General features: G+C 65.0%; 49 protein-coding genes (1 of these 49 only partly in view). 27 read left to right on the top strand and 22 right to left on the bottom strand.

From position 1 onward, the window contains the following. Both AC25M7_RS24015 and AC25M7_RS24010 read right to left on the bottom strand, forming a co-directional pair. On the bottom strand, nucleotides 1–525 hold the 5' portion of the coding sequence (locus AC25M7_RS24015; protein WP_486971544.1) for a DUF998 domain-containing protein. It extends 126 nt beyond the left edge of the window; 525 of the gene's 651 nt are visible here — the first part of the coding sequence; its start codon is at nucleotides 523–525; its stop codon lies beyond the left edge, outside the window. A 63-nt stretch (nucleotides 526–588) separates the two neighbouring features. Then, nucleotides 589–1,404 (bottom strand): sulfite exporter TauE/SafE family protein, encoded by an 816-nt coding sequence (locus AC25M7_RS24010; protein WP_182325276.1) that lies wholly within the window; start codon nucleotides 1,402–1,404, stop codon nucleotides 589–591. A 108-nt stretch (nucleotides 1,405–1,512) separates the two neighbouring features. Here AC25M7_RS24010 and AC25M7_RS24005 point away from each other — a divergent pair, with 108 nt between their 5' ends. Beyond that, on the top strand, nucleotides 1,513–2,280 hold the full coding sequence (locus AC25M7_RS24005) for an AraC family transcriptional regulator (RefSeq protein WP_486971543.1): 768 nt from the start codon (nucleotides 1,513–1,515) through the stop codon (nucleotides 2,278–2,280). Nucleotides 2,281–2,442: 162 nt separating this feature from the next. On the opposite strand, the gene AC25M7_RS24000 is transcribed toward AC25M7_RS24005, so the two are convergent. Continuing rightward, entirely contained in the window at nucleotides 2,443–3,252 is an 810-nt protein-coding gene (locus AC25M7_RS24000; RefSeq protein ID WP_062363048.1) for a gamma-glutamyl-gamma-aminobutyrate hydrolase family protein, read from the bottom strand. A gap of 913 nt (nucleotides 3,253–4,165) precedes the next feature. Between AC25M7_RS24000 and AC25M7_RS23995 the strand changes: the two genes are divergently transcribed. Further along, a complete protein-coding gene (locus tag AC25M7_RS23995) occupies nucleotides 4,166–4,558 on the top strand; it encodes a hypothetical protein (protein ID WP_486971542.1) in 393 nt (130 codons plus the stop codon). On the opposite strand, the gene AC25M7_RS23990 is transcribed toward AC25M7_RS23995, so the two are convergent. From AC25M7_RS23990 to AC25M7_RS23965, 6 genes are all read right to left on the bottom strand, one after another. Continuing rightward, the gene (locus AC25M7_RS23990; protein WP_028692145.1) at nucleotides 4,555–5,337 is read right to left on the bottom strand and encodes an amino acid ABC transporter ATP-binding protein; all 783 of its coding nucleotides are present in this window, start codon (nucleotides 5,335–5,337) and stop codon (nucleotides 4,555–4,557) included. The genes AC25M7_RS23995 and AC25M7_RS23990 overlap by 4 nt on opposite strands. A 23-nt stretch (nucleotides 5,338–5,360) precedes the next feature. Then, nucleotides 5,361–6,605, bottom strand: a complete 1,245-nt coding sequence (locus AC25M7_RS23985; RefSeq protein ID WP_028692146.1) for an NAD(P)/FAD-dependent oxidoreductase — start codon at nucleotides 6,603–6,605, stop codon at nucleotides 5,361–5,363. A 16-nt stretch (nucleotides 6,606–6,621) separates the two neighbouring features. Further along, entirely contained in the window at nucleotides 6,622–7,332 is a 711-nt protein-coding gene (locus AC25M7_RS23980) for an ABC transporter permease (protein WP_486971541.1), read from the bottom strand. Continuing rightward, on the bottom strand, nucleotides 7,329–8,048 hold the full coding sequence (locus tag AC25M7_RS23975) for an ABC transporter permease (RefSeq protein WP_028692148.1): 720 nt from the start codon (nucleotides 8,046–8,048) through the stop codon (nucleotides 7,329–7,331). The genes AC25M7_RS23980 and AC25M7_RS23975 overlap by 4 nt, the downstream gene beginning before the upstream one ends. Before the next feature lie 116 nt (nucleotides 8,049–8,164). Continuing rightward, a complete protein-coding gene (locus tag AC25M7_RS23970; RefSeq protein ID WP_028692149.1) occupies nucleotides 8,165–8,917 on the bottom strand; it encodes a transporter substrate-binding domain-containing protein in 753 nt (250 codons plus the stop codon). 26 nt (nucleotides 8,918–8,943) lie between these two features. Continuing rightward, on the bottom strand, nucleotides 8,944–9,816 hold the full coding sequence (locus AC25M7_RS23965; protein WP_028692150.1) for a MurR/RpiR family transcriptional regulator: 873 nt from the start codon (nucleotides 9,814–9,816) through the stop codon (nucleotides 8,944–8,946). 143 nt (nucleotides 9,817–9,959) lie between these two features. Between AC25M7_RS23965 and AC25M7_RS23960 the strand changes: the two genes are divergently transcribed. Then, on the top strand, nucleotides 9,960–10,985 hold the full coding sequence (locus AC25M7_RS23960) for an Ldh family oxidoreductase (RefSeq protein WP_197866540.1): 1,026 nt from the start codon (nucleotides 9,960–9,962) through the stop codon (nucleotides 10,983–10,985). Here AC25M7_RS23960 and AC25M7_RS23955 read toward each other — a convergent pair. Genes AC25M7_RS23955 through AC25M7_RS23945 form a run of 3 tightly spaced genes read right to left on the bottom strand, consistent with a single transcriptional unit; the run spans nucleotide 10,901 to nucleotide 12,035 of the window. Next, complete coding sequence (locus AC25M7_RS23955) at nucleotides 10,901–11,266, bottom strand: hypothetical protein (RefSeq protein ID WP_197866539.1); 366 nt, start codon at nucleotides 11,264–11,266, stop codon at nucleotides 10,901–10,903. The two genes, AC25M7_RS23960 and AC25M7_RS23955, sit on opposite strands and share 85 nt — an antisense overlap. 11 nt (nucleotides 11,267–11,277) lie before the next feature. Next, nucleotides 11,278–11,523 (bottom strand): hypothetical protein, encoded by a 246-nt coding sequence (locus AC25M7_RS23950; RefSeq protein ID WP_197866538.1) that lies wholly within the window; start codon nucleotides 11,521–11,523, stop codon nucleotides 11,278–11,280. 23 nt (nucleotides 11,524–11,546) lie between these two features. Next, nucleotides 11,547–12,035, bottom strand: coding sequence for a hypothetical protein (locus tag AC25M7_RS23945; protein ID WP_486971540.1), 489 nt, complete (start codon nucleotides 12,033–12,035; stop codon nucleotides 11,547–11,549). A gap of 237 nt (nucleotides 12,036–12,272) precedes the next feature. Between AC25M7_RS23945 and AC25M7_RS23940 the strand changes: the two genes are divergently transcribed. The 11 genes from AC25M7_RS23940 to AC25M7_RS23890 all read left to right on the top strand — a co-directional run bounded on the left by AC25M7_RS23940 (nucleotide 12,273) and on the right by AC25M7_RS23890 (nucleotide 29,910). Continuing rightward, entirely contained in the window at nucleotides 12,273–13,469 is a 1,197-nt protein-coding gene (locus AC25M7_RS23940) for an amino acid aminotransferase (RefSeq protein ID WP_062363057.1), read from the top strand. 197 nt (nucleotides 13,470–13,666) lie between these two features. Further along, a complete protein-coding gene (locus tag AC25M7_RS23935; protein ID WP_062363061.1) occupies nucleotides 13,667–14,947 on the top strand; it encodes a serine/threonine transporter in 1,281 nt (426 codons plus the stop codon). A gap of 165 nt (nucleotides 14,948–15,112) precedes the next feature. Continuing rightward, nucleotides 15,113–15,613: a thiol peroxidase gene (gene tpx, locus AC25M7_RS23930; protein ID WP_028692156.1), complete on the top strand. Its 501-nt coding sequence runs from the start codon at nucleotides 15,113–15,115 to the stop codon at nucleotides 15,611–15,613. A 202-nt stretch (nucleotides 15,614–15,815) separates the two neighbouring features. After that, nucleotides 15,816–17,102 (top strand): MdtA/MuxA family multidrug efflux RND transporter periplasmic adaptor subunit, encoded by a 1,287-nt coding sequence (locus AC25M7_RS23925; protein WP_028692157.1) that lies wholly within the window; start codon nucleotides 15,816–15,818, stop codon nucleotides 17,100–17,102. Then, a complete protein-coding gene (locus tag AC25M7_RS23920) occupies nucleotides 17,099–20,197 on the top strand; it encodes an MdtB/MuxB family multidrug efflux RND transporter permease subunit (RefSeq protein WP_062363071.1) in 3,099 nt (1,032 codons plus the stop codon). Before AC25M7_RS23925 ends, AC25M7_RS23920 begins: the two co-directional genes overlap by 4 nt. Then, the gene (locus tag AC25M7_RS23915) at nucleotides 20,194–23,304 is read left to right on the top strand and encodes a multidrug efflux RND transporter permease subunit (protein WP_028692159.1); all 3,111 of its coding nucleotides are present in this window, start codon (nucleotides 20,194–20,196) and stop codon (nucleotides 23,302–23,304) included. The genes AC25M7_RS23920 and AC25M7_RS23915 overlap by 4 nt, the downstream gene beginning before the upstream one ends. Beyond that, entirely contained in the window at nucleotides 23,301–24,785 is a 1,485-nt protein-coding gene (locus tag AC25M7_RS23910) for an efflux transporter outer membrane subunit (protein WP_486971539.1), read from the top strand. Before AC25M7_RS23915 ends, AC25M7_RS23910 begins: the two co-directional genes overlap by 4 nt. A 1,064-nt stretch (nucleotides 24,786–25,849) precedes the next feature. After that, nucleotides 25,850–26,323, top strand: coding sequence for a MarR family winged helix-turn-helix transcriptional regulator (locus tag AC25M7_RS23905; RefSeq protein WP_028692187.1), 474 nt, complete (start codon nucleotides 25,850–25,852; stop codon nucleotides 26,321–26,323). A gap of 30 nt (nucleotides 26,324–26,353) precedes the next feature. Further along, nucleotides 26,354–27,547: an HlyD/EmrA/EmrK family protein gene (locus AC25M7_RS23900; protein WP_207853152.1), complete on the top strand. Its 1,194-nt coding sequence runs from the start codon at nucleotides 26,354–26,356 to the stop codon at nucleotides 27,545–27,547. Continuing rightward, nucleotides 27,544–29,079, top strand: a complete 1,536-nt coding sequence (locus tag AC25M7_RS23895) for a DHA2 family efflux MFS transporter permease subunit (RefSeq protein ID WP_486971538.1) — start codon at nucleotides 27,544–27,546, stop codon at nucleotides 29,077–29,079. Before AC25M7_RS23900 ends, AC25M7_RS23895 begins: the two co-directional genes overlap by 4 nt. Before the next feature lie 84 nt (nucleotides 29,080–29,163). Continuing rightward, nucleotides 29,164–29,910 carry an SDR family oxidoreductase gene (locus AC25M7_RS23890; RefSeq protein ID WP_088852929.1) on the top strand — a complete coding sequence of 249 codons (747 nt, stop codon included), beginning with the start codon at nucleotides 29,164–29,166 and terminating at the stop codon, nucleotides 29,908–29,910. Between the two features lie 157 nt (nucleotides 29,911–30,067). On the opposite strand, the gene AC25M7_RS23885 is transcribed toward AC25M7_RS23890, so the two are convergent. From AC25M7_RS23885 to ccoG, 4 genes are all read right to left on the bottom strand, one after another. Continuing rightward, on the bottom strand, nucleotides 30,068–32,125 hold the full coding sequence (locus AC25M7_RS23885) for a hybrid sensor histidine kinase/response regulator (protein ID WP_486971537.1): 2,058 nt from the start codon (nucleotides 32,123–32,125) through the stop codon (nucleotides 30,068–30,070). Between the two features lie 76 nt (nucleotides 32,126–32,201). Beyond that, on the bottom strand, nucleotides 32,202–34,256 hold the full coding sequence (locus AC25M7_RS23880; protein WP_486971536.1) for a PAS domain-containing protein: 2,055 nt from the start codon (nucleotides 34,254–34,256) through the stop codon (nucleotides 32,202–32,204). Between the two features lie 65 nt (nucleotides 34,257–34,321). Next, complete coding sequence (mapR, locus tag AC25M7_RS23875; RefSeq protein ID WP_028692181.1) at nucleotides 34,322–35,731, bottom strand: GntR family transcriptional regulator MpaR; 1,410 nt, start codon at nucleotides 35,729–35,731, stop codon at nucleotides 34,322–34,324. 39 nt (nucleotides 35,732–35,770) lie between these two features. Further along, entirely contained in the window at nucleotides 35,771–37,177 is a 1,407-nt protein-coding gene (ccoG, locus tag AC25M7_RS23870; protein WP_028692180.1) for a cytochrome c oxidase accessory protein CcoG, read from the bottom strand. 269 nt (nucleotides 37,178–37,446) lie between these two features. On the opposite strand from ccoG, the gene AC25M7_RS23865 reads away from it, so the two are divergent. Further along, nucleotides 37,447–37,983 carry an MgtC/SapB family protein gene (locus tag AC25M7_RS23865; RefSeq protein ID WP_028692179.1) on the top strand — a complete coding sequence of 179 codons (537 nt, stop codon included), beginning with the start codon at nucleotides 37,447–37,449 and terminating at the stop codon, nucleotides 37,981–37,983. 539 nt (nucleotides 37,984–38,522) lie between these two features. On the opposite strand, the gene AC25M7_RS23860 is transcribed toward AC25M7_RS23865, so the two are convergent. The 3 genes from AC25M7_RS23860 to AC25M7_RS23850 form a co-directional block, all read right to left on the bottom strand. Beyond that, entirely contained in the window at nucleotides 38,523–39,422 is a 900-nt protein-coding gene (locus tag AC25M7_RS23860) for a hydroxymethylglutaryl-CoA lyase (protein ID WP_486971535.1), read from the bottom strand. A 20-nt stretch (nucleotides 39,423–39,442) separates the two neighbouring features. Beyond that, nucleotides 39,443–39,844 (bottom strand): MerR family transcriptional regulator, encoded by a 402-nt coding sequence (locus AC25M7_RS23855; protein ID WP_028692177.1) that lies wholly within the window; start codon nucleotides 39,842–39,844, stop codon nucleotides 39,443–39,445. Nucleotides 39,845–40,065: 221 nt separating this feature from the next. Beyond that, nucleotides 40,066–40,938 carry a helix-turn-helix domain-containing protein gene (locus AC25M7_RS23850; protein ID WP_028692176.1) on the bottom strand — a complete coding sequence of 291 codons (873 nt, stop codon included), beginning with the start codon at nucleotides 40,936–40,938 and terminating at the stop codon, nucleotides 40,066–40,068. A gap of 166 nt (nucleotides 40,939–41,104) precedes the next feature. On the opposite strand from AC25M7_RS23850, the gene pobA reads away from it, so the two are divergent. After that, nucleotides 41,105–42,292 carry a 4-hydroxybenzoate 3-monooxygenase gene (gene pobA / locus AC25M7_RS23845; protein ID WP_069017642.1) on the top strand — a complete coding sequence of 396 codons (1,188 nt, stop codon included), beginning with the start codon at nucleotides 41,105–41,107 and terminating at the stop codon, nucleotides 42,290–42,292. A gap of 50 nt (nucleotides 42,293–42,342) precedes the next feature. On the opposite strand, the gene AC25M7_RS23840 is transcribed toward pobA, so the two are convergent. Then, nucleotides 42,343–42,987 carry an ankyrin repeat domain-containing protein gene (locus AC25M7_RS23840; protein ID WP_028692174.1) on the bottom strand — a complete coding sequence of 215 codons (645 nt, stop codon included), beginning with the start codon at nucleotides 42,985–42,987 and terminating at the stop codon, nucleotides 42,343–42,345. 159 nt (nucleotides 42,988–43,146) lie between these two features. On the opposite strand from AC25M7_RS23840, the gene AC25M7_RS23835 reads away from it, so the two are divergent. Then, on the top strand, nucleotides 43,147–44,028 hold the full coding sequence (locus AC25M7_RS23835; protein ID WP_062361212.1) for a LysR substrate-binding domain-containing protein: 882 nt from the start codon (nucleotides 43,147–43,149) through the stop codon (nucleotides 44,026–44,028). A 17-nt stretch (nucleotides 44,029–44,045) separates the two neighbouring features. Here the strand turns inward: AC25M7_RS23835 and AC25M7_RS23830 are convergent, their stop codons facing one another. Beyond that, complete coding sequence (locus tag AC25M7_RS23830) at nucleotides 44,046–44,774, bottom strand: DUF899 domain-containing protein (RefSeq protein ID WP_197866651.1); 729 nt, start codon at nucleotides 44,772–44,774, stop codon at nucleotides 44,046–44,048. A 246-nt stretch (nucleotides 44,775–45,020) separates the two neighbouring features. Between AC25M7_RS23830 and AC25M7_RS23825 the strand changes: the two genes are divergently transcribed. From AC25M7_RS23825 to AC25M7_RS23780, 10 genes are all read left to right on the top strand, one after another. Next, nucleotides 45,021–45,629: a transposase gene (locus AC25M7_RS23825; RefSeq protein ID WP_028692171.1), complete on the top strand. Its 609-nt coding sequence runs from the start codon at nucleotides 45,021–45,023 to the stop codon at nucleotides 45,627–45,629. Between the two features lie 65 nt (nucleotides 45,630–45,694). Further along, complete coding sequence (locus AC25M7_RS23820) at nucleotides 45,695–47,245, top strand: ShlB/FhaC/HecB family hemolysin secretion/activation protein (protein ID WP_232854068.1); 1,551 nt, start codon at nucleotides 45,695–45,697, stop codon at nucleotides 47,243–47,245. A gap of 32 nt (nucleotides 47,246–47,277) precedes the next feature. Then, nucleotides 47,278–49,083 carry a DUF2341 domain-containing protein gene (locus AC25M7_RS23815; protein WP_486971534.1) on the top strand — a complete coding sequence of 602 codons (1,806 nt, stop codon included), beginning with the start codon at nucleotides 47,278–47,280 and terminating at the stop codon, nucleotides 49,081–49,083. A 10-nt stretch (nucleotides 49,084–49,093) separates the two neighbouring features. After that, a complete protein-coding gene (locus tag AC25M7_RS23810; RefSeq protein WP_028692168.1) occupies nucleotides 49,094–49,519 on the top strand; it encodes an ExbD/TolR family protein in 426 nt (141 codons plus the stop codon). An 8-nt stretch (nucleotides 49,520–49,527) separates the two neighbouring features. Continuing rightward, nucleotides 49,528–50,199 (top strand): energy transducer TonB family protein, encoded by a 672-nt coding sequence (locus tag AC25M7_RS23805; RefSeq protein ID WP_069017644.1) that lies wholly within the window; start codon nucleotides 49,528–49,530, stop codon nucleotides 50,197–50,199. 38 nt (nucleotides 50,200–50,237) lie between these two features. Continuing rightward, entirely contained in the window at nucleotides 50,238–51,938 is a 1,701-nt protein-coding gene (locus AC25M7_RS23800) for a putative porin (RefSeq protein ID WP_028692166.1), read from the top strand. Nucleotides 51,939–51,953: 15 nt separating this feature from the next. After that, nucleotides 51,954–52,601, top strand: a complete 648-nt coding sequence (locus AC25M7_RS23795; protein ID WP_028692165.1) for a hypothetical protein — start codon at nucleotides 51,954–51,956, stop codon at nucleotides 52,599–52,601. A gap of 28 nt (nucleotides 52,602–52,629) precedes the next feature. Next, complete coding sequence (locus AC25M7_RS23790) at nucleotides 52,630–53,106, top strand: YbjN domain-containing protein (RefSeq protein ID WP_062361204.1); 477 nt, start codon at nucleotides 52,630–52,632, stop codon at nucleotides 53,104–53,106. Further along, entirely contained in the window at nucleotides 53,103–54,059 is a 957-nt protein-coding gene (locus AC25M7_RS23785) for a peptidylprolyl isomerase (protein ID WP_486971533.1), read from the top strand. The genes AC25M7_RS23790 and AC25M7_RS23785 overlap by 4 nt, the downstream gene beginning before the upstream one ends. 99 nt (nucleotides 54,060–54,158) lie before the next feature. Further along, nucleotides 54,159–55,079, top strand: a complete 921-nt coding sequence (locus tag AC25M7_RS23780) for a LysR family transcriptional regulator (RefSeq protein WP_486971532.1) — start codon at nucleotides 54,159–54,161, stop codon at nucleotides 55,077–55,079. A gap of 9 nt (nucleotides 55,080–55,088) precedes the next feature. On the opposite strand, the gene alkB is transcribed toward AC25M7_RS23780, so the two are convergent. Further along, nucleotides 55,089–55,733, bottom strand: a complete 645-nt coding sequence (gene alkB, locus AC25M7_RS23775) for a DNA oxidative demethylase AlkB (protein WP_028692161.1) — start codon at nucleotides 55,731–55,733, stop codon at nucleotides 55,089–55,091. Between the last annotated feature and the right edge of the window lie 277 nt (nucleotides 55,734–56,010).

Below are 56,010 nucleotides of genomic sequence, written 5' to 3'. Positions count from 1 at the left end.
GTGCACAGACTTGGCCATCAATACGACAGTGAGCACCGCCAGCAGCGCGCTCAGCAGCGACCCCCAGGCCAGCCCCGGGGATCGGGCCAGACGCGTGCCCAGGCCGATCCACAGCATGCTGGCGAGGGTCAGCGAGAAGAACATCAGCAGGCCGCCGAGGTTATGCATCTGTTGCGAGACCGATGGCTGCAGCGGCGCGCAGCCCTGGTCACAGGCAAATCCGCCGGTCACCAGGCTGCCCAGGCCATGCAACAGCGCCAGAAGGGCGCTCAGCCGCGCCAGCTTCGAGTGCCGCCAGCGCCGCGCCAGGCCCCAGGCAAACAGTGTGAACAACAGGGCCAGCGGGAAATTGTTGACCCACGGCGACAGCCCGTGGGTTGCGGCGCCGACCGCGCCGAGCTGGCTCATGGCTTGCTGCAGGTGGTCGTAGCCGGGGTAGGCCAGGGCCGTCAGGGTAACGCCCAGCAACAGCCAGAGGGGGATGAGCAAGCCGCTGGCGAGCAGCAGGCGATCGAACGTCTTCATACAGTGCCTTCCTTGGTGAATGCTGGGCGCAGCCTACCGCGTCGCCGTGGCCATTCGCCAGTCTTAGCGGCCGTTGACCAGCATCACCAGCAGCACGCAGGCCAGCAGCGCCAGGTAGGTGCGGGCGTGCACGCTGTCGGAGATGCGCCCGAGCAGGGGCGCGGCCAGGTGCATGCCGAGCCAGGCGCCGACGGTCATCACCAGGGCCGCGCGCAGGTCGATGAAACCCAGCAGGCCCGGGCCCAGGTCGGGCTGACCGGCCGGCAGCAGCGCATACACCAGCGTGGCCGCCAGGGACATGGGCAGTGACAGCGGGTTGGCCATGGCCGTGGCGGTGCGCATGCTGGCGCCGCGACGGCGCATCAACGGTACGGTCATCACGCTGCCGCCCACCCCGAGCAACGCCGCCAGTGCGCCTATGGGCACGCCGACCAGGGTGGCGCCGGCCCTGCCCAGTGGCGCCAGGTGATGTTCGCCAGCGTGTACGAAGCCTGGACGCAGCCAGGCGTCCAGCAAGCTCAGCGCCAGGTAGGTAATGAACAGCCAGCGCAACCAGGCGCTGGTCACGTACAGCGCCACCCAGGCCCCGAGCAGCGCGCCCAGGGCGATGGCCGGCGCCAGTGGCCGCACCAGGTCCCAGTGCAGGCTGCCCGCGCGGTGGTGGCGCCAGGTGGCCAGGGCACTGCTGAAGATCATCACCGTGGCCGAGGTGGCCACGGCGATCTGCATGGCGTGCTGGGCCACGGCCGTTCCCGCGCCATGGCTGGCCAGCAACAGGGCATAGAACAGTGGCACGGCGAAGAAGCCACCGCCGAAGCCGAACAGCAAGGTGGTGACGCCGGCGCACAGGCCGAACAGGCCAAGCAGGGGATAGAGCATGGGGTGGGCCTCGGAACAGGAGTGAGGCGGTCAGGGTAGGGATCAGCCACTTGGCTGGCTTGCGCAACCTGGCCAATAATCGTCGTGTTTCGGCCAGAGCCTCCTTTCATGCGCAATGTTCCCCTGTCCCAGGTCGATGCCATCCCCCGTGCAGTGCTGGCCATTGCCACCGACTATCCGCCCGACACCTTGCTGCCCAGGCATGTCCATCGCCGGGCGCAGTTCCTGTATGGCATGAGCGGACTGATGGAGGTGCTGACCGATGACGGCGCCTGGGTCATCCCGCCTGGCAGCGGGGTGTGGATTCCGCCCGGCAAGCCGCACCAGGTGCGCATGCGCGGGGTGAGTACCCGCAGCCTGTACATCGAGCCGACCGTGCTGCCCAGGCCGAGCAGCGTGTGTGAGGCACTGCGGGTCGGGCCGCTGCTGCACCAGCTGTTGCTGGCCAGCGCCGAGGTGCCGGCGCTGCATGACGAGGCGGGACGCGATGGCCTGCTGCTGCGTCTGGTTCTGCATGAGCTGGGCCAGGCCGAACCGCTGCCGCTATTCGCGCCGCTGCCAGCTGAGCCGCGCCTGGCGGCCCTGTGCCAGGCATTCCTGGCGCAGCCGTCGGTCCACACCCGTAGCGAAACCTGGGCAGCGCAGCTCAACTGGAGCCCGCGTACCTTCAGCCGGCGTTTTCGCGAGCAGACCGGGCTGTCGTTTGGCCGGTGGCGCCAGCAGGCCTGTCTGATGGCTGCGGTGACGCGGCTTGCCACCGGCGAGGCGGTGACCACCATCGCCTTGGATCTGGGCTATGAAAGCCCCAGCGCGTTTTCCAGCTTGTACCGGCGAGTCATGGGCCAGCCGCCGTCGACGGCACGCCAGGGCCTATGAAAACCTCGTATGACTAGCGGGAAGGAAAAAAAGATCGCGGAGACAGGCACAAGCCCGCCGCCCGCTTCCACGGGAGGTGTTCTGGGACCAGCAGAGGGTGACCGGGGAAACGGGGGCGGTATTGCACCGCCCCGCGATCAAAGCTAACGAAGCTTCGGTGGGTCAGGCAGCCTGGTGGTGCTTGACCTGGGACTTGCGGACCTGGGCGCGGCAGGCGTCGCCGAAGGCCTGGAACATCTTGATCGAGTCGGGGTTCTTCGCCGCCTGCCACTCCGGGTGCCACTGCACCGCGAACAGGAAGGGCGAGAGGCTCGGGGCGTGGATCGCCTCGACCAGGCCGTCTTCGGCATGGGCGATCGGCTCGATGCCGGCACCCAGGTTGCGCAGGCCCTGCCCGTGCAGCGAGTTGACGCGGATCTCGTCAGTGCCGAGGGTTTCGCGCAGCCAGCTGCCTGGCTTGATCTTCACGCTGTGCACCGGGGCGTACTGGACGTCGACCGGATCATCCGGGTTTTCCCGGTGGTCGTTGAAGCCGGGTTCGGCATAGACCTTCTGGTAGATGTCGCCGCCCAGGGCCACGTTGATTTCCTGCATGCCGCGGCAGATGCCGAAGATCGGCAGGCCGCGCTTGATCGCCGCCTTGACCAGCGGCATGTCGAACAGGTCTCGGTCCTTGTCCTGGCCCTTGCCGGGGGTCTGGTTTTCCTGGCCGTAGAGGGCCGGGTCGATGTTGCTGCCGGCACCGGTCAGGTAGACGCCGTCGGCCATGTCCAGGTAGGTCTCGAGGTCTTCGACGCCGCAGCAGGTGGGCACCAGGACCGGGACGCAACCGGCGAACTCGACCAGCGGGGTGATGTATTTGTGGGTCATGACCTGATAGTCATGGCCTTTGCGCTCTTGGCTGCCCATGGTCATCAGGACGACGGGTTTGCGCAGGGAGGGTTGCTTGTTGCCAATGTTGCTGTTGGACATATGTCACCTTGAGACAGGTCATGCCTGTCGTTGTTGTGCAGGCGCACGGCCGAGGCCTTGAGTGCTGCCTGGAGCCCCGAGCACTGCCGGCTCGCCTCGCAGGCGATGTCGGTCGGGGCCTGACTCATAGCTTGCCAGAGCCGTTCGATATGTCAAACGAGTGGCGAGTTGTCCAGGCGCCGTTTTACGGGGGGGTGGGGCCGCCGGGGCCTTTGGTGACAAGGGTTTGGTGGGGGTGTTGGTCAATAATATTTAACGACGCAGTTGGGTCTTTGCGTCGGTGCAATGATCGTCATTGGCAGGGGCGTCGGGGGGCTTGGCCTTGTGGCCGCATTTACCTCGAACTCTATGTATTTCCAGTGGGGTGAACTGTTTTTTGCGAAGGATGCAGGCTCACAGTGGTCTTCTTAGGTGCGGGTTGTGATGGTTAGTTTCCATAGCGTTTATTGTTGATCAATAAATTTCTTGATCTTGATCTTGATCTTGATCTTGCTTCTAAGTGCGCGATAGTTCAGGCGCCGCCAATTGCGACTTCAGGAGGCCGAGCGGAGTTCTTGCGGAGGGAGGTGACGGGCATGGATGCCCGTCAAGCGCTGCGCCCCAGGATGGGGCGTTCAGCGCGGTCCTCCCGGGAGCAAGAACGGAGCGAGGGGACCCCGGAGCGAAGCGTAGGGGCCGGATGAATGGAGCGAACGGTTTTTGGTTCCTTTTTGCCACGACAAAAAGGAACTCGCCGTAAGGGCGAAAAGGTGACTATGCGTCACCATAGCAAATGAATGCGCATATAGATTTCAAAACAGACTATTTAATAGTCAAAGTCAAATGCGATCGGCGTGGGTTTTAACAGGTGTAAGCGCATTCATTTTCTATAATGACGCATAGTCACCTTTTCGCCCTTACGGCGAGTCACTTTTTGTCAAACTCCCGGAGCGCCGGCCGGACAAAAGTAACCAAAAAACGCTGCGCTCCATTCATCCGGCCCTACGCTTCGCTCCGGGTCCCCTCACTCCGGCCTCCTGAAGTCGCGAAGGTACGGGCGGCGCCTGGGCTGGCGCAGCTGCCGCCAGCTGCCAGTGAGGTTGAACATGCGGATACCAAAATCAAGATCAAGATCAAGACCAAGATCAAGATCAAGATCAAGATCAAGATCAAGATCAAGATCAAGATCAAGATCAAGATCAAGATCAAGATCAAGATCAAGATCAAGATCAAGATCAAGATCTGCATCAGCATGAACGGCGACGCAGTCTTGCAAGAGGGTGCGGACAGGGTGGCGCTTATTGCGCCCAGAACCATGAACCGTTAATGCAGGATCTGCTTCAAGAACGCCTGTGCCCGCGCCGTTCTGGGCTGCCCGAAGAACACCTCCGGCGGGCTGTCCTCGATAATCTTCCCGCCCTCGAGGAACAGCACCCGTTCAGCCACTTGCCGGGCGAAACCCATTTCGTGGGTGACGCAGAGCATGGTCATGCCGGTGCCGGCCAATTGCACCAGCACATCCAGTACCTCGGCCACCATCTCCGGGTCGAGCGCCGAGGTCGGCTCGTCGAACAGCATGATCCTCGGCTTCATGCACAGCGCCCGGGCGATCGCCACCCGCTGCTGCTGGCCGCCGGACAGCTGGCTGGGGTACTTGTGCGCCTGACTCTCGATGCCGACCTTGCTCAAGTACAGCCGCGCCCGCTCCTCGGCCTCCCGGCGCGACAGGCCACGCACGCTCATCGGCGCCAGCAGGCAGTTGTCGAGCACGCTCATGTGCGGGAACAGGTTGAAGTGCTGGAACACCATGCCGATCTCGCTGCGCACCTGGTCGGCCTGGCGGCCTTTGCTCGCCAGATCGGTGCCGGCCACGCGGATGCTGCCCTGCTGGGCGATCTCCAGGCGATTGATGCAGCGGATCAGCGTCGACTTGCCCGAGCCCGACGGGCCGCAGAGCACGATGCGTTCGCCCTCGCGCACCGACAGGTCGATGTCATGCAGCACATGGAAGGCGCCGTAGTGCTTGTTCAGGCCCTCGATGCGGATCAGCTCCGGGCGCGGATCGGGGGCAGGGTGCAGGCTGGCAAGGCTCAGGGGGGCGGTCATCTTGTTGTTCTCCCGCTCAAGGTTCAGTCGAAACGTGCGGCGCTGTAGGGCGCAGGGTCGGTGAAGGGGCGTTCGCCGGTCATCAGTTCCGCCAGCAGGCGGCCGCTGACCGGCCCCAGGGTCAGGCCGTGGTGGGCATGGCCGAAGTTGAACCACAGGTGCTTGTGCAGGGGCGCCGGGCCGATCACCGGGCGCATGTCCGGCAGGCAGGGGCGGCGGCCCAGCCAGGGCTTGTCGTCCAGGCGCTCACCCAGGGCCGGGAACAGCTGGCGTGCCAGGGCCTCGCAGCGGCGTAGCTGGATCTCGTTGGCGGCGGCGTCGCTCGCCGCGAATTCGATGCCGGTGGTCAGGCGCACGCCACGGGCCATCGGCGCCAGGACGTAACCGCCCTGGGTGTCGCAGATCGAATGACCCAGCTCGGCGCCGTCGCGGGTGGCGTAATGCATGTGGTAGCCGCGCTTGATGCCAAGTGGAAAGCGGTAGCCCAGCCGCTGGTAGAGGTCGGCCGACTGCGGGCCGAGACAGGCCACCACGTCGTCGGCGGTCACGCTGCCGCGACGCGTGTCCAACTGCCAGCCGTTCTCGACCTGGCGCAGGCTGCGCGCGTCGCCATGGAGGAACTGCCCGCCGCGCTGGACGAACAGCGCGGCGTAGCCACGGGTCAGGCCTCCCGGGTTGCTCACCGTCTTCGGGTCGAGCCAGTGGATGCCGCCGATCACGCCACCGTCCAGCTGCTGCTCGCGGGCCTGCAGTTGTTCGCGTTCGAGGATCTCGTACTGCAGGCCGTAACGGGCCAGCCCCTTCAGATCGCCTTTGGCCTGTTCGAACAGCGCGGCATCACGGTACACCTCGATCCAGCCCTTGGCCTGTACCAGCCCTTGCAGGCCGGCGGCCTCGATCAGCGCATCGTGTTCCTCGACGCTGCGTTGCACCAGCGGCAGCATGTCGGCGGCGGCCTTGGCCAGTTGCCCAGGCGCGGACTGGCGCCAGTAGCTGAGCAGCCAGGGCGCGACCTTGGGCAGGTGGGTCAGGCTGTAGCGCACATCGGGCTGGCGGTTCAGGCCGTAGCGCAGCAAGGCACTCCACTGGCGCGGGAAGGCGTAGGGGATCACGCTGGAGCGCTCGATCAGCCCGGCGTTGCCATGGCTGGTGCCGCTGCCCGGTTCGTCACGGTCGACGAGGAGCACCTGGCGTCCGCGGGCCTGCAGGTGCAGGGCGGTGCTGACGCCGACGATGCCGGCGCCCAGGACGATGGTCTGGCAATGCATGGAAGGATTCCTTCAATCAGTTCAGGTGGCGGCCCAGGCGGGCCTCCAGGTGTTTCAGGGGGCGCCGGACCACCTCGACGATCAGCAGGTAGAGCACCGCCGCCCACAGGTAGATCTGGAAGTCGAAGCTGCGCGAGAAGGCCAGCTTGGTCACCCCCATCAGGTCGTAGATCGTCACCAGCGAGGCGATGGCGCTGGCCTTGATCATCATGATCAGCTCATTGCCCAATGGGCCGATGGCCACCAGCAGCGACTGCGGCAGCACCACCTTGAAGAAGGTGGTCGAGCGCTTGAGGTTCAGGGCCTTGGCGGCCTCGTACTGGCCTGGCGCGACGGCCATCAGGCTGGCGCGGAAGATTTCGGCCTGGTAGGCGGCGGTGTTGAGGGTGAAGGCGAGCAGTGCGCAGTACCAAGCCTCGCGGAAGAACCACCACAGCCCCAGGTCCTGCCAGAAGCCCTTGAGCGAGCCCAGGCCGTAGTACAGCAGGAACAGCTGGGCCAGCAGTGGCGAGCCGCGGAAGAAGTACACATAGCCGGCGGCCAAGCGTTGCAGCACGAGGTGCTGCGACATCCGCGCCAGGGCCAGGAGCATGCCCAGCAGCGCGCCGAGGGTGAACGAGATCGCCACCAGCTTGGCGGTGACCAGCAGGCCATCGACGAAGCGCGCGCCGTAGCGCTCCAGCAGGTCGGGATCGAGCACGTAGGCCAGCAGTTGCTCCGGGCTCATGGGCGGGCTCCTTGCAGATGGCGGTTGCTGCGCCGCTCCAGCAGGGCGAAGACCCTGCCCGACAGCGCCGAGAACAGCAGGTAGACCAGGCAGGCGACGCCGTAGAACAGCATCGGTTCCTTGGTCACGCTGACCGCCAGGTTGGTCTGGCGCATCAGGTCGATCAGCGAGATGGTCGAGACCAGCGAGGTGTCCTTGAGCAGGCTCAACCAGTTGTTCGACAGGCCCGGCAGGGCGATGCGGGTCAGTTGCGGCAGCACCACCTTGAAGAATCCGGTGCGCTTGCCTAGGCCCAGGGCCGCGCAGGCCTCCAGTTGGCCCTTGGGCAGGGTCTTGAAGGCCATCAGCCAGATTTCACTGGAGAACGCGGCGAACACCAGGCTGAAGGCAACCATGGCGGCGAGGAAGGTGTTGATCAGCACCTCGCCCTGGTAGCCCATCGCGGCGAGGATCTTCTGCGCGGCGATCTGGCAGCCGTAGTAGATGATCAGCAGGGTGAGCAGTTCCGGCAGGCCGCGGAACACAGTGGAAAAGGTGGTGGCCCAGGCCCGCGGCAGGCGTTTGCGCGAGCGCGCGGCCAGTGCTACCAGCAGGCCCAGCGGCAGGCCGATGGGCAGGCAGGCCAGGGCCAGCGATACGGTCACCAGCGCGCCGGCCAGCAGCGCCTGGCCCCAGCCACCGCTGGCGAAGGAGAGCAGGGAGAGTTGATCGAGCATGGATGCATCCTCGAGGTCGGCGGGTCGCATAGCGCCCTGATCGCGATGCAAGGCCGCTTCCAGGGGGATGGCGGCCTCGTGTCGCGAAAGGGCTGCGGGCAGCCCCAGGATTCGTATCAGTTATAGATATCGAAGGCGAAATACTTGCTCGCGATCTTCTGGTAGGTGCCATTGGCCACGATCGCTGCCAGCGCTTCGTTCAGCCGCACGCGCAGGGCCTCGTCATCCTTGCGCACGGCAATCGCCGCGTCGGCCTTGGTGCCGTCGACGTCGCCGAGGATCTTGCAGCAGTCCTTGCCATTCTTGTTCAGCCATTCGTGCAGCGGGAACTTGTCGGCGATCACCCCGTCCAGGCGTCCGGCGGCAAGGTCGGCGTTGGCCTCGTCCAGGGTCGGGTACAGTTTCACGTCCGCGCCGGCCTTGCCGTACACGTCCTCGGCGTAGATCGCCTGGGTCGAGGCGGACTGGGCGCCGACCGTGTAGCCCTTGAAGTCGGTCTGCGCGTCGCTGATCTTGCTGTCCTTGGCGACCGCCACGGTCAGCGGGGTGCGGTAGTAGCGGTCGGTGAAGGCGATCTTGCGGCGCCGTTCCTCGGTGTCGATCATCGAGGCCACCACGGCGTCGTACTTGCGCGCCATCAGCGCCGGGATGATGCCTTCCCAGTCCTGGGCCACCAGGGTGCACTCGACTTTCATCTGCTCGCACAGGGCATGGGTGATGTCGATGTCGAAGCCGTGCAGCTGGTTGTCGGCATCGACGTAGTTGAACGGCGGGTAAGCGCCTTCAGTGGCAAAACGCAGGGTCTCGGCACTGGCGCCGGCCGCCAGCAGCAGGGCGCACGCACCCACCACAGCCATGGTTCCTTTCATCTCGCACCTCGGTAGTTGCACTCTTGCTATTGTTGTTTGCCCGCCGGCCACGAGGTGTAGCCGACGAACTCGTTATGTAGAGCGGCAGTTGCTTCCAAGCGTCTTTCAACATCCGGCCCGAGCTTCTTGCAGACCTCGTTGACCATCAGGTGCACCCACGACAGCATGGTCGCGGTGGATTCCCAGAACAGGTTGAATTCGGTGGGGATGCGGAACACCTCGTCGGCGTTGGCATCGGCCCATTCACAGAAGGTGTCGGTGACCAGGGTCACCGGGATGCCCAGCTCGCGGGCCTTGTGGCACAGCTGCAGGGCATGGCGGGAATAGCGCCGGGCCTCGAACACCACCAGCGCGCAGTCCTGGGGGCGCCCCAGCAGCACCTCGGCGAAGTGCCCGGCACTGCCGTCGACCAGTTGCACGCCGTCGCGCAGGTATTGCAGCAGATGGCTCATGCACATGGCCACGCCGCGCTCGGTCTGAAAGCCGGCGACGAACACCCGCGGTTTTTCCGCTAGGCGCCGGGCCACCTGCTGCCAGGCTTCGCCGCGGCTGTATTCGTGCACGCGTACCAGCGCGGCCATTTCCAGCTCCAGGCTGCCCGAGCGCTGGTCGTCCTCGGGTTGCTGGCGGAACGCCTGCAGGCGGTCGCCCACCAGCCAGGGGCCGTCGCCCAAGTCGTTCTGCAGGTCTTGTTTGAGTGCCTTGAGGTGCGCGTAGCCCAGCGAGCGGCAGAAGCGGCCAACGCTCGACTCGCTCACGCCCAGCTTGGCGGCGATGCTGGCCGAGGTCTGGAACGGCAGTTCGTGGAGGTTGGCGAGCATGTAGCTGGCGATCTGGCGGCCCGAGGCGGCAGCGGTGTGCAGGCTGCTTTCCAGGCGTTGCTTGATCGATTGGCTCATGGTCGGTTCCGGTTGATTTCTGGCGTGGAAGCCAAAATGGCTGTTTTCTGTCGTCAAGTCAATATTTGACAGATAGCTGTCATTGGCGGGAAAGTCTGTGCAGTTGCGCTGTAGCGAATCCAAATCCAAGAAAGGAGCTCCAGATGTCTTCACCTTCCACCGGCCCTGTCGTGCGCGTGCCTTTTAACGAACTGCGGGCGTTGCTGCAGTCGATCTTCGAGCGACATTGCTGCAGCGCGGCGGTGGCCGCCGTGCTTGCCCACAACTGCGCCAGTGCCCAGCGTGATGGTGCCCACAGCCATGGGGTGTTCCGTATTCCCGGTTATGTCTCGACCCTGGCCAGCGGTTGGGTCGATGGTCGCGCCGAGCCTCAGGTGACTGACCTTGCGCCGGCCTATTTGCGTGTCGATGCCAAGGGTGGCTTTGCCCAGCCGGCGTTGGCCGCGGCCCGCCCGCTGCTGGTGGAGAAGGCCCGCACGGCCGGCATCGCGGTGCTGGCGATCCACAACTCGCACCATTTCGCCGCGCTGTGGCCGGATGTCGAGCCGTTCGCCGACGAAGGCCTGGTGGCCCTGAGCGTGGTCAACAGCATGACCTGCGTGGTGCCACACGGTGCGCGCAAGCCGCTGTTCGGCACCAACCCCATTGCTTTTGCCGCGCCTTGCGCCGGGCATGATCCGATCGTCTTCGACATGGCCACCAGCGCCATGGCCCATGGCGATGTGCAGATCGCCGCGCGGGCGGGCGAGCGACTGCCGCCAGGCATGGGCGTGGATGCCGAGGGCCAGCCGACCACCGACCCCAAGGCGATTCTCGAGGGCGGCGCCTTGCTGCCGTTCGGCGGGCACAAGGGCTCGGCGCTGTCGATGATGGTCGAGTTGCTGGCGGCGGCGCTGACGGGCGGCAATTTCTCCTGGGAGTTCGATTGGTCGGGCCATCCCGGAGCCAAGACCCCCTGGACCGGGCAGTTGATCATCGTGATCGACCCGAGCAAGGCCGAGGGCGAGCGCTTTGCGCTGCGCAGCCGCGAACTGGTGGAGCAGATGCAGGCAGCCGGGTTGACGCGGATGCCGGGCGAGCGGCGTTATCGCGAGCGTGAAGTAGCCGGGCGGGAAGGGGTGGCGTTGAGTGAGCGGGAGTGGGGGGAGTTGCGGGGGTTGGCGGGCTGAATTGGCCCCATCCGGATCGGGACGGGGCGCAGCTCCTCAATCCCGATCACGATCAAGTGCGAGCGATCAAACAGCAGGGTCGTGCCGAGCACGACGAAGAATAGAGCCCATTGCCCACCATCGAGATTCATGAACTCGCGTTGCCCCAGCAGTGAACAAGTGCTGATGCCCGCCACCATGAAGACGATGCACAGGATTCTGCGAAGCAGTACTGACCTGCAAAGCCAGTCGAACAGAAGGATTGCGACCGGCAGATAGATCAGCAGGTAAAGCATGGTCATGAATGCCTCCTCTATCGGTTTCGCTCATACCAGCTCGAGCGTTCGAACAGCAGAGGAAATCCGGCGAGTGAAAAGAACAGGCCCCATGCCCCTCCATCCCAGTAAAGAACCTCCTGGGCACCGAGTTGGGTGCAAGCGGTGATGCCTGTGATCTGGAAAATCAGGTAGAGCCATCTGCGCACCAGAATCGGCTTGCAGATCCAGTCGAGTAACCAGCCTGTCAGTGCAGTAAACAGAGTCAGGTAGATATAGGACATTGTGTATACCCGTCCTCAGAGAATCAGCAGCAGCGCGCTACGTTGAGGGCCAATTCCCCGTTGACCTGGGCTTGAAGCGATACCAAAACATCGCCGGCATGAAATGTTGGTATTGCTCCCTTTGCCAGCCTCGAGGCTGCAAATCCTGCAGCGGAGGCCACTAATCCAGCGGCCATCGTACCCGCGATTCCGACAACGGTAGTTCCTGCCGCTTTACCCACTGCTGCTCCGACCAGGGTGAGCACATCGCTCCGTTGATCATTCAGCACGTCCCCCTGCTGACGTGTGAGTGGGCGTGATACTGCAACTTTCATCTGGCATGGCAGATTGCCTGCGAGCATGCGGTCATAGAGTTGGGCCACGGCCTCCACGATTTGGTAATGCCCTTTGTGCACGAAGGGTAAGGCCAACTTGCGCAATTGGCAGTGCTCACCTGGCTGGACGGTGAACTCGCTGATATCGAAGGTAATTCCATGATGGGCAATGACTTGGTACGTCCTGTCCGGCTGCATCAATCCCTCTTTTTTTATACATGTAATTCGTGTGAGCGGGACAATGGCAGGCCGATGCAGAGGGTGCCTATTCGTCCGTTTCCGTAATTGATGTGGGAAATGTCTTTGCGTCGTAACGCTCGCTCTTGCACCCCTGCATCGACTCCTTGCACATCGGTGATGTTCCTCACGCCCCACTGCGGGTATCCTCGCTGAAGCCTTCCCTGAACTGTCCTGATTTCCAAGGAGCTGCACGCTGTGTTCAAACATGTCGATGCCTATGCCGGCGACCCGATCCTCTCGTTGATGGAAACCTTCAAGGCCGACCCGCGCGCCGACAAGGTCAACCTGAGTATCGGCCTGTACTACGACGAAGCTGGCGTGGTGCCGCAGCTGGCGGCGGTGGGCGAGGTGGAGAAGCGCCTGGCCGGCCAGCCCCACGAAGCCTCGCTGTACCTGCCGATGGAAGGCCTGGCTGCCTACCGCCAGGCGATCCAGGCGCTGCTGTTCGGCGCAGATCACCCGGCTGTGGCCGATGGCCGCGTGGCCACCGTGCAGACCGTCGGCGGCTCGGGCGCGCTGAAAGTCGGCGCCGACTTCCTCAAGCGCTACTTCCCGAGCTCCGAGGTGTGGGTGAGCAACCCCACCTGGGACAACCACCGGGCGATCTTCGAAGGCGCGGGCTTCAAGGTGCACAGCTACCCGTACTTCGACAGCGCCAGCCGTGGCGTCGATTTCGCCGGTATGCTGGCGACCCTGCAGACCCTGCCGGCGAACAGCATCGTCCTGCTGCACCCGTGCTGCCACAACCCCACCGGCGTCGACCTAAACCAGCAGCAGTGGCAGCAGGTGGTCGAAGTGGTCAAGGCGCGCCAGCTGATTCCGTTCCTCGACATCGCCTACCAGGGCTTCGGTGAAGGCCTGGTGGAAGACGCCTACGCCATCCGTGAGATGGCCCGTGCCGGCGTGCCGTGCCTGGTCAGCAACTCGTTCTCGAAGATCTTCTCGCTGTACGGCGAGCGGGTAGGGGGGCTGTCGGTGGTCTGCGACGATGCCGCCACCGCCTCCAGTGTGCTCGGCCAGCTCAAGGCCACCGTGCGCCGCAACTACTCCAGCCCGCCCGCGTTCGGCGCCCAGCTGGTGGCCGGGGTGCTTGGCGATACCGCGCTGAACGCTCAGTGGGCAGCGGAAGTGGAGGTGATGCGCAAGCGTATCCTCGACATGCGTCAAGGTTTGGTCGACTTGCTCGGCGAGCTGCTGCCTGGCCAGGACTTCCAGTTCTTCCTGCGCCAGCGCGGCATGTTCAGCTACACCGGCTTCAGCGTGGAGCAAGTGCGTCGGCTGCGTGACGAGTTCGGTGTTTACCTGATCGACAGCGGCCGGGTATGCATGTCCGGCCTGCGTCCGGCCAACCTGCGCCAGGTGGCCGAGGCGTTTGCCGCCGTGCAGCGGTAATCTGCCAGGGGCTGCCAAGCAGCCCCCTCCAGCACAACCCGCTTGTAAAGACAAGTGCAACCGTCTCTCGGGCGGGGCTTCCCCAAGTGCAACCTTTGCATGCACAATCGCGCCCCTCTTCCCCGGTTGAGTTGGGCGAATCGTCTATTTCGCCATTCTCAGCCTGTTGCAGTCTTGCGAGTGGAGCTTCACCCGGAATGAATGAGCAGGCCCCAAGCGTTGAACAACGCTTTGTAGAATCGACCCCCGCCACCCTCGGCAGCTGGTCGCGTCAAGACACCACCTGGATGCTGGGCCTCTTCGGCACGGCCATCGGCGCCGGAACCCTGTTCCTGCCCATCAACGCCGGCCTTGGCGGTTTCTGGCCGCTGCTGGTGCTGGCCTTGCTGGCCTTCCCCATGACCTATTTCGCCCACCGCGGGTTGACCCGCTTCGTGCTTTCCGGCAGCAAGGGCGGCGACATCACCGAGGTGGTCGAGGAGCATTTCGGCATCACCGCCGGCGCGCTGATCACCGTCCTGTACTTCTTCGCCATCTTCCCGATCCTGCTGATCTACAGCGTGGCGCTGACCAACACCGTCAGCAGCTTCATGGAGCACCAACTGCACATCGCGCCGCCACCGCGGGCGATCCTGTCGTTTGTGCTGATCCTGGGCCTCTTGGCCATCGTGCGCTGCGGCGAGCAGGCCACGGTCAAGGTCATGAGCCTGCTGGTTTACCCATTCATCGTTGCCCTGGCGCTGCTGGCCCTGTACCTGGTGCCGCACTGGAACGGCGGCATCCTCGACACCGCCGCCCAGGTGCCGTCGGGCTCGGCCTTCCTGCACACCGTGTGGCTGGCGATCCCGGTGATGGTGTTCTCGTTCAACCATTCGCCGATCATCTCGGCCTTCGCCGTCGACCAGAAGCGCCGCTACGGCGAGAATGCCGATGAGCGCAGCGGCCAGATCCTGCGTCGCGCGCACCTGCTGATGGTGCTGATGGTGCTGTTCTTCGTGTTCAGCTGCGTGCTGACCCTGAGCAGCGCCCAGCTGGCCGAGGCCAAGGCGCAGAACCTGTCGATCCTGTCGTACCTGGCCAACCACTTCGAGCAGCCGGCCATCGCCTTCGCCGCGCCCTTGATCGCCTTCATTGCCATTGCCAAGTCGTTCCTGGGCCACTATATCGGTGCCAGCGAGGGCCTCAAGGGCATGATCGTCAAGGCCGGCATGCGCCCGGGCGCCAAGGCCCTGGACCGTATCGTCGCCGCGCTGATGCTGGTGGTGTGCTGGATCGTCGCCACCCTCAACCCGAGCATCCTCGGCATGATCGAATCCCTCGGCGGCCCGATCATCGCCGTGTTGCTGTTCCTGATGCCGATGTACGCCATCCGCCGCGTGCCATCGATGCGCAAGTACAGCGGCGCGCTGTCCAACCTGTTCGTGGTGGTCGTCGGCCTGGTGGCCCTGACCTCAGTGGTGTACGGCCTGCTGGCCTGAGCCCCTGTCCCGTAGGAAGAACGCCCGGGTCGACGTCAGTCACCCGGGCGTTTGTCTACAGGAATTGCCCGATCGTAGGGCAATTTCATCTTTACCCATAGGCACTTGCGCCCCTTCATGGTTAACTCTGAGTCCTTTTCAACCCCCCGTATAAGGATTTCCGTCATGGCTCAAGTGACTCTCAAAGGCAACCCGGTTCAGGTCAGCGGTGAACTGCCGAAGCAAGGCGCCGCGGCACCTGCCTTCTCCCTGGTCGCTGGCGATCTGTCGAACAAGTCGCTGGCCGACTTCGCCGGCAAGCGCAAGGTGCTGAACATCTTCCCGAGCGTCGACACCCCGACCTGCGCCACCTCGGTGCGCAAGTTCAACGCCCAGGCCAATGACGTGGCCAACACCGTGGTGCTGTGCATCTCTGCCGACCTGCCGTTCGCCCAGGCGCGCTTCTGCGGCGCCGAAGGCCTGGAGAACGTGAAGAACCTGTCGACCCTGCGTGGCCGCGAGTTCCTGGAAAACTACGGCGTCGCCATCGCTGATGGCCCGCTGGCCGGCCTGGCCGCCCGTGCCGTGGTGGTGCTGGATGAAAACGACAAGGTGCTGCACAGCGAGCTGGTGGGCGAAATCGCCGACGAGCCGAACTACGAGGCGGCGCTGGCTGTCTTGAAGTAAGTGTTCGCCGGCTTGCCGGCGAACCAGGTAACACCCGGTAACGGCCTGGACCCAGTTCCAGGCCGTTTTCATTTAAAGTTCACCCCTTTGCCAACGTCAGCCGAAGGTAAAGCACTGGTAAAGCCCCTTTGCTAAAACGATGCCAGTGCTTATCGTTCACGCTCTCCACGCCGTCTTTCTCTGAACAAGGTTCGTTCGACCCATGCAAGCCTCCAATTCCCGTTCCCCTCGTCGCTGGCTGTTCGGCCTGCTGATCCTGCTGCTGGTGGCCCTGCTGGCCTGGTGGCTGTGGCCCGCGGCGACCGTCCACAAGGAAGGCGGCGGGCACCGTCCGGGCAAGGGCCTGGGCATGGGCGGGCGGCCGGGCTTCGGCGCCTCCACCGAGGCGGTCCCGGTGCGGGTCGAGCCGGTGCGGGTCGGAGACTTCCCGCTTTATTACAAGGCCCTCGGCACCGTGACCGCGACCAACACGGTCAACGTGCGCAGCCGGGTGGCCGGCGAGCTGGTCAAGGTCCACTTCAAGGAGGGCCAGCAGGTCAAGGCCGGCGATCTGCTGGCCGAGATCGACCCACGTTCCTATCGCATCGCCTTGCAGCAGGCCGAGGGCACCCTGGCGCAGAATCAGGCGCAGTTGAAGAATGCCCAGGTCGACCTGGCCCGCTATAAAGGCCTGTACGCCGAGGACAGCATCGCCAAGCAGACCCTGGACACCGCCGAAGCTCAGGTCGGTCAGTTCCAGGGGCTGGTCAAGACCAACCAGGCCCAGGTCAACGAGGCACGCCTGAATCTCGAGTTCACCCAGATCCGCGCACCGATCAGCGGCCGCGTGGGCCTGCGCCAGCTGGACCTGGGCAACCTGGTGGCGGCCAACGACACCACGGCGCTGGTGATCATCACCCAGACCCAGCCGATCAGCGTTGCCTTCACCCTGCCGGAAACCCAGCTCGACACCGTGCTGGCTCGCTACCGCAGCGGCGCCAGCCTGCCGGTCGAGGCCTGGGACCGGGGCGATCAGAAGCTGCAGTCCACCGGTGTGCTGGGCAGCCTCGACAACCAGATCGACGTCGCCACCGGCACCCTGAAGTTCAAGGGCACCTTCCAGAACACCGACCACGCGCTGTTCCCCAACCAGTTTGTCAACGTGCGCTTGCTGGCCGACACCCTCAAGCAGGTGGTGCTGGCACCGGCAGCGGCGATCCAGTTTGGCAACGACGGCACCTTCGCCTATGTGGTCAACGCCGAGAACACCATCAACGTGCGCAAGCTCAAGGTCGGCGCCAGCGATGGCGAGAACACGGTGATCGTCGAGGGCCTGGCCGCCGGCGAGCGCCTGGTGCTGGAAGGCACTGACCGCCTGCGCGAAGGCACCAAGGTCGATGTGGTCGAGGACAGCTCCCAGGTTCCGACCACCCCCGGCCAGCACCTGCAGGGGCAGGGCGCCAAGGGCTCGGCCCAGACCGCTGAACCAGGCACCAAGGCGGGCGCATGAACCTCTCGCGCCTGTTCATCCTGCGGCCGGTCGCCACCACGCTGAGCATGCTGGCCATCGTCCTGGCCGGCCTGATCGCCTACAAGCTGCTGCCGGTGGCGGCCTTGCCTCAGGTCGACTACCCGACCATCCGCGTCATGACCCTGTACCCTGGCGCCAGCCCGCAGGTCATGACCAGCGCCGTCACCGCGCCGCTGGAACGCCAGTTCGGGCAGATGCCGGGCCTGGAACAGATGGCCTCCACCAGCTCCGGCGGCGCCTCGGTGCTGACCCTGCGCTTCAACCTCGACATGAACATGGATGTCGCCGAGCAGCAGGTGCAGGCCGCGATCAACGCCGCCAGCAACCTGCTGCCCAACGACCTGCCGGCGCCGCCGGTGTACAACAAGGTCAACCCGGCCGACACGCCAGTGCTGACCCTGGCCATTTCCTCGAAGACCATGCCGCTGCCCAAGCTCAATGACCTGGTCGACACCCGCGTGGCGCAGAAGATCGCCCAGATCAGCGGCGTCGGCATGGTCAGCATCGCCGGCGGGCAGCGCCAAGCTGTGCGGATCAAGGTCAACGTCGACGCCCTGGCCGCTAACGGTCTCAACCTGGACGACGTGCGCACCCTGATCGGCGCCTCCAACGTCAACCAGCCCAAGGGCAACTTCGACGGCCCGACCCGGGTGTCGATGCTCGACGCCAACGACCAGCTGCGCTCCCCCGAGGAATACGCCAACCTCATCCTCAAGTACAGCAATGGCGCGCCACTGCGCCTGAAGGACGTCGCCGAGATCGTCGACGGCGCCGAGAACGAACGCCTGGCCGCCTGGGCCAACCAGAACGAGGCGGTGCTGCTGAATATCCAGCGCCAGCCCGGTGCCAACGTCATCGAGGTCGTCGACCGGATCAAGGAACTGCTGCCGTCAATCACCGACAACCTGCCGGCGGGCCTGGATGTCAGCGTGCTAACCGACCGCACCCAGACCATCCGCGCCGCCGTGCGCGATGTGCAGCACGAGCTGCTGTTCGCCATCGCCCTGGTGGTGATGGTCACCTTCGTTTTCCTGCGCCGTTTCAGCGCCACCATCATTCCCTCCATCGCCGTTCCGCTGTCGCTTATCGGCACCTTCGGGGTGATGTACCTGGCCGGTTTCTCGGTCAACAACCTCACCTTGATGGCCCTGACCATCGCCACCGGCTTCGTGGTGGACGATGCCATCGTCATGCTGGAGAACATCTCCCGGCACATCGAGGAGGGCGAAACACCCATGCAGGCCGCGCTCAAGGGCGCGAAGCAGATCGGCTTCACCCTGATCTCGCTGACCTTCTCGTTGATCGCCGTGCTGATTCCGCTGTTGTTCATGGCCGATGTGGTCGGGCGCTTGTTCCGTGAGTTCGCCATCACCCTGGCGGTGGCCATCCTGATTTCCCTGGTGGTGTCGCTGACCCTGACGCCGATGATGTGCGCGCGCCTGCTCAAGCGCGAGCCCATGGAAGAGGAACAAAGCCGCTTTTACCGCGCCAGCGGTGCCTGGATCGACTGGCTGATCAAGCACTACGGCACCGCCCTGACCTGGGTGTTGCAGCGCCAGCCGCTAACCCTGCTGGTGGCCGTTGCCACCCTGGCGCTGACCGTGGTGCTGTACCTGATGGTGCCCAAGGGTTTCTTCCCGGCCCAGGACACCGGGGTCATCCAGGGTATTTCCGAAGCGCCGCAATCGACCTCGTTCGCCGCCATGAGCGAGCGCCAACAATCCCTGGCCAAGGTGATCCTGCAGGATCCGGCGGTGCAGAGCCTGTCTTCCTACATCGGCGTGGATGGCGACAATGCCACCCTCAACAGCGGCCGCCTGCTGATCAACCTCAAGCCCCACGGCGAGCGCGACGTCACCGCCTCCGAGGTGATCAACCGCCTGCAGCCACAGCTCGACAAGCTGGTCGGCATCCGCCTGTTCATGCAGCCGGTGCAGGACCTGAGCATCGAGGACCGGGTCAGCCGCACCCAGTACCAGTTCAGCCTGAGCTCGCCGGATGCCGACATGCTCGCCGAGTGGAGCGGCAAGCTGGTGCAGGCGCTCAAGGACCGCCCCGAGCTGCAGGATGTGGCCAGCGACCTGCAGGACCAGGGCCTGCAGGTATTCCTGGTGATCGACCGCGACATGGCCAGTCGTCTGGGCATCACTGTGGCGCAGATCACCAACGCGCTGTACGACGCCTTCGGCCAGCGGCAGATCTCGACCATCTACACCCAGGCCAGCCAGTACCGCGTGGTGCTGCAGTCGCAGACTGCCGCCAGCCTCGGCCCGCAGGCCCTGGAGTCGATCCACGTCAAGGCCACCGACGGCGGCCAGGTGCGCCTGTCGGCCCTGGCGCGCATCGAGCAGCGCCAGGCCCAGCTGGCCATCTCGCACATCGGCCAGTTCCCGGCGGTGATGATGTCGTTCAACCTGGCCCATGGCGCCTCCCTGGGCGAGGCGGTCAAGGTGATCGAGCAGGTGCAGCAGGACATCGGCATGCCGATCGGCGTGCAGACCCGCTTCCAGGGCGCCGCCGAGGCGTTCCAGGCCTCGCTGTCGAGCACCTTGCTGCTGATCCTGGCCGCGGTGGTGACCATGTACATCGTGCTGGGCGTGCTTTACGAGAGCTACATCCACCCGGTGACCATCCTTTCCACGCTGCCGTCGGCGGCGGTGGGGGCCTTGTTGGCGCTCCTGCTGAGCGGCAACGACCTGGGCATGATCGCGATCATCGGCATCATCCTGCTGATCGGCATCGTCAAGAAGAACGCGATCATGATGATCGACTTCGCCCTGGAGGCTGAGCGACACCAGGGCATGAGCCCGCGTGACGCGATCTACCAGGCGGCGCTGCTGCGCTTCCGGCCGATCCTGATGACCACCCTGGCCGCGCTGTTCGGCGCCGTACCGCTGATGCTCGCCACCGGTTCCGGCGCCGAGCTGCGCCAGCCGCTGGGCCTGGTGATGGTCGGCGGCCTGTTGGTCAGCCAAGTGCTGACCTTGTTCACCACGCCGGTCATCTACCTGTACTTCGACCGCCTGGCGCGTCGCTGGCGCCCGGCTGACGATGCGCGGCAGGCTGAAGCATGAACCTGTCCGGACCCTTCATTCGACGGCCGGTAGCCACCATGCTGCTGAGTCTGGCGATCATGTTGCTGGGTGGTGTGAGTTTCGGCCTGCTGCCGGTGTCGCCGCTGCCGCAGATGGACTTCCCGGTAATTGTGGTGCAGGCCAGCCTGCCCGGCGCCAGCCCTGAGGTCATGGCCTCCACCGTGGCCACGCCGCTGGAGCGTAAGCTCGGCGCCATTGCCGGCGTCACCACGCTGACCAGCAGCTCCAACCAGGGCTCGACCCGGGTGATCATCGGCTTCGAGCTGGGCCGCGACATAGACGGCGCGGCGCGTGAGGTGCAGGCGGCGATCAACGCCACCCGCAACCTGCTGCCCAGCGGCATGCGCAGCATGCCCACCTACAAGAAGATCAACCCGTCCCAGGCGCCGATCATGGTGCTGTCGCTGACCTCGGACGTGCTGTCCAAGGGCAAGCTCTATGACCTGGCCGACACCATCCTCTCCCAGAGCCTGGCGCAGGTCAGCGGAGTAGGGGAGGTACAGATCGGCGGCAGCTCGCTGCCGGCGGTGCGCATCGAGCTCGAACCGCAGCTGCTCAACCAGTACGGCCTGTCGCTGGACGACGTGCGCAATGCGGTGGCCAACGCCAACCAACGCCGGCCCATGGGCTTCGTCGAAGACCGCGAACGCAACTGGCAGGTGCGCGCCAATGATCAGTTGGAAACCGCCGAGGACTACAAGCCGCTGGTGATCCGCCAGCAGAACGGCGCGATCCTGCGCCTGTCCGATGTGGCCAAGGTCAGCGATGGCGTGGAGAACCGCTATAACAGCGGATTCTTCAACGACGAGAGCGCGGTGCTGCTGGTGGTCAACCGCCAGACCAACGCCAACATCATCCAGACCGTCGAGCAGATCAAGGCCGAGTTGCCGGCCTTGCAGTCGCTCCTGCCGGCCAGCGTCAAGCTCAATGTGGCCATGGACCGCTCGCCGGTGATCAAGGCCACCCTCAAGGAGGCCGAGCACACCTTGCTGATCGCCGTGGTGCTGGTGATCCTGGTGGTTTACCTGTTCCTCGGCAACCTGCGTGCCTCGCTGATCCCGAGCTTGGCGGTGCCGGTTTCGCTGGTGGGCACCTTCGCGGTCATGTACCTGTGCGGGTTCTCGCTGAACAACCTGTCGCTGATGGCGCTGATCCTCGCCACCGGCTTGGTGGTGGACGACGCCATCGTGGTACTGGAGAACATTTCGCGGCATATCGAGAACGGCGAAAACCCCATGCGCGCCGCCTACAAGGGCGCGCAGGAGGTGGGGTTCACCCTGCTGTCGATGAACGTCTCGCTGGTGGCGGTGTTCGTCTCCATCCTGTTCATGGGCGGCATCGTGCGCGGGCTGTTCAAGGAGTTCTCGATCACCCTGGCCGCGGCGATTGTCGTGTCGCTGGTGGTGTCGCTGACACTGACGCCGATGCTCTGCTCGCGCTGGCTCAAGGTCCATGGCCCGCAGCAGCAGACTCGCCTGCAGCGTTGGAGCGACCACATTCACCAGCGCATGGTCGCCGGCTACGACAAGAGCCTGGGCTGGGCGCTGCGGCACAAGCGCCTGACCCTGCTCAGCCTGCTGGCCACCATCGGCCTGAATATCGCCCTGTACGTGGTAGTGCCCAAGACCCTGATGCCGCAGCAGGACACCGGCCAGCTGCAAGGCTTCATCCGTGGCGATGACGGCCTGTCGTTCACCGTGATGCAGCCGAAGATGGAGATCTACCGCCGCGCCTTGCTCAAGGACCCGGCGGTGGAGAGCGTCGCCGGTTTCATCGGCGGCAACAGCGGCACCAACAACGCCTTCGTGCTGGTGCGCCTGAAGCCGATCGCCGAGCGCAAGGAGAACGCGCAGAAGGTGATCGACCGCCTGCGCAAGGACCTGCCGAAGATCCCTGGTGGGCGCCTGTACCTGATGGCCGACCAGGACCTGCAACTGGGCGGCGGCGGCCGCGACCAGAGCACCTCGCAGTACCTCTACACCCTGCAGAGCGGCGATCTGGCCGCCCTGCGAGAGTGGTTCCCGAAGGTGGCCGCTGAGCTGCGCAAGCTGCCCGAGCTGACCGCCATCGACGCCCGCGACGGCGCCGGCACCCAGCAGGTGACCCTGGTGGTCGACCGTGACCAGGCCAAGCGCCTGGGCATCGACATGGACATGGTCACCGCGGTGCTGAACAACGCCTACAGCCAGCGGCAGATCTCGACCATCTACGACAGCCTCAACCAGTACCAGGTGGTATTGGAGATCAACCCGAAATACGCCTGGGACCCAAGCACCCTGGAGCAGGTGCAGGTGATCACCGCCGACGGTGCCCGGGTGCCGCTGTCCACCTTCGCCCGCTACGAGAACAGCCTGGCCAACGACCGCGTCAGCCACGAAGGGCAGTTCGCCTCCGAGGACATCTCGTTCGATGTCGCCGAAGGCTACAGCCCCGACCAGGCCATGGCCGCGCTGGAGCGCGCGGTGGCCAAGCTCGGCCTGCCCGAGTCGGTGATCGCCAAGCTCGGCGGCGACGCCGACGCCTTTACCAAGACCACCGAAGGCCAGCCGCTGATGATCCTTGGCGCCCTGGTGCTGGTGTACCTGGTGCTCGGCATCCTCTACGAGAGCTACATCCACCCACTGACGATCCTTTCCACGCTGCCCTCGGCCGGGGTCGGCGCGTTGCTGGCGCTGTACCTGACCGGTGGCGAGTTCAGCCTGATCTCGTTGCTGGGGCTGTTCCTGCTGATCGGCGTGGTGAAGAAGAACGCCATCTTGATGATCGACCTGGCCCTGCAACTGGAGCGCCATGAAGGCCTGTCGCCGGAGGAGTCGATCCGCCGCGCTTGCCTGCTGCGCCTACGGCCGATCCTGATGACCACCCTGGCCGCGATCCTCGGCGCGCTGCCGCTGCTGCTCAGCCGCGCCGAGGGCGCCGAGATGCGCCAGCCCCTGGGCCTGACCATCATCGGCGGCCTGGTGTTCAGCCAGATCCTCACCCTTTACACCACACCTGTGGTTTACCTGTACCTTGATCGCCTGCGCCACCGGTTCAACCGCTGGCGCGGCGTGCGCACCGACGCTGCCCTGGATAACCCGCTATGAACTTTGCCCACACCCGAATCCACCGTGCCTTCAAGCTGCTGACCCAGGGACGCGGCTCGCGCCTGGTCAGCGCCGGGTTGTGCGTGGCCATGCTCAGCGCCTGTACCCTGAGCCCGGACTACCACCGCCCCGAGGTCAGTACCCCGGCACAGTTCAAGCAGGCCGAGGGCTGGACCCAGGCCAATCCGTCTGATTCCATCGCTCGGGGGGCGTGGTGGGAGATCTATGGCGACAAGCAGCTCGACGCCCTGGTTGAGGAGCTCAACCGCAGCAACCAGACGGTGGCACAGTACGAGGCGCAGTACCGTCAGGCCCAGGCGCTGGTGCGCAGTAGCCGTGCCTCGCTGTTCCCTTCGCTGAACCTGACCACCAGCAAGAACCGTTCGGCCCAGGGCACCGGTAGTTCCAGCTCCAGCCTGTCGAACAACAGCAGCGGCATCCGCGATACCTACAGCGCGCAGCTCGGGGTGAGCTGGGAGATCGACCTGTGGGGCAAGTTGCGTGAAACCGTGAACGCCAACGAGTCCAGCGCCGAGGCCAGCCTGGCCGACATGGCGGCCATTCGCCTGAGTCAGCAGTCGGAACTGGTTCAGAACTACCTGCAACTGCGGGTGATCGACGCGCAGAAGCGCCTGCTCGAGGCCACCGTGGCGGCCTATGAGCGGTCGCTGAAGATGAACGAGAACCAGTACCGCGCCGGGGTTGCCGGGCCGGATGCCGTGGCCCAGGCGCGTACCCAGCTCAAGAGCACCCAGGCCGACCTGATCGACCTGGCCTGGCAGCGGGCGCAGTACGAGAACGCCATCGCCGTGCTGATGGGCAAGGCGCCGGCCGACTTTGCCCTGGCGGCGAGCGATGATATTCCGGCGTTGCCGCAGGTGCCGCTGTCGCTGCCGTCGCAGCTGCTCGAGCGGCGTCCCGACATCGCCTCGGCCGAGCGCAAGGTCATGGCGGCCAACTCGAATATCGGTGTGTCGCGGGCGGCGTATTTCCCGGATCTGTCCTTGAGCATGAACGGGGGGTATTCCAGCAGTAGTTTCAACAACTGGATCGAGTTGCCCAACCGTTACTGGTCGGTCGGGCCGCAGCTGGCGCTGACGCTGTTCGACGCCGGCAAGCGCAGTGCCGAGGTTGACCGGACGGTGGCGGTGTACGACCAGACCGTGGCGCAGTATCGGCAGACGGTGCTCGACGGGTTCAAGGAGGTCGAGAACTATCTGGTGCAGCTCAAGGTGTACGGGGACGAGGCGGTGGTGCGGCAGGAGGCGCTGGACGCGGCGCGGGAGTCGTTGCGGTTGACCGAGAACCAGTACAAGGCGGGGTTGATCGGGTATCTGGATGTGGTCAATGTGCAGACGACGGCGCTTAGCAACGAGCGGAGTGTGTTGACGTTGTTGCAGGGGCGATTGGTGGCGAGTGTGCAGTTGATTGCGGCGCTTGGGGGAGGGTGGGATGTTGGGCGGGATTTGGTGGTTGAGTAAAGTTTTTGGAATGTTCTGTTAGTTGTTGGTTGTTAGTTGTTAGTTTTTGGTTTTATGTTGTTTGAAGGTTGTGCGCGCATTCATTGGCAGCGTCGACGCTTATATCGCTGTTTCGCCTTGCGGCGACTTACTTTTGTCTTGGCAAAAGTAAGCAAAGCCGCGCGCTCATTCATCCGGCCCCTACGCTTCGCTACGGGGTCCCCTCACTCCGGCCTTGCTCCCGGGAGGACCGCGCTGCAGGGCCCATCCTGGGCCCCAGCGCTTGACGGGCATCCATGCCCGTCACCTCCCTCCGCAAGTCCTGCGTTCGGCCTCCTGAAGTCGCGCAAGTTACGGGCGGCGCCTGAACTAACGCAGCTGTCGCTAGTTTAAACTTAATTAATCTCTCGATCGCATCGCGAGGCAAGCCCGCTCCCAAACGATAGTCGCCGTTATATATAACCCTGTGGGAGCGGGCTTGCCCCGCGAAAGGACCGGAACAGCCAATACATAACTAATGGTCAAACAACTAACTTCGCGCTTCTTGCTCTTGCTCTTGCTCTTGCTTCTAAGTGCGCGATAGTTCAGGCAACACCAATTGCGACTTCAGGAGGCCGAGCGCAGGACTTGCGGAGGGAGGTGACGGCCATGGATGGCCGTCAAGCGCTGCGCCCCAGGATGGGCCCTGCAGCGCGGTCCTCCCGGGAGCAAGAACGGAGCGAGGGGACCCCGGAGCGAAGCGCAGGGGCCGGATGAACGGAGCGGGGCGGCTTTGGTTACTTTGGCCGCGGACGGCGAGTTAAGACCAAAGTAACCCGCCGTAAGGGCGGAAAGGTGACTAAATGTCGATATCGTCTACGAATGCGCACAAAAAAATTCAAAACCCACACCCTGAAACCCGAACCCGAACCCGAACCCGAACCCGAACCCGAACCCGAACCCGAACCCGAACCCGAACCCGAACCCGAACCCGAACCCGAACCCGAACCCGAACCCGATTAAATTTTCTTTAGCCCCCTAATCAAAGCTTTGACATTCACTGCCTAAGCAGTAATATTTTCACACAATTACCCGAGCAGACCCCGATGTCCCATTTCACCCCGGAAAACTTCCAGACCTGCGCCATAGGCATGCTGCTCGGCCGAGCCGCGCTACTCAAGGACCGCATCCTCGACTGGCACCTTGAAGCCGACGGTGTCACCGCCGCCCAGTTCAAGGTGCTGATCATCGTCACCCAGTACCAGGTAGATACCCCGGCCGAACTGTGCCGCTACCTGGGCCTGGACAGCGGCTCGATGACCCGCATGCTCGACCGCCTCGAGCAAAAGGGCCTGATCCTGCGTAACCGCTGCCCCGACGACCGCCGCCAGGTTCGCCTGGCCCTGACCGCCGATGGCCAGCGCCTGGCCGACCGCCTGCCCCTGGTTGGCGCGGCGGCAATGAACGAACTGGTCGGCGTGCTGCAACCCGAAGAACTCAAGACCCTCGAGCAACTGCTCGCCAAGGTCCTGCTCAACGCCGGCGACCCCTTGACGATCCGCCGCTTCGGCGATCGTTGATCCCTGTCACGCATCTTCCAAGGTACTGTCATGGCCACTCCCGCTGACACCTCCACCCCGGCCCCCGCGCCTGACAACACGCGCAAGCGCAAGATCTGGCTGCTCGCCCTGCTGCTGATACTGGTCCTCGCCGGTGCCGGCACCTGGGCCTGGTACAGCCTGGTCGGGCGCTGGCACGAAAGCACCGACGACGCCTACGTCAACGGCAACGTCGTGGAAATCACCCCGCTGGTGTCCGGTACCGTCACCAGCATCGGCGCCGATGACGGTGACCTGGTGCATGCCGGCCAGGTGCTGCTGCAGTTCGACCCGGCCGACAGCGAAGTTGCCCTGCAGTCCGCCGAGGCCAAGCTGGCGCGCACCGTGCGCCAGGTACGCGGGCTGTACAGCAACGTCGACTCGCTCAAGGCGCAACTGCAGACCCGCCAGGCCGAGCTGCAGAAAGCCCAGCAGGACTACAACCGGCGCAAGGTACTGGCCGACAGCGGTGCCATCGCCGCCGAGGAAGTCGCCCACTCCCGCGACGACCTGACCGTGGCCCAGGCCGCCGTCAACAGCGCCCGCCAGCAACTCAACACCAGCACCGCGCTGGTCGACGACACCGTGGTGTCCTCGCATCCGGAAGTGATGGCCGCCGCCGCCGACCTGCGCCAAGCCTATCTGGATCATGCCCGCACCACGCTGGTGGCGCCGGTCACCGGTTATGTCGCCAAACGTACCGTGCAACTGGGCCAGCGCCTGCAGCCGGGGACCGCGACCATGGCGGTGATCCCGCTGGACGAGGTGTGGATCGACGCCAACTTCAAGGAAACCCAACTGCGCGACATGCGCATCGGCCAGTCGGTGGAGATCACCGCCGACTTGTACGGCAGCGAGGTCAGGTACACCGGCACCGTCGACAGCCTCGGCGCGGGGACCGGCAGCGCCTTCGCCCTGTTGCCGGCGCAGAACGCCACCGGCAACTGGATCAAGATCGTCCAGCGCGTACCGGTGCGAATTCACCTCGACTCCGAGCAGTTGAAGGCGCATCCGCTGCGCATCGGCCTGTCCACCGTCGCCGAGGTCGACCTGCACGACCAGAGCGGCCCGGCCCTGGCCCAGCAGCCGCCGCAGCAGGCCAGCTACACCACCCAGGTGTATGACCGTCAGCTGGTCGAGGCCGACCACCTGATCGCCCGGCTGATCCACGAGAACAGCGCCACCGGCAAGACGGCCCAGCGATGAGCCAGGCGGCCCCCGCGCAGTTCACCCCGCCGAGCCTGCTGCTGACCACCATCGGCCTGTCGCTGGCGACCTTCATGCAAGTGCTCGACACCACCATCGCCAACGTGGCGCTGCCGACCATTTCCGGCAATCTCGGGGTGAGCTCGGAGCAGGGCACCTGGGTGATCACCTCGTTCGCGGTGAGCAACGCCATCGCCTTGCCCCTGACTGGCTGGCTGAGCCGGCGTTTCGGCGAGGTGAAGCTGTTCCTCTGGGCCACGCTGCTGTTCGTGCTGGCCTCGTTCCTATGCGGCATCGCCCAGTCGATGTCCGAACTGGTGTTTTTCCGCGTGCTCCAGGGCGTGGTGGCTGGCCCGCTGTACCCGATGACCCAGACCCTGCTGATCGCCGTGTACCCGCCGGCGAAACGCGGAATGGCCCTGGCGTTGCTGGCGATGGTCACGGTGGTGGCGCCGATTGCCGGGCCGATCCTCGGCGGCTGGATCACCGACAGCTACAGCTGGCCATGGATCTTCTTCATCAACGTGCCGATCGGGCTGTTCGCCGCCGCCGTGGTACGCCAGCAGATGCGCACGCGGCCGGTGGTCACCAGCCGCCAGCCGATGGACTACATCGGCCTGCTGACGTTGATCGTCGGCGTCGGCGCGTTGCAGGTGGTGCTGGACAAGGGCAACGACCTGGACTGGTTCGAGTCGTCGTTCATCGTGATCGGCACGCTGGTCTCGGTGGTGTTCCTGGCAGTGTTCGTTATCTGGGAACTGACCGACCGCCACCCGGTGGTCAACCTGCGATTGTTCGTGCGCCGTAACTTCCGCATCGGCACGCTGGTGCTGGTAGGCGGCTACGCGGGATTCTTCGGCATCAACCTGATCCTGCCGCAATGGCTGCAGACCCAGATGGGCTACACCGCGACCTGGGCGGGCCTGGCGGTGGCACCGATCGGCCTGTTGCCGGTGCTCATGTCGCCCTTCGTCGGCAAGTATGCCCATCGCTTCGACCTGCGCGTACTGGCCGGCATCGCCTTCCTGGCGATCGGCACCAGTTGCTACATGCGCGCCGGCTTCACCAACGAGGTGGACTTCCTGCACATCGCCCTGGTGCAGTTGTTCATGGGCATTGGCGTGGCGCTGTTCTTCATGCCGACCCTGAGCATCCTGCTGTCGGACCTGCCGCCGCACCAAATTGCCGACGGATCGGGGCTGGCCACCTTCTTGCGAACGCTGGGCGGTAGCTTCGCTGCGTCGCTGACCACCTGGATCTGGATCCGTCGGGCTGACCAGCACCACGCCTACCTGAGCGAGCACATCAGCAACTTCGAGCCGGCCACCCGGCAAACCCTGGAGCAGTTGGGCGGGGCCAGTGCACAGAGCTACGCGAAGCTGGAGCAGATACTCAACAGCCAGGCGTACATGATGTCGACGGTGGACTACTTCACCTTGCTGACCTGGGTGTTCGCCGGCTTGATCCTGCTGGTGTGGCTGGCCAAGCCGCCTTTTACCGCCAAGGCCGCGCCCGCTTCGGCGGGCCATTGAAACCCATGATTCCCTGCCCGTGGTTTTCAAGTGATGGCATTTCCCCTAGTCTTGTAGGTCTTTTCCTGGCTACATGGCAGACTCATGGACAAGGTTATCGTCATCACCGGCGCCAGCCGAGGCATCGGCGCCGCCACCGCGTTGCTGGCGGCGCAACAGGGTTACCGAATCTGCATCAACTATCACGCTGACGACCAGGCCGCGCAGGCGATGCTGGCGCAGGTCCGTGCGCTGGGCGCCGAGGCGATCGCCGTGCGTGCCGACGCCAGCGTCGAGGATGAGGTGGTGCGATTGTTCCAGTGCGTCGATCAGGAGCTCGGGCCGGTTACCGCCCTGGTCAACAATGCCGGCACCATTGGCCAGCAGAGCCGTGTCGAGGACATGTCCGAGTTCCGCCTGCTCAAGGTGATGAAGACCAATGTGGTCGGCCCGATCCTGTGCGCCAAGCACGCCTTGCTGCGCATGACTCGCCGCCATGGTGGGCAGGGCGGGGCGATCGTCAACGTCTCGTCGATGGCCGCGCGACTGGGCTCGCCCAACGAGTACGTCGACTATGCCGCTTCCAAGGGAGCCCTGGATACCTTTACGGTGGGCCTGGCCAGGGAAGTGGCTGGCGAGGGCGTGCGGGTCAATGGTGTGCGGCCGGGTTACATCCACACCGGCTTCCATGCCCTTAGCGGCGATCCGGAGCGCGTAAGCAAGCTTGAGCCAGGCCTGCCGATGGGACGCGGCGGCCAACCTGAAGAGGTGGCGGAGGCGATCCTTTGGCTGTTGTCGGAAAAGGCGTCGTACGCGACCGGCACCTTCATTGATCTGAGTGGCGGGCGCTAGTGTCCTGTCTCGGAAATATGTTCTCTTTTGGCGGTGGCCTGGGTGTTCGGGCAAGGCGCCGCGACGAGTCATAGCAGGGCTGTGGCGAGGCGTGGCAACGCCGGCCGGGCGGCCAAGACGCCGTCAAAAGTGAACAGCCTATTTCCGAGACACGACACTAGTGGTATTCGCGCAGCAACAGATCAACCTGATCCACCAGCTTCTCGAGATCAAAAGGCTTGGTGAGTACGCGGGTTCTTTGCGGTAGGGGGCCATCCTCGAGCACCGCATTGGCATCGTAGCCGGTGATGAACAGCACCGGCAGCGAAGGGTGGCGCTGGCGCATGGCCTGGGCGACCTGGCGGCCATTCATGCCACCGGGCAGGCCAATGTCGGTGATCAGCAGGTCGAACGTCTGGTCTGCCTCGAGCGCAGCCGGGCCGGTGGCGTAGCCTTCGACCTCGTGCCCCAGTTCCTCGAGCACTTCGGCGATCACCAGGCGTAACGCGTCCTGGTCCTCGACCAGCAGTACCCGCCTTCCGGGGCTGCGAGTCGACAGCGGTGACCCAGCTTTTGCAGGCGCAAGCTGGGCAACGGTGTCATGCCTGGGCAGATACAGGTGGATGCAGGTACCTTCACCTGGCGGGGAGCTGATCTGCAGTTGTCCACCTGACTGACGGACAAAACCATAGACCATGGACAGGCCAAGCCCGGTGCTTTGTCCCATAGGTTTGGTGGTGAAGAAGGGTTCGAGCGCGCGATCGATCACCTCCGGTGGCATTCCCCGTCCCGTGTCGTTGACGCTCAAGCGCAGGTAGGGGCCGGGAAGAAGATCCAGTGACTGGGCGGTTTCCTGCGTCACCTCCAGCGCGACGCAGCGGATGCTGATGCGACCGCCAGCAGGCATGGCGTCCCGAGCATTGATGCACAGGTTGAGCAGGGCGCTTTCCAGTTGCGGTGGATCGATGAATACCGTGCCGCTTTCCTGCTCGAAATCACTGTGTACCGCGATGGCCGGGCCTACGCTGCGACTGATCAGGTCTTCCATGCCTTCCACCAGCGTGCTCAGGCGAGTCGCCTGGGGCAGCAAGGTCTGGCGGCGGGAAAATGCCAGCAGGCGCTGTACCAGCGTGGCAGCTCGTTGCGCGGACTCACAGGCGCTGTTCAACAATGGGGGGACTTCGGCGTAGCGGGCCTTCTGCAGCCGTTGACGCATCAACTCCTGGGCGCCGAGTATGCTGCCGAGCAAGTTGTTGAAGTCGTGGGCGATGCCGCCGGTGAGCTGGCCTACGGCTTCCATTTTCTGTACCTGGCGCAGTGCTTCCTCGGTCTCGAGCAGGCGCTTCTGCTCGCTGACCTGGCGGGTGATGTCGTAGCCGAACAGGTAGGCGCCGACGATCTCGCCGGTGCTGTCACGCAAGGGCGTGAAGCGCAGCTCGAAATGACGCCTGTCCCCGCGGCGTCCGTATTCGATCACCTCGGTATAGCTTTCCCCGGACAGTGCCCTGCGCCAGCGTGTCACCGATCGTTCGCGCTCCTCGGGGAGTCCGTCCAGGCGTTCCAGCAGACTGTCGCCAGCCTTGATCCTGCGGCCGAACAGATAGTCGAAATCCTCGACCGCGCGGGCGTTGACCGCGAGAAAACGCAGCGAGGTGTCGACCACCTGCACCTGGGCGACACTGTGCTCGACCAGCTCGGCGAGCAGGCTGCGCTCAGCCAGTGCGGTGGTGACTCGCTGTTCGAGGTGGTCGTTGAGTTGTTGCAGCGCGGTTTCGGCGCGACGTCGTTCGGTGACATCCTTGAACAGCACGGCTACCTGGCGCTTGTCGGCAGGTTCGATACGGAACGTGGTGACCGACAGCACCCGCCCGGTGGCTACCAGTTCCTGTTCGAACTGCAAGGGCTCACCGGTGCGTAGTACCTGGCCATAGCGGGCCACCCAGTCGTCGGCTTCGTCCGGCACCATCTCTCGCAGTTTCTGTCCGACAACATTGGGAATCCCGGCATGGCGGGCGTAGGCGGCGTTGGCGAGGACATGGACGTAGTCGCTCAGCGGACCGTGGGGACCGTCGAAGAATTCGATGACGCAGAAGCCTTCGTCCATCGTGTCGAAGAGAAAACGAAACAGGTCCGGATCATGCCAGGGTGGGGTGGCCAGTTCGGCCTCCAGCAAGCTGTTGCGCTGGCGTAGGCGTTCAACTTCCAGGCGCAGGGACTGTAGTTCGCGCGAGGGCATTCGGGCATCCGTCGAGGTGGAGTCCGCTACGCTAATCGCCTGCAGGTGTGCCTGTCCAGTCACACCGCTCAAGGATCTACGCGGGCTTGCTTCGCGCGGCGATCAGCAGCTCCTCCACTTTGGCGGTCAGTCGTGTCAGTTCGAAGGGTTTGTGCAGCAGGGCGATTGGCGGCGAGCCTGATATCCGACTGTTGTCGATGGCGCCGTCGTAACCGGTGATGAACAGGGCAGGTACATGCTCATCGATGGCCCAGCAGGCATTGGTGACCTGGTAGCCATCGAGATCTCCCGGCAGCCCGATATCCACCACCAGCATGTCTGGCCGAATACCTTCGGCCAGGGCGTGCAGGACCGTATGGCCGTCCTCGTAGTCCTGCACCTGGAAACCGTGTTCCTCCAGGACTTCCCGCATCACCAGGCGCAACGTCGTTTGATCCTCCACCAGCAGAATGAGCGACTGTCCAGTGCTCGAGGGTTTGATCATCTGCTCTGTGTCATCGGCCTGAGGCGTTGAGCCTGGCAGCCCGCGTGGCAGATACAGGTGAATACAGGTACCGTGTCCCGGTGCGCTGTCGATGCTCAGTTGGCCGGCCGACTGGCGTACGAAGCCGTAGGCCATGGACAGGCCCAACCCGGTGCCTTGCCCCAGGGGCTTGGTGGTGAAAAAAGGTTCGGCGGCACGCGCGCTGATTTCCTGGGTCATGCCGCAGCCGTTATCCTCGACCTGTACATGCAGATACTGCCCTGCGGGAAGTTGAAGACTTGCTGCTTGCGCTGCATCCATCTGGCAATTGGCACTGCTGATGCGCAAGGTGCCACCCTGTGTCATGGCGTCCCGCGCGTTGATGCACAAATTGAGCAGGGTGCTTTCCAGCTGTGATGGATCGACGCAGACCAGCCATTGGCCGGCGAGCGTGGCATCGACGTACTCGATATGTCTGTCGAGGGAGCTGTGGATCAGGTCGTGCATGTCGGCCACCAGGTGGTGTGCATCCACCGGCTGAGGCACCAGCGCCTGCTGGCGGGCGAAAGCCAGCAGGCGCTGGACCAGGGCAGTGGCGCGCGAGGTGTTCTGCCGGGCAATGCCGAGCATGTGCCTGCTGTCCTGCTGACGGCCCTGCGTCATACGCTTGTCTGCCAGCTCCAGCGCGCCGACGATGCCGCCGAGCAGGTTGTTGAAGTCATGGGCAATGCCACCGGTCAATTGGCCGATGGCTTCCATTTTCTGTGATTGGCGAAGGGCCTCCTCGGCCTGGCTCAGGCGCTCCTGCTCCAGCACGCGACTGGTGATGTCGTAGGCGAACAGATAACCCCCACATATCTGGCCTTCGGCATCGCGCAACGGGTTGTAGCGCATTTCGTAGTGGCGCGGGGCATCGGGCGGGCCGATGCTGACCATTTCGATGAATGACTCGCCGGCGATCACCCGCGGCCAGAGCGGTTGAAACTTTTCCATGATCTGCGGTTGGCCGGCCAGGATCTCCCGGACATTGTCGCCAACCTTGGGTGAAATGCCATGCAGCCGCTCGAAGGTTTCCCGGGCCGTGCGGTTAATCGCCACCAGGCGCAGACTACAGTCTGCGGCAAACACGTTGGCCAGGCTGTGGTCCACCAGTTCGCCGAGCAATCTGCTGTTGGTTTCGGCCCTGTCCATGCGCTTCTCCGCCTGCTCGTACAGAAGGTCTCGTGCCTGTTGGCTGGCAGGGACCCCGGTAAACAGCACGGCCACGCGCCTGTCACTGGCCCGGCCCAGGCGATGGGCCGAGATGGAGAGCAGACGGTCGCTGATCTTCAGGCGTTGCTCGAAATGTGTCGACTGCCCAGTGCGCAGTACCTCGGCGAAACGGGGCACCCAGGCGTCGGCTTCGTCGGGGATGAGCTCGCGCACCGTCTGCCCCATCTGCTTGTCGTGGCCGGTGTGGCGCAGGCAGGCGTCGTTGCTGAGGATATAGCGGTAATCGCTCAGCGGTCCGTGGGGGCCATCGAACAGTTCCAGCACACAGAACCCTTCGGCCATGTGTGTACTTAGCATCGCGAAACAGGCTCGTTCGAGATCGTGCCTGGCGAGCTGTGCCTCAAGCTCGCCGATACGGGCCAGCAGCTGCTCGGGTGATGCTGGATAGTCTGGCATGGGCGGGATCCAGGCAAAGTGCTGCGAAACTATAGCCGTTCAACCTGGCTACCGCCATTGCTGGACTAGAACGACCGCACGATCCGCCCCAAGGTCTCCATGGCCTGTTCCGCGCCATCGCCCCACGGGCTGCCGTAGTTCAGGCGGATGCAGTTGCCGAAGCGTCGGGTCGGCGAGAAGATCGGCCCCGGCGCGATGCTGATGCCCTGGGCCAGGGCCATATGGAACAGCTTCAGGGCGTCCATCTGCTCGGGCAGCTCCAGCCACAGGAAATAGCCCCCAGACGGCTGGCTGACCCGGGTCTGCGCCGGAAAATGGCGGGCGATGGCGGCCAGCATGTTGGCCTGCTGACCTTCCAGGGCGTAGCGCAGCTTGCGTAGGTGGCGATCGTAGCCGCCGTGCTGCAGGTAGTCGGCAATCGCCGCCTGGGCCGGCATCGAGGCGCACAGCGAGGTCATCAGCTTGAGCCGCTCGATCTTCTGCGCGAAGCGTCCGGCCGCCACCCAGCCGATCCGGTAGCCCGGCGCCAGGCTCTTGGCGAACGAGCCGCAGTGCATCACCAGGCCCTCGGTATCGAAGGCCTTGGCCGGCTTCGGCGCTTGCTGCGAGTAGTACAGCTCGGCGTAGACGTCGTCCTCGATCAGCGGCACCTGGTGGCGACGCAGCAGCTCGACCAGTTCCTGCTTCTTGGCCTCCGGCATGCTGGCGCCCACCGGGTTCTGGAAGTTGGTCATGCACCACACGGCTTTGACCGGGTGTTTCTCCAGGGTCTGGGCCAGCACGCCGAGGTCCATGCCCTCGCGCGGGTGCACCGGGATTTCCACCGCCTTGAGCTTGAGGCGTTCGAGTACCTGCAGGCAGGCATAGAAGGCCGGTGCCTCGATGGCCACCAGGTCGCCGGGTTGGGTGACGGCCTGCAGGCACAGGTTCAGCGCTTCCAGGGCGCCGTTGGTGATCAGCAGTTCCTCCATCGGCAGCATCAACCCGGCGACCATGTAGCGCAGGGCGATCTGCCGGCGCAGTTGCGGGTTGCCCGGCGACAGGTCGGTGACCACCATGCGCGGGTCCATGGCCCGGCTGGCGCTGGCCAGCGATCGCGACAGGCGTTGCAGGGGGAACAGGGTCGGGCTGGGAAAGGCCGAGCCGAATGGCACGGTGTGCGGATCCTTGATCGAGTCGAGGATCGAGAACACCAGGCCGCTGACATCGACATCGGTGGACTCGCTGGCCGGCGCCTGGGGCTGTGGCTCGCTGAACGGGCGCGGCGCATGGGCATTGACGAAGTAGCCCGAGCGCGGCCGGGCGCGGATCAGGCCGCGCCGCTCCAGCAGGTAGTAGGCCTGGAACACCGTGGACGGGCTGACCCCGTGGGTCTGGCTGGCGTAACGCACCGAAGGTACCCGCTGACCGGGGCCAAGCACCCCGGAGCGGATCAATTCGGCAATGTCATCGGCAAATCGTTCGTAGCGTTTCATTAGGGTCTGGGCAGGCAAGGTGGTGGTCAGTGTAGGGGATCAGCGATTCATCGGCGCGACGAAACGGCTGTGCGCGGTGCTGCGGATGCCGGGCTGGTCGCTGTCCTGGATCTCGAATGCCAGCTCCTGGGAGCTGCTGCTCGGGCGATCGGCTAGCATCGCCACCGACACCGGCAGCTCGCTCATCTCGCCGGCGGCGAGGGTGAACTCGGTACGCCCGTGCAGCTCGAAGCCGTCGGCGTCCACCAGGCGCAGGCGATAGTGCTGCGGTTCCTGGGTCTTGTTGATGATCTTGAGCAGGTAGATGTTCTCGATCTGGCCCAGAGCGTTCTCGCGGAACAGGCCGCGGTCCTTGATCACGTCCATCGATACCATCGGGCGCATCTGCAGGGCGACCACCAGTGCGCCGATCATCACTGTCAGCGCGGCGGCGTAGCCCAGCAGGCGAGGGCGCATCCAGTGGGTCTTGCCGCCTTGCAGGTTGTGCTCTGACTTGTAGCCAATCAGGCCACGGGCATAGTTCATCTTGTCCATCACCCCGTCGCAGGCGTCGATGCAGGCGGCGCAGCCGATGCAGGCCATCTGCAGGCCCTCGCGAATATCGATGCCGGTAGGGCAGACCTGCACGCACAGGGTGCAGTCGATGCAGTCGCCCAGGCCCTGGCTGCGCGGGTCGCTGCCTTTCTTGCGCGGGCCACGGGCTTCGCCGCGGCTGGGATCGTAGGCCACCGCCAGGGTGTCCTTGTCGAACATCACGCTCTGGAACCGCGCATAGGGGCACATGTGCATGCACACGGCCTCGCGCAGCCAGCCGGCATTGAGGTAGGTGGCGCCGGTGAAGAACAGGATCCAGAACAGCGCCACGCCGCCCAGCTCGAAGCTGAACAGCTCGGCGGCCAGCGGGCGGATCGGGGTGAAGTAGCCGACGAAAGTCAGCCCGGTGAGTAGGCCGATGGCCAGCCACAGGCCATGCTTGAGGCCGCGCCGGGCGATTTTCTCGACGCCCCAGGGCGCGGCGGCCAGCTTGATGCGCTGGTTGCGGTCGCCTTCGGCGATCTTCTCGCACCACATGAACAGCCAGGTCCAGGTGCTCTGCGGGCAGCTGTACCCGCACCAGACGCGGCCGGCAAACACGGTGATGGCGAACAGGCCGAAGGCACAGATGATCAGCAGCGCCGAGAGCAGGATGAAATCCTGCGGCCAGAAGGTTGCGCCGAAGATGTGGAATTTGCTTTCGGCCAGGTCCCATAGCACAGCCTGGCGGTCGCCCCACTGCAACCAGGCGGTGCCGAAGAACAGCGCGAACAGCAACCCGGCAAAGGCGATCCGCAGGTTGCGGTAGAAGCCGGTGAAGCTGCGGGTGTGGATGCCACCGGCCACCTGGCTTTTGCTCTTGTTGACGGCGGGGGCAATTTCGATGACTCGGAAGGGGATTCTATCGCTCATGGTTCATCGCTCATCAGGCCTCGATCAGGCCATGGCACTATGGCCCCCGATCTGTTTTCAGCACAGGCCCAGGTATTGAGATAAAAACCATATCAGATGAGTGCCCTATCTGCTTAGGCCCCGGCTTTCAAAGCCTTGAGCGCTTGGTTGCAGATGCCTGCGGCTATCCACCGCACCTCTGCCAGCGTATGAGGAGTTCCGTTAGGCCAAGCGCAACGCACGCGGCGCGTGTGCTGCGGTCTTCTGTAGAAGACACCGGGAGGCTACCGATGGACGCATTCTGGCATTCGATCCTTGAGGCTTTGCACAGCGAATTCGCCGATGTCACCGACGAGCGCGAGGTTGCCCGTATCTTGATTCGCCTGTTGATGGCGGCTTTGCTGGGGGCGGTGCTGGGCTTCGAGCGCGAGAGCAAGGGCAAGGCGGCGGGGGTGCGCACGCACATGCTGGTTTCGATGGGCGCGGCGTTGTTCGTGCTGGCGCCAAGCATGGCCGGCGCCGACGAGCAGGCGTTGAGCCGGGTGATCCAGGGCATCGTCGCCGGCATAGGCTTTCTCGGGGCGGGCACGATTCTCAAGGGCAACAGCCAGGATGCCAGCCACGTCAAGGGGCTGACCACCGCTGCCGGACTGTGGATGACCGCGGCTATCGGTACCGCCGCAGGCATGGGACGCGAGGCCACGGCACTGGTGAGCACCGTGATGGCGCTGCTGGTGCTGGCCAGCATGCCGCTGCTGGTGGACAAGGTCGAGGGCGAGGTACGGGAGAAGAAGGGCGGTGAGAACGAGGAGGGCAGGAAGCACTGAGGGGAGCCGAAGCTCCCCTCATAAGCGTTGTTGCCTGCTCTTTTCTTATTATTGGAGACGAGCCTATTGTTGTTTTTGTCGGCGGTTGTCTCTGCATTGCGGGGGTCCCAACCGGGGCTAAGAGCAAACGTATTTTTTTGAGCGCTGACTTGCGTTCATCCAACGTGATCCAACCTTGACTGCCGCTACCTTGGAGGTAGTTTTATTGTTCTGTGTCAGGCTGCGGGGGCGGCCCCCTGGAAAGCACGTCGACTCCAAAAAAATCTGCTTGCTACGCCTCTGCCGTGTTGTTCTTGTTATGTCAGAGCCGTTTACTGTTGTTTTTATTGGGTATCGCGTTTTTTTGTTCTTGTTATGCCAAAAGATATAGCAGATGGCGTGCCAACTTTTAAAAGTCCTTAAAATTCAATGGTTTAATGGATTTCCCTCAAAAGGTGGCACGTGAAATTCTGTCGAATTGTTTCCCTGTTACCCGATTTTTTTCTGGCAAGCGTGTAGGCGGTAACACTCCGCCCACATCTGTGTGACACGCGTATGACTCAGCGCACGCCACGTGCCCGCGCTACCCGCGAACCGGTGGCGCGCCCCAGCACTTCGCTGATGCGCAGGCCGGCGGCGATCAGCTTGTCCAGTTCGATGCCGGTCTCGATGCCCAGCCCCTGTAACAGGTACACCACGTCCTCGCTAGCGACGTTACCGGTGGCACCCTTGGCGTACGGGCAACCGCCCAGCCCGGCCACCGAGCTGTCGAACACGCTGATGCCCTCCAGCAGGCCGGCATAGACGTTGGCCAGGGCTTGGCCATAGGTGTCGTGGAAGTGCCCGGCCAGTTGCTCGCGGGGTACCTGGGCCGCGACCACTTCGAACAGGCGGCGGGTGTCACCGGCGGTGCCGGTGCCGATGGTGTCGCCCAGCGATACCTCGTAGCAGCCCATGTCGTAAAGGGCACGTGCCACCGGCGCGACCTGCTCGGCGCCGATACGCCCCTCGTAGGGGCAGCCGAGCACGCAGGACACATAACCGCGCACCCGCACACCTTGGCTGCGGGCGGCGTCCATGATCGGTTCAAAGCGTTTGAGGCTGTCGCTGATCGAGCAGTTGATGTTGCGCTGCGAGAAGGCTTCCGAGGCCGCCGCGAACACCGCCACTTCCTTCACCCCGGCGGCCAGGGCATCCTCGAAACCGCGCAGGTTGGGTGCCAGGGCCGCATAGGTGACGCCTTCGCGCTGGCGGATACCGGCGAACACCTCGGCGGAACCGGCCATCTGCGGCACCCACTTGGGCGAGACGAAACTGCCCACCTCGATGTAACCGAGACCGGCATCGGTGAGGTCGTCCACCAGTCGCACCTTGTCGGCGACGCTGATGGGCTGGGCTTCGTTCTGCAGGCCGTCGCGCGGGCCGACTTCGACCAGGCGGACATTCTTGGGCAATGACATGGCGGGCTTCCTGTGGCGGATCAACGGTGGGGGTGCGACGGGTTCAGGGTGGCGGCCAGGGCCTGCTCGCAGCGCTCCTGGGCGGTGTCCAGCTCCAGGTGCATCTGCTGGATATCGAGCATCTGCTGTTCGAGCTGGGCGCGGCGTTCGGCGATCTTGGCCAGCATGCTGGTGAGCTGCTTCTGGTTGCCGCTGGTGGGGTCGTAGAGCTCGATCAGTTCCCGGCACTCGGCCAGCGAGAAGCCGATGCGCTTGCCCCGCAGGATCAGCTTGAGGGTGACCTTGTCGCGCGCCGAGTAGATGCGCTCCAGGCCACGGCGCTCGGGGCTGAGCAGGCCCTGTTCCTCGTAGAAGCGGATGGCGCGGGTGGTGATGTCCAGCTCGCGGGACAGGTCGGAGATGCTGTAGGTCTGGCTGCTCATGCTTGGGCTCGGGGGAGGGAATGCAAGTAACCTAATGCCAGGTTGACGTATACGTCAAGCGGACCTCCATGGGAGTTTGGGCCCCTGTGGTAGCGGCCTTGTGTCGCGAAAGGGGCGCGTAGCGGCCCCAAACCATCAGTAGCGCTGCAAAAAGCTGGGGCCGCTTTGCAGCCCTTTCGCGCCGCTCCTACAGGGATCGCGCAAGGCTAGTGGGGCTTGTTTCAGGTATTGACCGACCTGCGGTATTCCTTGGGCGTCCGGCCATCGAGCCGCTTGAAGAACCGCGCAAAGTAGGTCGGATCGCTGAACCCCAGGCTGTCGGACAACTGGCTGATGCTCATGCGGGTATACGCCAGATTACGCCGTGCCTCGAGCAGCAGGCGCTGGTGGATCACCTGCAACGCCGATTGCCCGGCCAACGCTCGGCACAGCTGGTTCAACTGCAGGCTGGTGATGCCCAGCCGGCTGGCGAAGTCGTCCACGGCAAGGTGCTCGCGGTAATGCGCCTCGACCAGGCGCAGGTAACGCCCCAGCAACTGCTGGTCCCGTTCGTCCTGGTTACGCGCGGGCAAGGCCTGCTGCTGGCGGTGGATCCAGACCATCAGCGCGGTGACCAGCGCCTGCAGCAGGGGGCCTCGTGCCGGCGCGCTGCCTTGATACTCCTGCTGCAGCGTGTCGATCAGCCCGTGCAGGCGCAGACGATCCTGGCCCAGCGGGTAACAGCGGGCAGCGGTCAGTACGCTCAAGGGAGCGCCGAGGCGCTGTTCCAGATCGACCACCAGGGCCGTGCCGAAGGTCAGTACGTGCCCCTGGATATCGGCGCTGAAGCGAAAACCATGCACGGTGAGCGGCGGCACCACCTGGATCGCCGCCTCGCGAATCACCCGGCGCTCGCCCTCGATCTCCACCTGGGCCTCGCCCCGCTGCACATAGAGAAGCTGGAACAGCTCGGCATGCCGATGCGGTTTGATTTCCCAATGGTGCAGGCGGCTGCGCGCCGGGATCGACTCGCAGTGCAGCAGGTCGGTGTCCGGCCAGGCGTGATGTTCGCCGTACAGCTGGAACAGCGGGATGCCGGGGAGCGGGATGTGCATGAAGGATTGTCCGTTAATCGAACGAATTTTTGAAAAGTGCAGTTTTTGACACAGATATCACACGTTTCGCCCAAGGTTCGCCAGTAAAAATACAGGTGCAAACCCTAACAGCAGATGTGCGGCCACTGCCAGTACCGGCCGGCATCGTCATCGCGAGACAACAACAATGAAGACTCAGGTTGCAATCATCGGCGCCGGCCCCTCCGGCCTGCTGCTGGGCCAGCTGCTGCAGCGTGCGGGCATCGACACGCTGATCGTCGAGCGCCAGACCCCCGACTATGTGTTGGGACGCATCCGCGCCGGCGTGCTCGAGCAAGGCACGGTCGACCTGCTGCGCGAGGCCGGGGTGGCCGAGCGCATGGACCGTGAAGGGCTGGTACACGAAGGCGTTGAACTGTTGGTCAATGGCCGTCGCCAGCGCCTCGACCTGAAGGCGCTGACCGGCGGCAAGACGGTGATGGTGTACGGTCAGACCGAGGTCACCCGGGACCTGATGCAGGCACGCCAGGCCAGCGGGGCGCCGATCATCTATTGCGCGGACAATGTCCGCCCCCACGCCATCGACGGCGAGCGGCCCTACCTCACCTTCGACAAGGACGGTTGTCAGCACCGCGTCGATTGCGACTATATCGCCGGCTGCGACGGCTTCCACGGAGTGGCGCGCCAGAGCATTCCGGCCGACGTGCTGAAGATGTACGAGCGGGTCTATCCGTTTGGCTGGCTGGGGTTGCTGGCCGACACCCCACCGGTCAACCACGAGCTGATCTATGCCCACCACGAACGCGGCTTCGTCTTGTGCAGCCAGCGCTCGCAGACCCGCAGCCGCTATTACCTGCAAGTGCCTTTGCAGGAGCGGGTGGAGGACTGGCCAGACGCGCGCTTCTGGGATGAGCTCAAGGCGCGCCTGCCGGCGGAGGTGGCCGCGCAACTGGTCACGGGGCCGGCGCTGGAGAAGAGCATCGCGCCGCTGCGCAGCCATGTGCTCGAGCCCATGCAGCATGGCCGGTTGTTTCTGGTGGGCGACGCCGCCCATATCGTCCCGCCCACCGGCGCCAAGGGGCTGAACCTGGCGGCGTCGGACGTCAACTACCTGTATCGGATCCTGGTCAAGGTGTACCGCGAGGGCCGCACCGACCTGCTGGCGCAGTACTCGCCGCTGGCCTTGCGGCGGGTGTGGAAGGGCGAGCGTTTCAGCTGGTTCATGACCCGGCTGCTGCATGATTTCGGCGCGCATCAGGACGACTGGGACCGCAAGATGCAGGAGGCCGACCGCGAGTACTACCTTGGTTCGCCGGCCGGCCTTGCCAATATTGCCGAGAACTACGTTGGGCTGCCGTTCGAGGCTGTGGAATAGAACAGTGGGGGACCGCTTTGCGGTCCAATCGCCGGCAACGACGCCAGGTTCTACTGCTCCAAGAGCGTCACCATCTCCCGGTATCCGCGCTGGCGGGCGTGCTCCAGCGCGGTCACACCCTCCTTGTCGGTGATCCGCGGATCTGCTCCGGCCGCCAGCAACCGGCGCACGATCTCCACATACCGAGGGCCGCCATCGCCAAGGATCACCGCCTCAAGCAGCGCGGTCCAGTGCAGGCGGTTGAGGTGGTCGACGTCGACGCCGGCCTCGATCAGCAGTTGCACGGTCTCGACGTGACCGCGCTCGGCCGCCGGGATCAGTGCGGTGCCGCCGTAGCGGTTGGTGCTCTTGAGGTCGGCGCCATGGGCCAGGGTCAGGCGCAGGATGTCGTTGAGCCCGCGCGCGCCGGCATACAGGTAGGGGCTGTCGTTGATGTTGTCCTTGGCGTTGACGTCGGCACCGGCCTCGATCAGCACCTTGGCCACCTCCACCTGGTTGGCATGGGTGGCCACCAGCAGCGCAGTCTGGCCCTGGTCGTTGCGGGTATCAGGCAGGGCGCCACGGTCGAGCAACTGGCGCACGGCAGGGGCGTCACCGTGGCGGGCGGCATCGAGCAAGGGGGGATTCATGGCTGAGGTCTCGGCATGGGTGGCAAGGCTCAGGCTCAACAGCAAGGCGGCGAACGGCAGGCGCATGGTCATCGGTATCCTGATGCGACGAAGCTTGAATGTAGGGCCCTTGTGGTTGTAGGAGAAGTGAATTATCCGGATGGGATCCAGTGTATTTGCGCATGTTGCCGGCACTGGGCGCCCATGGTAGAAGTCAGCCTTGTCATTCAGAAGTCGAATACAGAGATGTCTTCCAGCGTAAAACCGAATAGGGCCTTGTTCGACCTCGACCTGCTGCGCGCCATCGTCGTGGTGGCCGATTGCGGCAGTTTCACCACCGCCGCCGCCCGCCTGCATTCCACCCAGTCGACCATCAGCCAGAAGGTCCGCCGCCTGGAGGACATGGTCGGCCATCGCCTGCTGGTGCGTGGCAACCGCGATGTGTTGCCCACCGATGCCGGGCAGACCTTGCTCGGTTACGCCCGGCACATGCTGGCCCTCAACGACCAGATGCTTGAAGCCCTGGCCGGGGCGATGGTCGGGGTCACCGTGCGCCTGGGCGTGCCGGAGGATTTCGTCGGCGGGCGCACCACCAACGCATTGTCCGCGTTCAGCCGACGCCACCCGCAGGTCAAGCTGGAGGTCACCAGCGGCCTGTGCCGCGATCTCAGCCAGGCCTACGACAACGGTGAACTCGACCTGGTGCTGCTCAAGCAGCGGCGCAACAGCCGCGAGGGCGTGGCCTGCTGGCCAGAGCGTTTGCAGTGGATCGACAGCGCGCGCACGCCGTCCTTCGAGCTCGATCCGATTCCGTTGGTGACCTTTCCGCCACGCGGGCTGTACCGCGACGACATGATTAGCGCGATCGAAGGCATGGGCCGACGCTGGCGCATCAGCTTTACCAGTTCCAGCCTCAGCGGGATCCAGGCGGCGGTGGCCGACGGCATGGGCATCAGCCTGCTGCCCCCGCGGGCGGCGCTCGGCGAGCACCGGGTGCTGGGTGCCGGGCAGGGGCTGCCGGAGGTGGACAGCTACGAGATCGTGATCGTGCACCGGCCAACGGCGGACGCGATGGTCAAGGCGCTGGCCGAGGTGCTGACCGAATTGCTGGCGGTGCAGGCGATCTGACACCGCCAGCGAAACGATCAGTCCCCGCAGCAGTGTGGCTTGCCTTGGGCCCCGTCATAGCGATCATGATGGCGCACCCAATCCATCGTCCCTTCCTCGTTGCGCCCCAGGGGGGCCACGTCGAGGAAGTTGTAGGCATTGACCAGGATGTCCAGCCCCCGGGCATAGGTGGAGTAGGTGTGGTACAGGCTGCCGTCGGCGTTCCGGTAGAACGCGCTCAATCCGGGCAACTCCGCCTCGTCGCCGCTGTAGGGCTCGTAGTTGTACTGGGCGCTGCCATCGGTGGCGACAGTGACCCCGAAGTCCTGGTTGAAGGCGCTGCCGTGCGAGGAATACCACGGGAACTGCCAGCCCATGCGCTGGCGGAACGCCTGGAATTCGCCATAGGGTGCCCGTGACACCGCCACCAGCGACACGTCATGGTGGGCCAGGTGCAGGTTGGCGCCGTCGAAATGATCGGCGAGGAAGGAGCAGCCCGGGCAGCCTTCGCTCCAGCCCCCGGCGAACATGAAGTGATAGACCAGCAGTTGGCTGCGCCCGGCGAACAGCTCGGCCAGACTCAGCTCACCGTGTGGGCCCTGGAAACGATAGTCCTGCTCCACCTGCACCCAGGGCAAGGCGCGGCGGGCAGCGGCAAGTTCATCGCGTTGATGGGTAAAGGCTTTCTCGTGCAACCAGAGTTGCCGGCGGGCGGCGAGCCATTGGCTGCGCGTGACCACGGCATGCTTGGGGGTGGAATGGCTCATGGGCGTGACTCCACGCTGGGGGTTCACCGAGTGGTCGAATGGCAGCGCGGACATTCGACGCTGGATTTTCCGTTGCCGACCAATGGTTGCTCCGCCCCCTCGATGCAGTCTCCCTGATGAACCTTTCATGACAAAACGTCGGTAGCAAAGCGTCACCCCCGTCAAAGCCATGGATACCGGCAAGGCATCTGGCCATCAGGCCGGTCGAGCCTTGGGGAACGGCCTGGGAGCGGGGCGATGGGGACTATGGAACGCTACACGAAAGTGGGAATGCAGGAGCTCGACCAGCGCCTGGCGAAGATCGTCGAGGCGGCGCGCAAGCAGCCGGTCTCGGTCTATCGCTACGGCGCGCCGTGGGTATGGATCGTCTCCCAGGAAGACTGGCAGGGCGCCCTGCGCGAGGTGGCCAGCTGCGTGCCGCCTGGGCATTCGCTGGCGCTGCTCAAGCCGCGTATCGAAGCCTTGCTGGATGAGCACCAGGCTGCGCTGGCGCTGCTGGCCGAGCAGCAGGGCATGATCATCGCCCCGCACACACTGATGCACGTGCTGCTGCTGCAGTTGCTGTATTCGGTGCCCAGCGAGAAGCAGCTCTACGAGCAGCTCAACTACAACCTGCTGTTCCGCTGGTTCGCCGGCCTGGAACTGAAATCGCGGGTGTGGAACTTCAGCCTGTTCAGTCATGACCTCGGCGTGCTGCTGGGCAGCGCCATGGCCGTGTCGCTGCTGCAGCGCATGGTCGACGAGGTGCTCGGCGCGAGCCTGCAGGCCATGCCCGAGTTCAGCCTCAACCTGGCCTTGCTGCACAGCTGGCTGGCACGTCACCAAGGTCAGGCCGCGCCTGACGCAAACCACTAGAAACCCAACGAATTCCTGGCGCTCAAGGGGGCGGTGTGGAGCATTTTTTCTTCAAGCGATGCGCCATGGGCGCAGGGCTGCTGTCGTGCCTGCTGGCGGGCAACGTGTCCGCGGACGAGGCGCAGCGCCGGGTCGAGATCAATGAATACGTGGTGCGCGGCAATACGGTGCTCGACGCCCAGGCCATCGAGGAGGCGGTCTATCCCTATCTGGGGCCGGACAAGTCCCTGGCCGACCTCGAAGGCGCCCGCGAGGCCCTGCAGAAAAGCTACCAGGCCCGTGGCTACCAGTCGGTGTTCGTCGAGCTGCCCGAGCAGAAGGTCGAGGGCGGCGTGGTCTACCTGCAGGTGAGCGAAACCAAGGTCGGGCGAGTGCGGGTGGTGGGCGCCAAGCATTACTCGCCGCTGGAGATTCGTGAACAGGTTCCGGCGCTGGAGGAGGGCAAGGTGCCCGACTTCGCCCAGGTGCAGGACGAACTGGCCACGCTCAACCGCACCCCGGGCCGGCAGGTCATGCCGTTGGTGCGCGAAGGCCAGCGGCCGGGCACCATGGATGTCGACCTGCAGGTCGAGGACAAGCAGCCCTGGCACCTGAGCCTGGGCCTGAACAACGATCACAGCGCCGACACCGAGAAGCTGCGCAGCGTCATCAGCCTGGGCTACAACAACCTCTGGCAGGCCGGCCACAGCGTCTCGCTGACCTGGTTCACCGCGCCCCAGGACCGTGACAACGCCGAGGTCTGGTCCGGTTCCTACGCCGCGCCCCTGAACGAGCGCTGGACCGTGCAGTTCTCCGGCTACCACTCCGACAGCAACGTCGCCACGGTGGGCGGCACCAACGTCCTGGGCAAGGGCCATTCCTATGGTGTTTCGGCAATCTACAACCTGCCGGGCGTCGGCGCCTGGGCCAACGCCCTGTCGATCGGCGTGGACTTCAAGGACTTCGACGAGCAGGTCGGCCTGGGCGCCAGCAGCGACAAGGTACCACTCAAGTACGCCCCCATCACCCTGGGCTACACCGGCTACCGCTTCACCGAGCAGGACCAGCTGAGCCTGGGCCTGAGCCTGGTGGCCGGCACCCGCAGCCTGCTGGGCTACGGCAGCGACGACGCCGAGTTCGACTACAAGCGCTACCGCGCCGATTCCAGCTTCGCCGCGCTCAAGGGCGACGGCAGCTACACCTTCGACTTCGCAGGCTCCTGGCAGAGCGCCTCGAAGCTGGCCTTCCAGCTGGCCTCGGGGCCGCTGGTGTCGAACGAGCAGTTCGCCGCCGGCGGTGCCACTTCGGTGCGCGGTTACCTGGCCGCCGAGCGTACCGGGGACGACGGCCTGCTGTTCTCCCAGGAGCTGCGTACCCCATCCATCGGCCGCTATGTCGGCAGCTACATCAGCGATTGGCGCTTCTATCTGTTCGCCGAAGGCGCCCAGCTGCGCCTGCAGGACGCGCTGCCCGAGCAGGACGACCGCTACAGCCTGGCCAGTGCCGGCATCGGCACCCGCGCCACGCTCAACGACTGGCTGTCCGGCAGCGTCGACTGGGCCGTGCCGCTCAAGGACGGCCCCAACACCGACAAGAACGCTTCCCGTGTGCACTTCAGTGTGCAGGCGACCTTCTGACTCATTGACCGGCATCGACCTGGAGACCTCTCATGCAACGCCTGATATTGACCTTGCTGCTGTGCCTGGGCTTCGCCCTGCCGGGCAGCGCCAGCGCCTGGTGGCAGGACGACTGGATGTACCGCAAGCAGATCGCCGTGGACACCACGCCCCAGGGCGCCGGACTGACCCAGGCGCTGGGCCGCACCGCGCTGCTGGTGCGCCTGCACACCGGCAACTTCAGCTTCGACGGCGTCAGCGAGACCGGCGCCGACATCCGCTTCGTCAGCGCCGATGACAAGACCGTGCTCAACCACCATGTCGAGCAGTTCGATCCGCTGATGGGCATGGCGCTGATCTGGGTGGACGTGCCACGCATCGAGGCGGGCCAGCGTCAGGAGCTGTGGATGTACTACGGCAACCCGAAAGCCCAGGCGCCTGCTGGCCAGCCCAGCTTCGACGCCGACTACATCGCGCTCTACCACTTCGACGGTGCCACCGCCCGCGACGCCAGCCCCTATGGCAATCAGCTGCAAGGGCCGACGGTGAGCGTCGACGGCGTGATCGGCCGGGCCATTCAGCTCGGTGGCCAGGGCCTGCAACTGCCGGCCAGCGCCTCGCTGCAACTGCCGGCGGGCGCGGCGTTCACTTTCAGCACCTGGCTGCGCCAGGATCAGGCGGTGGGCGAGCAACTGCTGCTGGCCCGTCGCGAGGCCGGCCACAGCCTGTTGCTGGGCCTGGCCCAGGGCGTGCCTTTCGTCGAGGTTGACGGCCAGCGCGCCAGCGCCAGCCAGGCCGTGAGCGCCGGTCAGTGGCAAAACCTGGCATTGGTGGGCGAGGGCGGCAACCTGAGCCTGTTGCTCGAAGGCCAGCCGGTGGCCCGCCTGGCCGCCAGTCTGGCGGCCTTCAACGGTGCCGTCGGCATTGGTGGTGACCTGCCGCCGCCCGAAGGCGAGGTGACCAGCCAGTTCGCGCCTTTTGTCGGCGCCCTGGACGAACTGCGCCTGTCGCGCGTGGCCCGCAGCCAGGCAGGCCTGCAGGCCGACGTGCTGGCCCAGGGCGCCGAGTCGCGCCTGGTGGTGTACGGCGTCGACGAGGAACAGTCGGGCTTCGGCTTCGGCGGCCTGGGCTTCCTGCTCAAGGCGGTGCCGGTGGACGCCTGGGTGATCATCGCCATCCTGGTGCTGATGATGGTGCAGTCGTGGGTGATCATGCTGCGCAAGCAGCGCACCCTCAGTCGCGTCACCGCCGCCAACACCCGCTTTCGCGAGCGGTTCGCCACGGTCGGCACGCGCCTGGAGCAGTTCGCCGACGATCAGGACCTGCATGGGCGGCTCACCGACTCCTCGCTGTGGCGCCTGTACCTGGTGGCCGTGCAGGAACTGCGCACCCGGCGCGCCCAGGGCGCCGACACCCGCGAAGTGTCCGCGGCCACCATCGAGGCCATCCGCTGCTCCATGGACGGCGTGCGCACCCGCGAGAACCAGGCGTTGTCATCGAAGCTGTCGACCCTGTCCAACGCCATTGCCGGCGGCCCCTACATCGGCCTGCTGGGCACGGTGCTGGGGATCATGGTGGTGTTCCTCGGCACCGCCATGGCCGGCGACGTCAACATCAATGCCATCGCCCCGGGCATGGCCGCGGCGCTGCTGGCCACCGCCATGGGCTTGTTCGTCGCCATCCCCGCGCTGTTCGGCTACAACCGCCTGACCACGCGCAACCGCGAGGTCAGCGCCGACATGCGGGTATTCGTCGACGAGTTCATCACCCGCCTGGCCGAGCTGCACGGCGAGGGCCAGGCCGGTGAAGCGGCGCAGCGCCCGACCGGGCGCAGCGTCAACCCGTCGGTTCCGGCGTGAGGGCACAGCCATGGCATCCGTGAACAACGCCCATGACGACGACACCGACGCCGCGGTCGACAGCATCAACATCACCCCGCTGGTGGACGTGCTGATGGTGGTACTGGTGATGTTCATCCTCACCGCCACTGCGCAGGTTTCCGGGATCCAGGTGCAGCTGCCCAAGGCCAGCGCCACGGTGTCGCTGGCCCAGCCCAAGACCAAGGCGATCTCGATCAACGACGCCGGCCAGGTGTTTCTCGATGCCTATCCGGTGACGCTGCAGGAGCTGGAGGACCGCCTGCGCAGCGAGAAGGCGCGCAACCCCGACTTCCCGCTGATCGTGCGCGGCGACGCGGGCGTGCAGTACCAGAAGGTGGTCGAGGTGCTCGACCTGCTGCGCCGTCTCGAACTGGCCCAGGTCGGGCTGGTTACCGGCAAGCCGAACCAGGGGTGAGGGCAGGCATGGAACGTACAGTCAACCCCCGCCGCCTGCTGACCTGGGCCGTGCTCGCCGTTGCTGGCGCTGGCCTGGCCTGGCTGCTGTGGCAGTGGGCCAACGACATGGCCGGGGTGCGCCGCGAAGCGCCCAAGGTGCCGGCAATCATCCCGCTGCCGCCACCGCCGCCACCACCGCCCGAGCCGCCCAAGGAGCCCGAGCCGCCGGTCGAGGAGAAGATCGTCGAGCCGCAGCCGGTGCCCGAGGCCGAAGAGGTCAAGCCCGCCGAGGAGGCGCCCGATCCGGCCCAGGACCTGGCCGAGCCGATGCAGATGGACGGCGACGCGCAAGCGGGCGGCGACAGCTTCAACGTCGGCGCCGGCAAGGGCGGCGGCATGGCCGGTGGCGGCGGAGGGGGGCTGGGCAGCGGCACCTACAGCCAGTACCTGGCCTACGCCTTCCAGCGCCTGCTGCGCGACAACCCCGAGCTGCGCAACCTGGTGTTCAACCTGCAGGCCGAGATCTGGCTCAGCGCCGCGGGCGAGATCACCCGTGTCGAGCTGCTGCGCGGCAGCGGCGAGCCGGAGCTGGACGCCCAGGTGCTCGCCGCCCTGCGCGGCGCCCGCGCCCTCGACCAGCGCCCGCCCGCCAACCTGACCTTGCCGGTGAAGATCGCCTTGCAGGGGCGCCGGCCATGAACAACGAAGCACGACTGACCCACAGGAGCTGCAAACCCATGAAGTGCCCAGTCAACCGATTGACCCTGGCGCTCGGCCTGCTGGCCGCCGCCACCGCGGTCGGTCCGACCGTCGCCCACGCCGCGCCGTCGGAGAACGCGACCGTCAACCTGATCCGCCTGCTGGTGGAGCAGGGCGTGCTCAAGCAGGACAAGGCCGACGCGCTGATCGCCCAGGCCGAACGCGAAGCTCAGCAGGCGCGGGTCGCCGCCAGCGGCGCGCCGATTGTCGCCCAGGCCCCGGCCGCCAACGGTGAGGTGCGCGTGCAATACGTGCCGGCCATCGTCCGCCAGCAGATCCGCGACGAGATCAAGGCGGAGGTGATGAGCACCGCCAAGCAGGAAAACTGGGCCGCGCCCAACACCTTCCCTGACTGGGCCTCACGCATCAGCTTCGACGGCGATCTGCGTCTGCGCTACGAGTCGCGTTCCTATGCCGATGGCAACAGCAACGAGATCGTCGATTTCGCCAAGCTCAATGAAAAGGGCCCCTACGACGTCAACCCCAACAGCAGCTCAAGCCTGCCTCCGTTGCTCAACACCCGCGAGGATCGCGACAGCCTCCTGCGCCTGCGGGCGCGCTTCGGCCTCAAGGCGCAGCTGGCGGAGAACTGGGTGGCTGGCATCCGCGTCGCCACCGGCTCCAACAACAACCCGGTCTCGACCACACAGAACCTTGGTGGCGGCTTCGGCAAGAAGGACATCTGGCTCGACCAGGGCTACGTCACCTGGACGCCGAGCGAGCGCCTGACGCTGACCGGCGGGCGGATCGCCAACCCGTTCATGTCCACCGACATCCTGTATTCCCACGACCTCAACTTCGATGGCGTGGCGGCGCTGTTCGACCAGCCGCTGGGCCGCGACCTCAGCCTGTTCGGCACCGTCGGCGCATTCCCTGTGCAATACAGCGACGACAACGCCACCAGCAACGGCCTGGATAAGGAAGACAGCGACAACAAGTGGCTGTACGGCGCGCAGTTGGGCGCGAAATGGGCGCTCAACGACAGCAATCGACTCAAGGGCGCGATGGCCTATTACCGCTTCGACGATATCGCCGGCGAGCGCTCCAGCCCTTGCGCTCCGTGGGATGGCCAGCCGGGCTGCGACAGCGACGAATCCCGGCCGACCTTCATGCAGAAGGGCAACACCGTGTTCCTGCTCCGCGACATCACGCCGAATCCGGCCAACCCGGCGGCCACGCCGCAGCCGCAATTCGTCGGCATCGCCTCGGAGTTCGAGCTGCTCGATTTGAACCTGGTGTGGGACGCCGACCTGCCCCATGACTTCAAGCTGCGCAGCCAGGCCAACTACGTCCACAACCTGGCCTACGACGAGGGCGACATGCGCAAGCGTTCGGCGGGACAACTGGCCAACAACGTCGACGAGAACGGCAACCTCAAGAGCGGCGGCGATGCCTGGATGCTCCAGTTCACCCTGGGCAACGCCCTGGACATGCGCAAGGCCGGCGACTGGAACCTGTTCGCCGGCTACAAGCGCATCGAGCCCGACGCGCTGCCTGACGGCTTCAACGACTCGAGCTTCCACCTCGGCGGCACCAACGCCAAGGGTTATTTCCTCGGTGGCAACTACGGCCTGGCCGACAACGTCTACGCTACAGCCCGTTGGTTGAGCAGCGAGGCAGTCTACGGCGCGCCGTTTGACATCGATGTGCTACAACTTGAAGTCAACACTCGGTTCTAGGGAAGGAGCACGGGCATGAACAAGGGAGCTTATCGCCACCGCTGCGCCTGGTTGATGCTGGCCCTGGGCGCAAGCCTGGCGGCCTCGGCGTCGGCCGAAACCCTCGAGGAACGTCTGCGCACCCAACTGCGCAGCACCACGCAACAGCTGCAGGCCCTGCAGAGCGAGCAAGCCCAGGCCAGCGCCGCCCGCCAGGCGGCCGAGCAGCAGCGCGACGCGGCTCAAGGCCAGGTACGCGAACTGACCGCGCAACTGGCCAAGGCCCGCGGCCAGAGCGAGCAACTGGCTGGCCAGCAACAGGCCGTGCACAGCCAGGCCCAGGCGCTGGTGGCCAGCAGCAACGAACAACTGCACAAGTACAAGCAGGCCTATGACGAGCTGCTGGCGATGGCGCGCGCCAAGGAAAGCGAGCGCGCCACCCTGCAGGCGCAACTGGGCGAGCGTGACAGCCAGGTGCAGCAATGCCAGGCCCGCAACCAGCAGATGTACGGGGTGGCCAAGGAGATGCTGGCCGCCTACGAGAAGGTCGATATCGCCGATGTCATGAAGATGCGCCAGCCCTTCGCCGGTGGTGCCCGGGTCAAGTTCGAGGAGCTGGCCCAGGCCTATGGCGACAAGCTTTACGAAAGCCAGTTCGACGCCCCCAAGGGCGTGCCCCATTGACGTTTTCTCAACGCAAGGAAGTAAGCACATGACCGAAGTGACCCTGATCGAAACCGTTAGCGCCGACTCCCTGACCCAGTTGCTGCAGGATGCCGGCTGCCGGGTCAACCGCACCGAGCAGAACGCCGTGGTGCAGTTGCTCAGCGCCAGCCAGGGCGTGGGTTATGCCGTACGTTTCGGCAACCGGGCCGCGGGTAAGGAAGGCGAGTTCCTCGACTTCACCTTCAGCTGCGCCCTGCGTATCCAGGGCGAGCTGCCGGCGGGCCTGGCCGAGCACTGGAACGCCAGCCGCCGCTTCGCCCGGCTGTCGGTGCAGGGCGAGTTCCTGGTGATGGAGCAGGATGTGGTGGTCGCCGATGGCGTCAGTCAGCAGCATTTGCTGGGCAGCCTGGTGCTGTGGGATCGATTGCTGCAGGAACTGATCGTCTATCTGCGTGACTACAGCCGTAACGTGGCCGGCCAGCAACAAACCCAGGTCGCCCATGACGAAGAGCGCGCCTCGTGACGGCGCGCACTTTCTGGGCCGGCGCCGGCGCGCTGGCCATTGTCGCGGTGGCGGTTGCCCTGGCCTTGCGCCCGGGCGACGAGCCGGTGGCGGCGGCGCGTCCAGCGTCGCCAGCCGCCCTGGTGGCGGCCGACAAGGGCCCGGTATTGGCGCGCCTGGGCGAGCAGCAGGTTGGCAGTGGCGAACTCAAGGCGCTGTTCGCCCAGTTGCCCGAGGAAGCCCGGGCCAGCCTGCGCGGCGACCGACCGGCATTGGAGGCCTGGATCCGCGCCCGCCTGGCGGAAAAGGCTCTCTACCAGCAGGCCGAGGCCCAGGGCTGGTTGCAGCGCCCGGAAATCCAGGTGCAGACCCGCGCGGCCACCGAGCAGATCGTCCTGCGCGACTACCTGAACTCGGTGAGCAAGGTGCCTGACGATTACCCCAGCGAGGTTGAGCTCAAGCAGGCCTACGAGGCGGGCAAGGCCGGGTTGCAACTGCCGGTGCGCTACCGCCTGAGCCAGATCTTCCTGCGGGTGGAAAATCCCAGGGACGACGAGGCCGTGCGCAAACAGGCCCAGACGCTGGCCAAGCAGGCCCAGGCTGCGGATGCGGACTTTGCCGCGCTCGCCCGTGAACACTCCCAGGATGCCGGCACGGCCTCCGCCGGCGGCGACACCGGACTGCAGGCCCTGGCGCAATTGCTGCCCGAGGTTCGCGGGGTGGTGCCCAAGCTGAAGGTGGGCACGGTCAGCGACCCGGTGCAGAGTGTAGCGGGCTACCACATCATCAAGCTGGTCGAGCAGCAGCCCGCCAGGGCAGCGACCTTCGAGGAGGTGGCGCCACGTTTGCGCGAATTGCTGCGCGCCCAGCGCCAGGAGCAGGTGGCCAAGGCCTATGTCGAGGGGATGTTCGACACGGCCACCCTGAGCATCGATGGCGCGGCGCTGAACCAGGTCCTGGAAAGCAGCCGCTAGTCGCCAACAACCATGGAAGAGCCGGGCCTGCCCAGGCGGGCCCGTGGGAGGCGAGGGATGCCGATCGATCTGTCCCCGGGGCGAGCCCCGGATACCGCCATGCCTGTCGTTCGTCCCCAGGTGCCGTTGGCCCTGGACGAACAGACCCTGAACTGTTTCCTGGTCACCGCGCGCTGCGGCTGTTTCATGCAGGCGGCGCGGCGGCTTAATCTCAAACCGGTGGCCCTGCGCAAACGCCTGGCGGCGCTGGAGGCGCGCCTGGGCTACAGCCTGTTCGTCAACCGCAACAATAACCCGGTGCTCAGCCAGCAGGGTGAACGCCTGCTGCTGATACTCCAGGCGCGCGAGCCGGTCGTGCCGCTGCCGCGAGAGCAAAGCGCGAGCGTGCGCTTGGCCGTGGCCGAGCCGCTGCTGCAGGACCTGCTGGGTCGCAACCTGATCAACTTCGTGCGCCAGCATGCCGGCATGCGTCTGGAGGTGGCCACCCTTGACGGTCGCCAGGCGCCCGAGCAGGTTGCCGATGTCGCCCTGTGGCTGGGTGATGCCAGCCACGGCGCCCATGCTGGCAGTTTTGCCGGTGCCGCCCCCGAGGCTCTGGCCACCCTCGAGTACCTGCCGCATATCGCCAAGCGCTATGCCCGTGAGGCCAACCGGCCGACCTGCCTGGCGGACCTGCAGGACTACATGCTGGTGCAATGGCAGGGCGAAGCTGGCGTGCAGGCGCTGATGCCCTGGCAGGCGCTGCTGCGCACCCGTACGGCCGGGGTGACGCAGATCCAGGACTACGAGATGTACTGCCAGCTGATCAAGTGCAGCGCCAGCGTCGGCTTGTTGCCGCACTATGCGACGCACCTGGACCGTGGATTGCTGGCCTTGCCGGGCCTGTTCCGCGAACCGATGCGGCGGCGGGTGTGGCTGGCGGTCAACGGCCAGACCGAGGCCGACCCGCTGGTGCAGGTGATGGTGGGGGCGATCCGGGCTGCTTTCGACGAACGGCGCGAGTGGTTCTGTAGTCCGTAGCTGCCGAACTCATCCTGCCTTGCGCAGGGTGAGGTTGATTCGTCGCTCGCCCATGCGTGGGTGAACGCCAGGTTTGATCGGCATCACGCCATGAAAGCGCAGACGGTCTTCGCCGCCCCACACCAGCACGTCACCGTGATTCAGCGGGATGCGCTGGGGACGGTCCGAGCGCTGCAGGCCGCCGAACAGGAATACCGCTGGCAGACCCAGTGAGATCGAGACGATCGGTTGTCCGTAGTCTTGTTCGTCGCGGTCCTGGTGCAGGCTCAGACGGGTGCCGGGCAGGTAATGGTTGACCAGGCAGGCGTCCGGTATGAAGCCTTCGAAGCCTGCCAGTGCGGCGGCTCGGGTGGCCAGGTCGATGAGTACCTGGGGCAGGGCGGGCCAGGGTTTTGCGCTGACAGGGTCAATGGGGGTATAGCGGTAGCCGTTTTCGTCGCTGATCCAGCCCAGTGAGCCGCAGTTGGTCAGGGCCACGGCCATGCGCAGGCCGCCGGGGGTTTGCATATGGCGAAATGGTGCTGCGCGGAGCACGGGGCGCAGGGCGTCCAGCAGGGGTTCGAGGTCGGGCAGGGCGAAGCCGGGCAGCAGCGTTGTCTGGAGGGCCAGGCGCTGGGGGTGGGGGGCGAAGAGGTCGAGGTTGGACTGGATCATGGTTGGCTTGGGGGAGGCCTGGGGAGGGGGTATTGTAGCTCGCGCTGGCGGGTGTGGGGATCTCGTATGGTTTTGAGTGTTTTAACTCTGGTGGCGTATTGTGTTTAAAGGTTTGTGGGTTGTTGTTGTTGTTGTTGTTGTTGTTAGGTGGTTTTGGAAGTTGTATGCGCATTTATTTGCGAGGAAGTGTCAGATTTTTTGTGTGCGGGCCGGTAACGGCCTGCCGTCAGGCAGGCCCTGACTTTCACCAGGTCGGCCTGATGAACCGATCTCCGTA

The organism is Pseudomonas sp. P106(2024) (assembly GCF_057480815.1).
The sequence above is the reverse complement of the archived record's forward strand: the minus strand, read 5'-3'. Positions and strand labels throughout refer to the sequence as shown.

Excerpts from the sequence above, each read along its gene's own strand:
- AC25M7_RS24010 (WP_182325276.1), bottom strand. The coding sequence starts at position 1,404 with ATGCTCTATCCCCTGCTTGGCCTGTTCGGCCTGTGCGCCGGCGTCACC.
- AC25M7_RS24005 (WP_486971543.1), top strand. The coding sequence starts at position 1,513 with ATGCGCAATGTTCCCCTGTCCCAGGTCGATGCCATCCCCCGTGCAGTG.
- AC25M7_RS24000 (WP_062363048.1), bottom strand. The coding sequence starts at position 3,252 with ATGTCCAACAGCAACATTGGCAACAAGCAACCCTCCCTGCGCAAACCC.
- AC25M7_RS23990 (WP_028692145.1), bottom strand. The coding sequence starts at position 5,337 with ATGACCGCCCCCCTGAGCCTTGCCAGCCTGCACCCTGCCCCCGATCCG.
- AC25M7_RS23985 (WP_028692146.1), bottom strand. The coding sequence starts at position 6,605 with ATGCATTGCCAGACCATCGTCCTGGGCGCCGGCATCGTCGGCGTCAGC.
- AC25M7_RS23980 (WP_486971541.1), bottom strand. The coding sequence starts at position 7,332 with ATGAGCCCGGAGCAACTGCTGGCCTACGTGCTCGATCCCGACCTGCTG.
- AC25M7_RS23975 (WP_028692148.1), bottom strand. The coding sequence starts at position 8,048 with ATGCTCGATCAACTCTCCCTGCTCTCCTTCGCCAGCGGTGGCTGGGGC.
- AC25M7_RS23970 (WP_028692149.1), bottom strand. The coding sequence starts at position 8,917 with ATGAAAGGAACCATGGCTGTGGTGGGTGCGTGCGCCCTGCTGCTGGCG.
- AC25M7_RS23965 (WP_028692150.1), bottom strand. The coding sequence starts at position 9,816 with ATGAGCCAATCGATCAAGCAACGCCTGGAAAGCAGCCTGCACACCGCT.
- AC25M7_RS23960 (WP_197866540.1), top strand. The coding sequence starts at position 9,960 with ATGTCTTCACCTTCCACCGGCCCTGTCGTGCGCGTGCCTTTTAACGAA.
- AC25M7_RS23955 (WP_197866539.1), bottom strand. The coding sequence starts at position 11,266 with ATGACCATGCTTTACCTGCTGATCTATCTGCCGGTCGCAATCCTTCTG.
- AC25M7_RS23950 (WP_197866538.1), bottom strand. The coding sequence starts at position 11,523 with ATGTCCTATATCTACCTGACTCTGTTTACTGCACTGACAGGCTGGTTA.
- AC25M7_RS23945 (WP_486971540.1), bottom strand. The coding sequence starts at position 12,035 with ATGCAGCCGGACAGGACGTACCAAGTCATTGCCCATCATGGAATTACC.
- AC25M7_RS23935 (WP_062363061.1), top strand. The coding sequence starts at position 13,667 with ATGAATGAGCAGGCCCCAAGCGTTGAACAACGCTTTGTAGAATCGACC.
- tpx (WP_028692156.1), top strand. The coding sequence starts at position 15,113 with ATGGCTCAAGTGACTCTCAAAGGCAACCCGGTTCAGGTCAGCGGTGAA.
- AC25M7_RS23925 (WP_028692157.1), top strand. The coding sequence starts at position 15,816 with ATGCAAGCCTCCAATTCCCGTTCCCCTCGTCGCTGGCTGTTCGGCCTG.
- AC25M7_RS23920 (WP_062363071.1), top strand. The coding sequence starts at position 17,099 with ATGAACCTCTCGCGCCTGTTCATCCTGCGGCCGGTCGCCACCACGCTG.
- AC25M7_RS23915 (WP_028692159.1), top strand. The coding sequence starts at position 20,194 with ATGAACCTGTCCGGACCCTTCATTCGACGGCCGGTAGCCACCATGCTG.
- AC25M7_RS23910 (WP_486971539.1), top strand. The coding sequence starts at position 23,301 with ATGAACTTTGCCCACACCCGAATCCACCGTGCCTTCAAGCTGCTGACC.
- AC25M7_RS23905 (WP_028692187.1), top strand. The coding sequence starts at position 25,850 with ATGTCCCATTTCACCCCGGAAAACTTCCAGACCTGCGCCATAGGCATG.
- AC25M7_RS23900 (WP_207853152.1), top strand. The coding sequence starts at position 26,354 with ATGGCCACTCCCGCTGACACCTCCACCCCGGCCCCCGCGCCTGACAAC.
- AC25M7_RS23895 (WP_486971538.1), top strand. The coding sequence starts at position 27,544 with ATGAGCCAGGCGGCCCCCGCGCAGTTCACCCCGCCGAGCCTGCTGCTG.
- AC25M7_RS23890 (WP_088852929.1), top strand. The coding sequence starts at position 29,164 with ATGGACAAGGTTATCGTCATCACCGGCGCCAGCCGAGGCATCGGCGCC.
- AC25M7_RS23885 (WP_486971537.1), bottom strand. The coding sequence starts at position 32,125 with ATGCCCTCGCGCGAACTACAGTCCCTGCGCCTGGAAGTTGAACGCCTA.
- AC25M7_RS23880 (WP_486971536.1), bottom strand. The coding sequence starts at position 34,256 with ATGCCAGACTATCCAGCATCACCCGAGCAGCTGCTGGCCCGTATCGGC.
- mapR (WP_028692181.1), bottom strand. The coding sequence starts at position 35,731 with ATGAAACGCTACGAACGATTTGCCGATGACATTGCCGAATTGATCCGC.
- ccoG (WP_028692180.1), bottom strand. The coding sequence starts at position 37,177 with ATGAGCGATAGAATCCCCTTCCGAGTCATCGAAATTGCCCCCGCCGTC.
- AC25M7_RS23865 (WP_028692179.1), top strand. The coding sequence starts at position 37,447 with ATGGACGCATTCTGGCATTCGATCCTTGAGGCTTTGCACAGCGAATTC.
- AC25M7_RS23860 (WP_486971535.1), bottom strand. The coding sequence starts at position 39,422 with ATGTCATTGCCCAAGAATGTCCGCCTGGTCGAAGTCGGCCCGCGCGAC.
- AC25M7_RS23855 (WP_028692177.1), bottom strand. The coding sequence starts at position 39,844 with ATGAGCAGCCAGACCTACAGCATCTCCGACCTGTCCCGCGAGCTGGAC.
- AC25M7_RS23850 (WP_028692176.1), bottom strand. The coding sequence starts at position 40,938 with ATGCACATCCCGCTCCCCGGCATCCCGCTGTTCCAGCTGTACGGCGAA.
- pobA (WP_069017642.1), top strand. The coding sequence starts at position 41,105 with ATGAAGACTCAGGTTGCAATCATCGGCGCCGGCCCCTCCGGCCTGCTG.
- AC25M7_RS23840 (WP_028692174.1), bottom strand. The coding sequence starts at position 42,987 with ATGCGCCTGCCGTTCGCCGCCTTGCTGTTGAGCCTGAGCCTTGCCACC.
- AC25M7_RS23835 (WP_062361212.1), top strand. The coding sequence starts at position 43,147 with ATGTCTTCCAGCGTAAAACCGAATAGGGCCTTGTTCGACCTCGACCTG.
- AC25M7_RS23830 (WP_197866651.1), bottom strand. The coding sequence starts at position 44,774 with ATGAGCCATTCCACCCCCAAGCATGCCGTGGTCACGCGCAGCCAATGG.
- AC25M7_RS23825 (WP_028692171.1), top strand. The coding sequence starts at position 45,021 with ATGGAACGCTACACGAAAGTGGGAATGCAGGAGCTCGACCAGCGCCTG.
- AC25M7_RS23820 (WP_232854068.1), top strand. The coding sequence starts at position 45,695 with ATGGGCGCAGGGCTGCTGTCGTGCCTGCTGGCGGGCAACGTGTCCGCG.
- AC25M7_RS23815 (WP_486971534.1), top strand. The coding sequence starts at position 47,278 with ATGCAACGCCTGATATTGACCTTGCTGCTGTGCCTGGGCTTCGCCCTG.
- AC25M7_RS23810 (WP_028692168.1), top strand. The coding sequence starts at position 49,094 with ATGGCATCCGTGAACAACGCCCATGACGACGACACCGACGCCGCGGTC.
- AC25M7_RS23805 (WP_069017644.1), top strand. The coding sequence starts at position 49,528 with ATGGAACGTACAGTCAACCCCCGCCGCCTGCTGACCTGGGCCGTGCTC.
- AC25M7_RS23800 (WP_028692166.1), top strand. The coding sequence starts at position 50,238 with ATGAAGTGCCCAGTCAACCGATTGACCCTGGCGCTCGGCCTGCTGGCC.
- AC25M7_RS23795 (WP_028692165.1), top strand. The coding sequence starts at position 51,954 with ATGAACAAGGGAGCTTATCGCCACCGCTGCGCCTGGTTGATGCTGGCC.
- AC25M7_RS23790 (WP_062361204.1), top strand. The coding sequence starts at position 52,630 with ATGACCGAAGTGACCCTGATCGAAACCGTTAGCGCCGACTCCCTGACC.
- AC25M7_RS23780 (WP_486971532.1), top strand. The coding sequence starts at position 54,159 with ATGCCTGTCGTTCGTCCCCAGGTGCCGTTGGCCCTGGACGAACAGACC.
- alkB (WP_028692161.1), bottom strand. The coding sequence starts at position 55,733 with ATGATCCAGTCCAACCTCGACCTCTTCGCCCCCCACCCCCAGCGCCTG.